The sequence below is a fragment of the Streptomyces sp. SID12501 genome (assembly GCF_010550245.1).
GTDB lineage: Bacteria > Actinomycetota > Actinomycetes > Streptomycetales > Streptomycetaceae > Streptomyces.
The window spans coordinates 168,417-224,459 of sequence record NZ_JAAGLU010000002.1 but is presented as its reverse complement, the minus strand read 5'-3'; the positions used below and the strand labels follow the sequence as shown (position 1 = coordinate 224,459).

The window sequence follows — 56,043 nt, the reverse complement described above, 5'->3', positions numbered from 1 at the left end:
ACCGACTCAACCGACCGCCCCGGATCTCCTCGCGAATCTCCCGAATCTCCCAACTCCCTTTGCGCAAGCGGTGGTTACGGCCTCATCGGCATGCGCGAGCGAGCCCATTCCGTGGGCGGGAGCTTCCGTGCGGAGCATCGCGGCCAGGAGGCCGGGGGCGGCTTCGGGGTCGTCGCCGAGCTGCCCCTTCAGGCCGAGCGGACCCCACTGTGACGCAGACCACCACACTCCCCCCTCATTGAACTTGCGTAAGTCAAGCAATCCTCTTTATGCTTGCGTAAGTCAAGCAATTTGATGTCCGGCTCGATTCGGCACTCGATTTGGTACTCCATTTCGGTACCCGCCTCGACGCTCGATTCCACGACTCGCCCCACGGAGGACCGACGCCATGTCCAACGCCCTTACCCGTCCCGCCGGAGCGGGAACATCCGCTCCGCCGAGGCCGAACGCCGTGGTGGCGGTACTGGCCCTGGCCGGGATCGTCGTCTCGCTGATGCAGACCCTGGTCATCCCGATCGTTCCCGAGCTGCCGAAGCTCCTGAACGCCCCGGCGTCCGACACCGCCTGGGCGGTCACCGCCACCCTGCTCGCGGCCTCCGTCGCCACACCGGTGGTGGGCAGGCTCGGCGACATGTTCGGCAAGCGCCGGATGCTGCTGGTCAGCATCGTGCTGCTGGTGTCCGGTTCGGTGGTCTGCGCACTGGCCGACTCCCTCGTCCCGATGATCATCGGGCGCGCCCTGCAGGGCCTCGCGGCAGCGGTCGTACCGCTCGGCATCAGCATCATGCGTGACGCACTGCCCGCCGACCGGCTGGCCGGGTCCACCGCGCTGATGAGCGCCTCGCTCGGTGTCGGCGGTGCGCTGGGACTGCCCAGCGCCGCGTTCATCGCCGACAACTGGGACTGGCACATCCTCTTCTGGGTCTCCGCGGCCCTGGGCGTCGTCGCCCTCGTCCTGGTCATCCTGATCGTCCCGGAGTCGAAGGTGCGCGCCGGTGGCCGGTTCGACCTGGTCGGCTCGCTCGGCCTCGCGGCCGGTCTGATGTCCCTGCTGCTGGCCGTCTCCAAGGGCGGCGACTGGGGCTGGACCAGCGCCACGACCCTCGGCCTGGGCGTCGCAGCCGTCGTGATCCTGCTGACCTGGGGCTGGTGGGAGCTGCGCAGCCCGCAGCCGCTGGTCGACCTGCGCACCACCGTCCGCCCGCAGGTGCTGTTCACCAACCTCGCCTCGATCGCCCTCGGCTTCTCGATGTTCGCGATGTCCCTGGTCCTGCCGCAGCTGCTCCAGCTGCCCGGGACGACCGGCTACGGCCTGGGCAAGTCCATGCTGACCGTCGGCCTGGTGCTGGCCCCGCAGGGTCTCGTCATGATGGTCATGTCCGCCGTGTCCGCGAAGGTCACCAAGGCCAAGGGCCCGAAGGTCACCCTGATGATCGGTGCGCTGATCGTGGCCGGCGGCTACGGCCTGAACCTTCTCCTGATGTCCGAGGTCTGGCACCTGGTCCTCGTGTCCTGCGTCATCGGCGCCGGCATCGGCTTCACCTACGGCGCGCTGCCCGCCCTGATCATGGGCGCCGTGGACCCCACCCAGACGGGTGCCGCCAACAGCCTCAACACCCTGATGAGGTCCCTGGGCACCTCCTTCGCCAGCGCCCTCGCCGGCGTGATCCTGGCCCAGATGACCACCGACTTCGGCGGCGTGGCACTGCCCTCGGAGAACGGCTTCAAGGTCGTCATGGCCATCGGCGCCGGAGCCGCCCTGCTGGCCTTCTTCCTCGCCTCCTTCATCCCGCGCCGACGCGAGGACACGAAGGGGACCGCGCCCGACAGCCCGGTCGAGGCGCCGGAGGGCGCGGAGGTCGCCGCGATCAAGGCGTAGGCATACGTCCCGTATACGTCCCTTCAACCGCCGAACACACGACGAGGCCGCCGCCCGCACCCGCGGGCGGCGGCTTCCTCGCGTCCACCTATGCGTCCGCGTCCATGACCGCGTCCCGCACTCGCCCTTCCACGAGCGATGGCGGGCAGTGATCCCCGCAACACTCGACCCGGAACTGCTTGCGTTACTCAAGCAATTCGATATGCTTGAGTAAGTCAAGCAAGTTCACGTCGCGGGCATCGCTCCTGCGCGTACGGAGCGGATGGAGACCCGCCATGGACGAAGCGTCCCGGACCCCGGCGGCACCTACCGCTCCCGGCCCGCTCGCCTCCTTCGCCCGGTTCGTGGTGTGCGGCGGCGGTGTCGGTGTCCTCTCCAGCTTCGCCGTGACGCTGCTGGCCCTGTCGATGCCCTGGGGACTGGCGAACGCGGTGATCACCGTCGCCTCCACCCTCCTCTGCACCGAGCTGCACGCCCGCTTCACCTTCGGGGCGGGTCGCCGCGCCGGCCGACGCGAACACTGGCAGTCGGCGGGCTCGGCGGCGGTGGCGTACGTGGTGACCTGCGCGGCGATGCTCCTACTGCACCTGGTCCAGTCGTCGCCTTCGGCCCTGACCGAGCAGATCGTCTACCTCAGCGCCTCCGGCCTCGCCGGCCTCGGCCGCTTCCTGGTCCTGCGGCTGTTCGTCTTCGCCACCACCGGTCGCGGTACTGGCACCAGTACCGCTCGCGCCACGGACCATGTTCAGGAGTGCGTCCCGGCCGGTGCCATCACCGGTGGGGCGAGGACGGTCACGGCACGACCGGTGGCCGCCGGACCCTCCGGGTACGGGCACGGGTACGGGCCCGGGCTCCGGTCGGCACCTCTCCCCCGGCGGGAAACGCACCACGTCCCACGCCGTCGTCCGACGCCGAACCACCTCCACCGTCCGACGGGTCCGACAGGTCCGACAGGTCCGACAGGTCCGATGGGGACCCGACCGCAGCGTCGGAGCGGGAGGTCGTCGCCCAGCAGTACCCGGAACGCCTCGTGCCGGCTCAAGAGGCGTACGGCCCGGAAACCGCGCCGGTCGAGGGTGCGGATCGCGCCGGTGTCGTAGTCGGCGGTCGGCGCCGCGTTCAATGCGCCGGCGAACGGACGGGCCCGGACGACATGTGTCGTCCGGGCCCGTCGAGCAGGGAGGGAACGCGGCTCAGAACACGCCGCTGTAGCGGGCGACCACGTCCGAACCGGCGCCGAACTCGGGCATGCCCCAGATCTCGGTGGCCGATGAGTCCACGACCGTGTCCACACCCGCGTAGGTGGTCCACAGATGGCCGCGTCCTGGTTCGTACCGCAGGAACCCCGACGGTCCCGCACTCAGCAGGTGGGTACCGGGCATCAGGTACGTCTGCGCCGGGATGACCACCTCCGCGGCCGGTACCGCCTGCGCGGACGTGGCCAGCGGCCCGAGAGCCATGGCCAGGGCGAACGTTGTGGCGATGGCGATGCCGCCGCGTATGAGGGCACGACTGCCCACTCGGTTCCTCCACAGGAGACGGGGGATGGGGGATGGGAGACGGGGGACGCAAACAGAAGTCAGGAAAGCGAGGAGGTTCGTATGCCGGACGATGCGGCTGCGGGGCGACGAGCCGTCGATGCACGGACCACCCTCCCGAAGGGCCGGATCCTAGCAGCGGCTTTGGCAGGTCATGACAAGTGATGACCCCTGTGGCCGCGCCCTGTGGCCGTCCCCGTTCGCGGTGGGCGGGAACCCGTGAACGCGGGGCAGCGAAAAGTCCTGCCGGGGGCGGTTTGGACACCGCCCTCGGCAGGACTCGACGTACGGTCCGGAGAACCCCCCGGAGGGTTGTCCGACGGGTAACCCGGCGGATTACTTGGTGGGTTACTTGGTTGTGAGGTAGGCGCGTTCGATCGTCTGGACCAGGGTGTTGCCGGCCCGGTCGGTCAGCTTCGCCCGCAGCGAGACGGAGCCCGCGGTGGCGGGGTGGGTCAGCGCCAGGTGCGTACCGCCGACGGCCTTGGCGTGCTGCCAGGTGGCGCCGTAGTCGTACGAGACCTCGAAGGCGAGCTTGGCGGGCTTCTGTCCGGCCGCCGCGCCCTGGACGGTGAAGGGCACCGAGAACCGCTTGCCCGCCTTCGCCGTGCTGGACAGGCTCAGGTCGGGCGAGAAACGGATCACCGACAGCGGGAGGGTGGTGTTCCCGTCCTCGGGGGTGGTGGCGGAGCGGAAGGTCCACTCCGTCCGGACGCGGGTACTGACCGGGTACGCCGCCGGATCACGCGAGGCGTCCACCGTCAGTTTGTACGCGCTGTCCTGGGCCGGAACGGTGTACTCGGTGAGGTCGATCGGCGAGTAGCCGTAGTCGTCGGGGATCTCCTTGCCGTCCGCCTGGAGCGAGCTGGTCACCGAGGTGTAGTCGCTGAGGCCCCAGTGTCCGGCGCCGTCTCCGAACTGCGGCGTAAACGCCCTGATGACGTTCCCGTACCGCACGACACCGGGGAGTCCCCGCTCCGGCCCGAGGTCGCCCGCGGCGGGCAGGACCGGTCCGAAGACACCGACGTTGAACCGCTCGGTGTAGGTGTGTCCGGCCTGCCAGGTCCTCGGCATCCGCATCAGGAAGGTCTCGGAGCGCGAGTCGTGGCCCTCGCCGACCATCTGCCAGGTGCGGAAGGACCACTTGACGTCGTTGTCGAGGACGTAGTCCGTGGTGCGCAGCGGCAGGTCGCCCCGCAGGTCGTGGTCGGTGAGGATCAGATCGCCGTCGGGGGTGTGCGGCGACACCTCGAACTGGACACGCCTCCCCGCGACGGGCACGCCGACCTGCACGTCGACCTTGGCGAGCTGGTTCTTCCGCACCTCGGCGGCGAAGCCGTCCAGGCCGCCGGGGCGGTTCCAGCCCAGGTGGTAGGTGACCGGCCGGCCCTCGGCGTCCTCGCGGGTCCAGTCGCCGGCGAACACTGCGGACGCCTGGCCGGCGGACGGCTCGGGGCCGAGCTGTCCGAAGGTCGTGCCCATGAAAGTGGGCAGGATGAACTCCATTCTGCCCGGGCGCAGACCCTCGCCGCGGGCGTAGCTGAAGTAGGCCGTGGCCTCGGTGTTCTTCGCCGCCGCGTCGGGCACGGTGACCGCGACCGGCCGCGTCTTCCGGGCGTCGACCGTGACGGTGGTGTCCCGGTCCAGGGTCAGCTTCGGCTGCACCAGGATGGCGTGGGTGGCGGATTCGTACGACGGGTGGATCACCCCGTTGAGCGCGTAGTCGCCCTTGGGCAGCCGCACCGTCAGCTCGCCGTCCTGCTCGTCGGCGTAGTCGGCGTAGAAGTCGCTGCCGAGGTCGGAGACGGAGGTGGCGGCGTCGCCGGTCGGCGCGCCGTTCTCGTCGAGGTGCTTGAGGGTCAGGCTGTACGACTCGACCTCGCGCTCGACGCCGACGGCGGTGCGTACCTGGACCTTGCCGTCGGTCGAGGTGGCCTGTACCGAGCCGCCGAAGGAGCCGTCGACGCCGCCGACTCGGGTGTCGGCGGTGACGGAGGCACTCGCCGTACCGCCCGCCGGGACGGTGACCCGCTGCGGCGACACGGCGAACATGCCCTCGACGGCGGGCTTGCCGTCCACCGAGAGGGCGTCGACGGACAGGTCCAGGGTGACCGGCTCGGTACCGAGGTTGCGGTACGTCACCTGCTTGGTCGTCGGGGTGTCGTCGCCGTGCGGCCACTGCTGGAGACCGAAGTCGAGCGGCTGCTGCTCGGTGACGACGCTCTGGTCCAGGGCCCGGACCAGGTCGGTGCGCCCGGTGCCCTGCTGGAAGGAGCTGTACGAGCCCGGCTTGGCCGAGCCGGTGAGGACGGCCTTGAGGCGCTCGCCGGTCCAGTCGGGGTGCTGCTGGGCGAGGAGTGCGGCGGCGCCCGCGACGTGCGGAGTCGCCATGGAGGTGCCGTCGAGGGTGAGATAGCCGGGTATGTCGGAGGGGTACTCGGCCTCCAGGACGCTGCCCGAGGCCCCGGCGGCCGTGATGGCGACACCGGGCGCGGTCAGGTCCGGCTTGACCCCGCCGTCACCGAAGCGCGGGCCACGGCTGGAGAAGTCGGCGAGAGCGTCGGCCTTGTCGACCGCGCCGACGGTGAGCGCGGCGTCCGCGCTGCCGGGCGAGCCGACCGTGCTCTCGCCGCCCTCGCCCGCGTTGCCGGCCGCGATGACGAAGAGGGTGTCGGACTCGGCGGAGAGCCGGTTGACGGTCTCCTCCATCGGGTCGATACCAGGCATGTCCTCACCGCCGAGGCTCAGGTTGACGACCGCGGCGCCCTGCGCCACCGCCCACTCCATGCCCGCGATGATCCCGGAATCGCTGCCGAAGCCGCTGTCGTCGAGAACCTTCCCGTTCAGGATCTTCGCGCCCGGGGCGACGCCCTTGTACTTACCGCCCGCCTTGGCGCCCGTACCGGCCACGGTGGACGCCACATGCGTGCCGTGGCCGAACTTGTCGCCGGTGCCGGACGATCCGCTGAAGTCCTGCTCGGCGACCACCTGGCTCGCCAGGTCGGGGTGCGTGGTGTCGACCCCCGTGTCGAGGACGGCGACCTTTACGCCGGTGCCGTCGTAACCGGCCGCCCAGGCCGCCGGCGCGCCGATCTGCGGCACGCTCTTGTCGAGGCTGGCCTTGCGCCGACCGTCCAGCCACAGCTTCTCGATGGCGGTGGAGGCGGTGAACTCCGTTGCCCCGTCAGCCTGTTGGCCGGTGCCGGTCACGGCGTTCCAGAAGTCGGCGCCGCGCTTCTTCACCGGCCGTATCGCCTTGCCGTTGACCACCGGCAACGCCCGGCCGACCTTCGCCCCGGCCCCGGTGAACGGGGACATCGAGGGCGCCTTCTTCCCCTTGAAGGTGACGATCAGCGGTACGTCACCACGGCCCGCGTCGTCATAGCCGTCGGCGACCAGCTGGGTCACGTCGAACAGCCGGGCATCCAACCCGCCCCGCGCCAAGAGGAGTTCGGCGTCACCGGGCACCACCCGGGTGTGTCCGGCTACCACCTGGACGGAGAACGCCACCTTCTCCCGGCCCTCGGCCCGGACGATGCCGGTGACCTTTCCGGCGCCGTCCATCATGACCCGGTCACCCGTCACCAGGGTCACCGTCTTCGCCACCCTGGCCGCACCGAACGCTTCGGACGCCTCGGACGCCTCGGACGCCTTGGCAGACTCGGCCGCCGTGGACGTCTCGGCGGTCCTGACCGTACCGGCGCCGGTCGTGTCCTGGGCCTCCGCACCCGGGACACCGGCCAGCAGAAGAGCCGTAGAGGCCACCCCCGCCGCCACGACCGCACGTGTTGGTCTCGCGCGCAACTCCACCTGAACTCCTGACACTTCGACATCGGACAGGAGCCGTCGCACGTACTCCCGACGGCTCGCGCCTAGAGACGGACGGGGGTGGCGTCGGGTTGGAAATACGTTCGACGTGTTTCCGACGAGAGGTCGGTGGGCGCCCCTCGGCACGATCCCCGCCTCCGCCGTTCGGCCAGTACAGGGGCGGTTCCGGTCTGCGGGTTCCGGCCGTTCGGCCGAGGCGGTGCTGCCCTCCGGGGCAGCAGAGTGGGCTACCGGGCCCCGCGGAGAGTGCGCGGGGCGACACGGACGGCAGGAGAGTCGGACATGGCGAAGGCACCACAGCGCGGAGGGCGAACGAACCTGCACCTGGCACGGGTCACGACACTGGCGGTCGCCGCGCCGGCCGCCACCCAGTGGCTCGCCTCGGCAGCGGGTCTCATCGCCCAATGACCGGGATGCGGACGAACCCAGGAGAAGCACGACCACGACGGTGGGCGGAGCGGCCTTCGTGGGATGCGCGGCACGCACCTGCCGGGCCACCGTCGGAAAGGCATCGGCGGCCCGGTCACCTCACATCGACATCAACATCAACATCGGTATCAACATCGGTATCAGCCGAATACCTGCACCCAGGAACCGTCGGCGTAGTTCGGGTCGATGTTCCCCGAGTCGTATCCCACACCGGTCCTGGTGTAGCCGCAATTGAGGATGTTCGCGCGATGGCCGGAACTGCTCATCCACCCGTAGGTCGCGTTGTTGACCACGCCGTTCGGATCGCCCTCGAAACCCATCGCGATGTTCTCGCCGACGCCACCCCGGGTGTATCCGGCGTCCTTGACCCGGTCGGTGGGGCTCTTTCCGCTCGCCGAAGTGTGCGAGAAGTTGTGGGTGCGCACCATCTCGGCCGCATAGTCGTGGGCGGCCTTCTGCAGGCTCGCGTCGACCACCAGGGCCGCGCAACCGTTGGCGGTCCGTTGCGCGTTGACGTTGTCGAACACCTGCTTCTCCAACGACGTCATCCCCGTCGTGTCGGCAGGTGCGGCGGGTGTGATTCCGCTCCACTGCTGGTTTCCGCCACCGTTGCAGGACTACAGCTGGACCGGGGTCCCGTTCGCGACGCCCAGCTCGGCCGCGTCCAGGCAAAGGCCCAGGCCGACGTTCTTGACGGTCCCTCCGGACACGACGTCCCACTGCTGGGTGGCGCCGCCCGTGCAGTCCCGTATGAGCACGGCCACGCCGTTGACCGCGCTGCCGCTCTCACTGTCCAGGCATTTGTTTCCGTAAACGCCCAACGCTTTGGTCCCGGTGTCGTACGACCACTGCTGGTTGCTGCCCCCGTTGCAGTCCCACAGGGTGAGTTCGGTGCCGTTCTCGGTCTTTCCACCGGGGACATCCAGACATCGCCCGGAATCAGCACCACGAAGGGCGGCGGTCGAGACGGCGGCCGATGCCGCCGGGGCGGATATTGCCGCCCCGGCGGTCATCAGACCCAGTGCTGCCATCACCAACCCGTATCGCGCGGACCGGGATTCATAACGGTGAGTAGCCAATCGGAAACTCCTGGCCCGAGCGTGATTCCGTGAGCATTTCGCGCCTCACGTCGGCTCAGACCAGAGCACACATCGGAACACCGCGCCCGCAGTGAGCATTCACCGAGAGGGAGTTTTGTTCCTGGTAGTACATTTTATTGCTTCGAGCAATACCCATTGACGACGCGCTTTCCGTCAGACGGAAGCTGACGTGTCAGGCATCGAACTCGTGATCTCGGGTCTCCGGCAGCGCCAGCAGGCACAGAAGGCTCACCAGACAGAGGCCGCCGGTGTAGAAGCCGAGGACGAGGGGGGATTCCCAGTGGCTGTTCAGCCAGGTGGCGATGGACGGGGCGAACCCGCCGCCGAGGGTGTTGGCGAGGATGAAGGCGGCGGAGGCACCGGTGTAGCGCAGCCTGGCCGGGAACAGCTCCGGGAGGAAGGCCGCCACCGGGGAGAACATCAGCGCGAGGAACATCAGGCCGACCGTGTAGGCGCCGGTGATCACCAGCCCGTTGCGTGAGCTGAGCGAGGCGTACATCGGCACCGCCCACACCACGCAGCCGGCGGCTCCGGCCAGCATCAGCGGGCGGCGGCCGATCCGGTCGGACAGTCTGGCGACCGGGAGGGTGATGGCGATTCCGGCCGCCGCGCCGATACTCGCGGCGGTCAGCATCGTGTTCCGGGGGATGCCGAGTTCCTGCGGACCGTACGAGAGGCTGTAGACGATCGTCAGGTAGTAGACGGCCGAGCCGCCGATCGCCGCGCCGGTGCCGAGCAGCAGCCGGCGGGGGTACTGCCTGAGGATCTCACCCAGCGGGAACCGGGGCGCCGACACCGCCACCGATACCGACTCGGACTCCGGCACCGCTACCGATTCCGACTCCCGTGCCCGCGCCGTGGCCTTGAAGACCGGGGACTCGGAGACCGTCGCACGCACCCACAGCCCGACCACGACGAGGACGGTGCTGAGCAGGAACGGGATGCGCCAGGCCCAGTCGGTGAAGCCCTCCATGCCCACGATGTTCAGGGTGGGCAGGATGACCGCGGTGGACAGGAGAAAGCCGAGCGAGGGGCCGATGTTCGGGATGGACGCGTACAGCGCGCGGCGGCCGGGGGGCGCGTGTTCGGCGGCGAGCAGCACCGCGCCGCCCCACTCGCCGCCCATGCTGACGCCCTGGAGCAGCCGGAGCGTCACCAGCAGTACGGGGGCGAGGATTCCGGCGGTCTCGTACGTGGGCAGCAGGCCGACGCCGACCGTGGCCACGCCCATCAGCAGCAGGGAGACGACCAGGGCCTGTCTTCGGCCCAGCCGGTCGCCGATCGTGCCGAACAGGACGACGCCGAGAGGGCGGGAGAGGAAGGCCGCGGCGAAGGTGAGGAACGCGGCCAGGGAGGAGAGGGTCGCGTTGCCGGAGGGGAAGAAGGCGGGGCCGAGGACGAGTGCGGAGGCGGTGCCGTACACGGCGAAGTCGTAGTACTCGATCGTCGTGCCGACCAGGCTCGCGACGGCGACCTTCGGGGCCTCGGTCTTCGCTGTGCGCGGTGGGGACGCGTGCAGTGTAGGTAATTCGGGCATGGGGGGTCACTTCCGAATCCTGAGCGGAAAAGCAGGAAGGGGAGTCACCCTAATCATCGAAATTCAATTTCGACAAGAAGCTCATTCGCAGCCGGGGGGCAGAACGCCCCAACGCGCATAGAGCGCGCGAATAGTACGCCCAGGCGCAGTCAACCCCACGCAAGCTGTCAATTCCCTGTCAATAATCATGCAGTGAGCTGTATAAATATTTACCGACGGTTACATCTTGCCAACCGGCAGTCACACGAGAATGCTCATGACCGCTTAACTTGAAAGTTCTACAACCATCGATTTTCGGACACGGAGAATCACAATTCCCATGCTGAAAACGGGCAAGCAATTACGCTTGAGAAGACTTTCGCTCGCGGGTGACGGCCGGCATCTGCTCGTCCCGCTCGACCACAGCGTCTCGGACGGTCCTATCGTCCCCGCCGACAAGTGGGACGACCTGCTGCGGGCGTTGGTGGCCGGCGGAGCCGACGGGATCATCGTCCACAAGGGGCGCGCCCGTGCCTTCGCGCCGGACATCCTGAAGAGCTGCGCGCTGGTGGTGCACCTGAGCGCCAGCACCTCCTGCTCCGCCGACGTCCACGCCAAGGTGCTGGTCGCCGATGTCGAGGAGGCGCTGACGCTCGGCGCGGACGCGGTCAGCGTGCATGTGAACATCGGGTCGGACACCGAGGCACGGCAACTGGCCGATCTGGGGGCGGTGGCCCGTTCCTGCGACGCGTGGGGCATGCCCCTGATCGCGATGGTGTATCCGCGCGGCCCCCGGATCGAGGACCCGCACGACCCGGCCCTCCTCTCCCACGTGGCCAACGTCGCCGCCGACCTGGGCGCGGACATGGTGAAGACCTCCGTCGCCCTGCCGATCGAGCGCATGGCCGAGGTGGTGGCGAACAGTCCCATCCCCGTCCTCGCGGCCGGCGGTCCACCGGACGGCTCCGACCTCGTCGCATACGGCACGGCGGTGATGGCCGCCGGCTGCCGGGGCCTGGCCGTCGGCCGCCGGATCTTCTCCTCCCCGACGCCCGCCGCACTGGTGTCCCGGCTCTCGGTGGTCGTGCACGGCGGGAACACCGGCATCGGCAACGACGGCATCAGGGATGACATACGCATGGCCAACTACTCGACGATCGTGGCAGGAGTGGCATGAGGTTCGCATGGATCGACCTGCGTGAGGTCCCCCGTCCGCAGCTCCAGGCGGTGGTGGACGCGGCAATCCACGCCCGGATGGCGGGTGTTGTGTCCGCCGACGCCGAGCTGCTCGGGACCCTGCCCCCGACCGTCACCCGGGTGCTGGTCTCCGAGGGCGGCGAACCGGCTCCGGCTCCGACACCGACACCGGCCGCCGTGAAGAAGTCCGGCGACAAGGAGGCGAAGGCCGGCGACAGGGAAGCCAAGTCCCCGTCCAGCAGCGGCACTTCGCCCTCCGGCACCGGAATCGACGTGCTCCTGCGGAAGTTCGCCACGCAGGACGAGCTGGACGCCCTCGCCGCCGACCACCGTGCCGGCACCCGTGCCGGAGGCGCCGGTGGCACACCGGTCTCCGGGTTCATCGACGTACGGGACGACCGCACCCTCCAGCTGTCGTGCGCGGGCGCCATGATGCTGCCGTACACGGTCATCCACTTCGCCGACCCGACCAAGATCCCGCTGGAGATCGTGCTCGCCGCGGCCGAGTCGGCCGAGGGCAAGCTCGTGACGGTCGTCGGCGGCCTGGAAGAGGCGGCCATCGTCTTCGACGTGCTGGAGCGCGGCTCGGACGGCATCCTCTTCACGCCCCGCAGCGCCGACGAAGTCTTCGCGCTGGCACGCCTGTTGGAGGCGACGACACCCCAACTGGAGCTGTCCACGCTGACCGTGGAGAGCATCCGGCACGTCGGGCTCGGCGACCGGGTCTGCGTGGACACCTGCTCGCACTTCGAGGAGGACGAGGGCATCCTCGTCGGCTCCTACTCCTCCGGGTTCGTGCTGTGCTGCAGTGAGACGCACCCCCTGCCCTACATGCCGACCCGCCCGTTCCGGGTCAACGCGGGCGCCCTGCACTCGTACACGCTCGGCCCCGACAACCGCACCAGCTACCTCAGCGAGGTCGGCTCGGGCAGCGCGCTGCTCGCGGTCGGCGCCGACGGGCGCACCCGCCGCGTCGTCGTCGGACGGGCGAAGCTCGAATCCCGGCCACTGCTGGAGATCCGTACCCACGCCGAGGACGGCCGGCTGGTCAGCCTGACCGTGCAGGACGACTGGCACGTACGGGTGCTCGGCCCGGGCGGGAAGGTCCTCAACGTCACCGAGCTGCAGACGGGTGACGAGCTGCTCGGATATCTGGCCGCCGACAAGCGCCATGTGGGCCTGCCCATCGGCGAGTTCTGCAAGGAGGTCTGAGTTCCGATGGGCGAACTCGAAGACCCGGGGTCGGATCTCGCCGACCTGGTCCAGAAGTCGTTCGACGCTCGCGACGACCGGCTGCCGTATCTGACGCATCAGCAGGAGACGCTCACCCGCGCCGAGTTACGTGAGCGGGTCGGCAAGCAGGCCGCCGTCTTCGCCGGTTACGGCATCGGGCCGGGCAGCACCGTGGGGCTGCGGACTCCGCCCAGTTTCACGCAGATCGAGGTGCTGCTCGCCCTGTGGCGGCTCGGCGCGCAGGTGCTGCTCTTCGACTTCCGGCTCAAGCCGCCCGAGGTGGCGGCGCTCTGCGCGTCCTGCCGGCCGCAGTTCATGGTCAGCGCCGGTTCCAACGTCCGGGCCACGTTCGGTTTCCGGTCCGAGTACGAGGTCGTCACCGAGCGGCGCCGAACCGGCATCGCGGCCACCACCGGACACCGTCTCGTCCAGTTCAGCTCGGGCTCCACCGGACGGCCGAAAGTGATCGGCAGGACCGCCCGGTCGCTCGCCACCGAGGTGGACCGCTTCGCCGGCGTCCCGGGCATGCCGGTCGAGGGCGACCGGCTGCTGCTGCTCAGCTCGACGGCCCACAGCTTCGGTCTGATCGGCGGCCTGCTGTACTCCCTGGCCGCCGGCGTCTCCGTCGTCTTCGCCCCCCGCGTCTCCGCCCGCGACATGCTGCGGACCGCGCTGGAGCACCGGATCACCGCCCTGTTCGGCGTACCGACGCACTACGAACTGCTCGCCGCCGCCACCGATCCCCCCGCGCTGCCCGACCTGCGGATCGCGGTGTCGGGCGGCGAGATCATGCCCCCGCAGGTCGCCGCCCGGTTCGCGCGTCAGTACGGCGTCCAGGTCGGCGAGGCGTACGGGACCACGGAGACCGGCATCGTCGCCATCGACGTCGGCGGCACGCTGCGCCCCTCGGTCGGCCGGGCGGCACCGGGAGTGTCCGTCCGGGTCGCGCGGGGCGAACTGGACGTCGCCCTCGACGAGTCGCCGTACCTCTTCGACTCGGGCGGCGCCCAGTACACCGACGGCTGGCTCCACACCCGGGACCGGGCCACGCTGAACGCCGACGGCGCGGTACTGGTGCGGGGGCGCGCCGACTCCCTCGTCGTCATCGGCGGCCTCAAGGTGGACCTCACCGAGGTGGAGAACGTACTCCGCGAGCACCCGGCCGTCGAACAGGCGGTCCTGGTCCACGAGGACGTGACCGAGGCGTATGTCGCGGTGACCGCCGGTGCCGAGCGGCCTTCCGCCGAGGAGCTGTTGCGGTGGTGCCGGGAGCGGCTGGCCGACTACAAGGTGCCCCGGGTCGTACGGCTGCTGGATTCGTTGCCGCGCACGTCCAACGGGAAGTTGGTGCGGCAGGCCGCGATGTTGCGCTCCGCCGGGTAGGGCGAGCCACTGACGGTTGTTGTCCGCAGGCAGGTCCGTGGCTTGTCGCGCCCGCGCGGCGGAGCCGCAGACAGTCACAACCCCGCGCCCCCACAGGGCGCTCACCCCCCACCTGGAGAAATTGATCATGACTACGTCGACCCTGGAAGACGAGATCCGCGAGTTCGTCCTGACCGCGGTCATCGACGACATGAACATCCTGCTGAGCCGCGACGGCATCACGGACGACAGCCCGGTGACCGTCGGCGGCCTGGATGTCGACTCCCTGAGCCTGATCGAACTCACGCTGCGGCTGGAGTCGCGGTTCGGCGTCGAGATCCCCGACACCGACATCGAACCCCTGGCCACCCTGACCCTCGGCGGGCTCGTCACCGAGGTCGTCCGCCGCGGTGCGAAGGCATGAGTACGAGCACGGGAGCCACCGGCACCGACATCACCGCCGACTCCGTACGGGAGCTTCTCGCGGACCGCAAGGTCTTCCCGGGGCTGCCCGACGACCTCGGCGAGGACGCCGAACTGGTCCTGGACTCCCTCGGGTTGGTGTGGCTGCTCCATGTGGTGGAGGAGCGGTACGGCCTGATCGTCGAGCCCACCGACGAGGACATCGCCGGACTGACCTCGCTCCGGCGGCTCACCGCATACCTGCGTACCGCCCAGAAGGGGGGCACCGGGGATGACGCGTGAAGTGACGGTGACCGGATACGGCGTACGGACCGCGTTCGGCGAGGGCGCGGAGGCTCTGCGGCGCGGCGTGTTCGCGGGGGTGCCGGCGTTCCGGCCTACGACGCGGTTCGACACGGGGCCGTACCGGACGGCGGTCGCCGCCGCCGCTCCCGACGGTCCCGAGGCGGTCGAGGGATGGGCGCTTCGGCACGCACTCCGGCGGTGTGGTGCCGATGCGCTGGGCATGGCGGGGTTGGGCGCGGGTGCGGAGGCGGCGGTGATTCTGGGGGTTGCCGGGGATCATCGGAGTGTCACCCGGTATTGGCGCGCCGGAGATCTCGTACCGAGCGAGTTGTCGGATGTCGGCCGCGGGTCCGTTGTGGCTGGTCGCGCCCACGCGGCGGAGCCTCGAATGTCCCAGCCCCCCGCCCCTGTCGGGGCGCTGCCTGCACCGGAGTTGAACAGTCTCGCCGATGCCGTGCCCGCTCAGCTGGCCGAGTTGCTTGCCGACGGCCTGGGGCTGACCGGGCCGCGGCTGACCTTCACCAATGCCTGTGTCGCTTCCGCCGCCGCGATCATTCACGCCTGCCGGCTGATCTCCTCCGGGCGGATCGACACCGCCGTCTGTGCGGGTGGGTATCTGGTCGAGGAGGAGACCTTCGGGAAGTTCGACTCCGGGCGGGCGTTGTCGCGGGACGGCATGGTGCGGCCGTTCAGTGCCGATCGCAGCGGGCTGTTGCTGGGCGACGGTGTCGCCGCCGTCGTACTGGAGTCGACCGAGCACGCCAGGCGGCGCGGGGCCCGGCCGCTCGTGTCCGTCGTCGGATGGGGCGCCGCCACCGACGCCCACCACATCGCCCAGCCGCACCCGGAAGGCGCCGGCCTCGCCCGCGCCGCACGGCAGGCGATGCGGCAGGCCGGGGACCCGGACGGAGCGTCACTCGGCTACATCAACGCCCATGGCACCGGCACCAAGTACAACGACGGCGCCGAGACGCGGGGCCTGCGCGCCGCCTTCCCGGAGCGCGCCGGATCGATACCGGTCAGCTCGACCAAGAGCACCACCGGCCACCTCCTGGAAGCCGCGGGCGTCGTGGAGTTCGTGATCACGATGCTGACCCTGCTGGACGGCGTACTCCCGCCGACCGCCGGATACGGCAGCCCCGACCCGGAGTGCGACCTCGACTACGTACCGAACGAGCCGCGCCCCGCCGACTGCCGCCGGGCCCTCACCATCAACGCCGCCTTCGGGGGCGCCAACACCGCACTCCTCCTGGAGCGGCCGTGACCATGATCCGCGAGACCACGACGCACGAGATCACGACCCACGAGGCCACGCTCCGTTCCTCCCTCTCGGTCCTCGCCGCCGCCACCGCGACCCACAACACCGGCCGGGACGACGACATCACACTGCCGAAGCTGCCCGGCTTCGTGGAGTCGGCGTTCAGCCCGCTGGCGTACGAGGTGAGCAGCAGGTGTCTGACCGCGCACCCCGGGGACGGCGACCGTACCGCCGTGGCGCTGACCAGCCTGGCGGGTGACACCACCACCGCGGACCTGGCCAGCCGGCGCATGGTGTCCGGACGGGTCCACAACCCGCTGCTGTTCATGCAGGCCACCGCCAACTCGGTGCTGGGACACATGAGCCGGGAGTTCGGGATCACCGGCCAGATGTTCAGCCTCTCCACCCTCGACGACCCGCTGACCGAACTCCTGGCCATGGCCGACCTGTTGCTGGAGGACCCGGAGCTGGACCGGGTCCTGGTACTGGGCGTGGAACTGGGCGGCGGCGAACGTGTGGCCGCCGTGCACCGCGAACTGGCCGCAGCCCACAGCGGGCGCCCGGTACCGGCCCTCCCGGAGTCCGCCGGCCTGGCGGCGGCGCTGCTGCTCGGCCGTCCGGGCGACGACGCCGCCACCGGGGCACAGGTGTCGACCAGGTCCACGGGGTCCACCGGCCCGGCCAGGCAACTCGGCAGCATCCAGAGCCTGTTCGAGCTGGCCACCGCCCACGCCGAACCACGTACCGAGACGGAGACCTCCACCCATGCTCATCAGTAGGCAGGAGCGGGCCCGGATCTGCTCCGACACCGAACTGGGCGCCGGTAACATCCTGGCCCGTCTGACGGAGTACGACCGTCCACGCGACGAGGTCGTACTCCGCATGGACGGCAACTGGCAGGCGCCCGACGGCAGTTGCCCCACACATCTCACCCTCGGGGAGTTGCGGGAGGTCGTCGAGACCTACGCGGGCTGGTACGCCGCCCAGGGTGTGCGCCCCCGCGACCCCGTCGCCCTCCACTCCTGCTCCAGCGCCGAGTTCGCGGTGAACTTCCTGGCGCTGACGTCGATCGGTGCGATCCCGTCCTTCGTCAACGGCAACCTCGCGCCCGACATCGCGCGGGAGTACGTACGACGGCAGGGCGCCGTCGGTGCCTTCACGGACCCCGAGCACCACGAGGTACTGGCGTCGAGGGCTTCGGACACGGAATCGGACTCCGACCTGGGCTTCTGCGCGACCGCCGCCGACATCCGACCCGAACACCGCGCCTCGCTCCCGCCCTCCTACCCGTACCGGCACGACCCCACCGACCCGGTGCTCATCTCGCACTCGTCCGGAACCACCGGTATGCCCAAGGGGGTTCCGCACACCCACCGGACACTGATGTACGCGCAGCTGCACCGCCTGCGCTACTCCACCGGCACCGACATGGAACGCACCCTGGTCGGGCTGCCCGGCGCGCACAACGCGATGGTGGCAACGCTCCTGTACTGCCTGCTCCTGCGCACCGACATAAAACTCCTCTCCAGCCAACGCGGCACCGAAGTACTGGACGCCATCGAGGAGTTCAGGCCCACCACCGTGCTGGCCTTCGCCGGGACCTTCGACGAGATGGCCGCCGAGGACCTGACGACCCGCGACCTGTCCAGCGTGCAGGTGTGGTTCAACACCGGTGACGCGGCGCACGAGGCGCACATCCGGGCCCTCGTGCAGCACGGCAGCCACCAGACGATCGGCAAGGACCTGCGGCGCGTACGGCTGGACGGCTCCGTCTTCGTCGACGGGCTCGGCTCCTCCGAGGCCGGCTACTCCGTCTTCCACAACCGTCACACCAAGGACACCTCGGCCTACTCGCGCTGCGTCGGCAGGCCGATCAGCTTCGCCGAGGCCGCCGTGCTCGCCGAGGACGGCACCCCGCTGCCACCCGGCGAAATCGGCCGCCTCGGCCTCAAGTCCCCTACCCTCACGCCCGGTTACTGGAACGACTCGCTGACCTGGAACCGGATGCGCCTCGGCGGGTACTGGCTCACCGGCGACCTCGCCCACCAGGACGAGGACGGCAACTTCTACCACCTCGACCGCGCCCCGGACGCCATCCGCACCTCCGCCGGCGTCGTCTTCAGCACCCGCACCGAGGAACTCCTGCTCCGCGAACTCCCCGAGCTGGCCGACTGCACGGTCGTCGGAGTCGCCGACGACGGTGTTCGGGCGGACTGGGACGGCGACGGAGTGGCACACGCCTACGCACTGCTCCAACTCTCCGATGAGGAGGGCGGCGATGACGGCGAGTTGACCGTCCGGGTCAACACAGCCCTCCAGGCCGCCGGATTCCCCCCTGTCACCCGCGCCCTGCGCATGAAGCCCGACGACGTCGCCAAGGGCGCCACCGGCAAGGTCCTCAAGCGAGTGATGCGCGACCGCTTCGCCGCCTCCTCGGCCAAGGAGCGGCGATGAGCACGGGTACAGGTGCGGGCGCGGGCGCAAGCACAGGTGCGGGCACGGGTACCGAGGACGTCAACTACCGTGCCAGGGCCGGGGAGGCGTACCGGCTGTGGTGGCAGCACGACGCGAACTGGTACCAGGGAGTGGCGAGCCGGTTCGGGCAGGAGGCCGCGAACGAGCTCAACGCCGAGGCCCTGCGCAAGGTCGCGACGCACGTCGGACAGCGCGTCGGCCGCCTGGCCGGCCCGCTCCCCGCCACCGGCGACACCCACAAGGACCTGGAGGAACTGCGCCGCCGGTACGACGACTGCGGCGACCGTATGTTCCCGCCGGAACTGCGCAACGCCTCCACGGAGGTCGAGGACACGACCGATGACGACGGCCTGATCGTCCTCACTCTCCGCCGCAGCTTCGCCGTCACCATGGTGCGGATGGCCGGTTCACTGGACGGCTACCGATGCCCCTGCACCGACATCCACGCGGGCTGGTCCGAGGGCCTCGGCGTCACCCTGACCGAGAACCGCGCCGAGACCTGTCTGCGCGACGGCGACAAGGCGTGCCGCCTGCTGATGCGCGTGCGCACACCCCTTACTGACGTCACCGACGGTACGGAGGACTGAACGCCGTGCGGATACTTGTCGCCGGAGCCACCGGAGTGGTCGGACATCCGCTGGTGGGCGCGCTGCGGGCGCGGGGACACCAGGTGAGCGCGCTGGTAAGGGAGGAGTCCCGGGCCCGCGCTCCGGAAGCGGACGCGATCGTGGTCGCCGACGCCCTCGACCGGGAAGCGCTGCTGGCCGGCGTGACGGACGTACGACCCGAGGTGGTCGTCCATCAGCTGTCGGCGCTGCGGCTGCTGCGCGACGACCCACCGGAGGCCTTCGCGCAGACCGCGCGACTGCGCACCGAGGGCACCGCCAACCTGCTCGCGGCGGCTCGCGCGGCCGGTGCCCGGCGGCTGGTCGCGCAGTCCATCGCCTTCGCCGCCGCGCCGACGGGAGACCCGGTCGTCGACGAGGACGCGCCCCTGTACGTGGAAGCCCCGGACCTCGGCTGGGCGGCCACCGTACGGGCCGTGGCCGAGTTGGAGGCCCAAGTCCTTGATGTCTCGGCCGGGTTGAGCGGGCTGGTGCTGCGGTACGGGACGCTGTACGGCCCCGGCACCGCGTACGCGCGCACCGGCGGGACCGGACAACGGGTGCTGGCCGGGAAGTTGCCGCTGCCCGAGGGCGGGGCCGGGATCACCTCGTTCCTGCATGTGGAGGACGCCGTGGGGGCGGCGGTGGCGGCCGTGGAGTCGGAGGCCACCGGCGCCTTCCACATCACGGACGACGAACCGGCCCCGGCCGCCCAGTGGTTGCCCCACTTCGCCCGCGCACTGGACGCCCCGCCGCCGCGCACGATTCCGGCGGCGATGGCACCCCGGCTGCTCGGCTGGTTCATGACCCACCAGCTCACCGCGGCGGCCGGCGCGTCCAACGCCCGGGCGCGTACGGAACTGGGCTGGAAGCCGCTGCGGCCGAGCTGGCGCGACGGGCTGGGCCAGGAATGACCGGACCCGGACCAAGCTCTTCGGGTGACGCCCGCGATGCCGTCGTCGTGTGCGTGATCGGCGCCGGTCCTCGCGGCCTCTCGGTGCTGGAGCGGCTCTGCGCCAACGCGGGCGAGGCCGACCGCCCGGTCGTGGTCCACCTCGTCGACCCGTACCCACCCGGCCCCGGCGCGGTGTGGCGCACCGACCAGCCGCCCGAGTTGCTGATGAACACGGTCGCCTCCCAGGTGACCCTGTTCGCCGACGACAGCGTGCCGTGCGCGGGCCCGTCGGTTCCGGGCCCGAGTCTGTACGAGTGGGCGCGCGCCCTGGGCCCCGAGGCGTACCCGGCCCCCGTCCTGGCGGAGGCCCGACGCCTCGGCCCGGACACCTACCCGACCCGCGCCTTCCACGGCCACTACCTGGAGTGGGTTCTCCGGCACCTCTTACGGACCGCCCCGCCCGAGGTCACCGTCCACACGCACCGGACGACCGCGACCGCGCTGGCCGATGACCCGGACAGCAGACAATCGGTGACCCTGGCGGACGGCGAACGGCTCACCCGCCTGGACGCGGTCGTACTGGCCCTGGGTCACGGGGAGTCGACCCCGAGCCCGGAGGAACAGGACCTGCGCTCCTTCACCGCCCGCCACGCACGTGCCGGTTCAAATTCAGATTCAGATTCAGATTCAGGTTCCGGTTCCGGTTCCGGTTCCGGGGTGGCCTACGTGGGTCCCGCCAACCCGGCCGACGCCGACCTGAGCGCCCTCCGGCCCGGCACCCCGGTCGCCCTGCGCGGACTCGGCCTGAACTTCTTCGATCAGCTGGCCCTGCTCACCGAGGGCCGCGGCGGCACGTTCAAGCAGGGCGACGACCAGGACGGCCAGGGTGCCGGGCTCGTGTACATCCCGAGCGGCAACGAGCCTGTGCTGTACGCCGGTTCGCGGCGCGGAGTGCCGTACCACGCACGCGGCGAGAACGAGAAGGGCGCGCTCGGCCGCCACCACCCCCGATTCCTGACCCCGGAGATCATCGCCGGTCTGCGGCGACGTCCCGTCGGCTTCCGTACGGACATCTGGCCCCTGATCGACCGCGAGGTCCGGACCGTCTACTACGAGGCGTGGATCCGGGCCGCCCAAGGCCCCTGGGCGGCAGCGGAGTTCGTACGGTCCTGCTTCGCGGGCCGCGAGTCCGAGCCGGTCCTCCTCGACCGGTACGACGTACCGCCGGGCGAGCGCTGGGACTGGCGGCGCGTTGAACAGCCTTACGGGAACCGGCACTTCACGGACCGCGCCGACTTCCGGGACTGGCTGCTGGGGTATCTCCGGCAGGACGTCGCCGCCGCCCGCCTCGGCAATGTGAACGGCCCGCTGAAGGCAGCTCTGGACGCGCTGCGCGACCTGCGCAACGAGGTCCGGCTGGTGGTCGACCACGGCGGGGTCGCCGGTGAGTCGTACCGGGCCGAACTGGACGGCTGGTACACGCCGTTGAACGCGTTCACGTCGATCGGCCCGCCCGCGTTCCGGATCGAGCAGCTGATCGCGCTGATCGAGGCCGAGGTGCTGCACGTGGTCGGTCCAGGCATGCGGGTGCGTCCGACCGACGGTGAAGGCGGGTTCGGGCAGGCCGGTTTCCTCGTGGACGCGGAGGGGGTGTCGCAGGCGCCGGTGCTGGTGAGGGCACTGGTCGAGGCGCGGCTGCCCGACATCGACCTGCGGCGCAGCGCCAGTCCGCTGCTGCGGGGGCTGCTGGCGGAAGGCGGGTGTGTCCCGTACCGTCCGGGCGGCCACCAGACGCAAGAGACCCACGAGACGGGCGGGATGGCGGTGACCGACGGTGCGCCCCGGGTGCTGGAAGCGTCGGGGCGGCCACACCCGCGCCGGTTCGCCTTCGGGGTGCCGACAGAGGGGGTGCGCTGGGTGACGGCGGTCGGCATCAGACCCGGTGTGGGCTCGGTGACGCTGGAGGACTCGGACGCGATAGCGCGGGCGGTACTCGGGCTGGGCCGGGAGGGATCCGAAGTGCCCCCTCAGACACTTGAGTTGACCGACCCTCCTCTCATCTCCGGCACAGGGAGTCGATGCTCATGAACGGGAGAACGGCTTCTGCCTCCGTGGGTACCGACGCGGGGCTGCTCGCGCCCACCTGGGCGGGTACGCCCGCGGCGGCCGAGGTGACCGACGAGGCCTGGCTCCAGGCCATGCTGGACGCGGAAGTGGCCTTGGCGCAGGCCCAGTTCGAGGTCGGACTGACCCCGGCCGAGGCACTGGCGACGATCGCCTCGGAGGCCCACACGGACCGCCTCGACCTGGTCGCCCTGGCGTACGCGGCCCGCGCCGCCGCCAACCCGGTCGTCGCCCTCGTCACGGCCCTCACCGAGGCGGTCGCCGCCAAGGACCCGGCCGCCTCCGAGTACGTACACCGGGGTTCGACCAGCCAGGACATCCTCGACTCGGCGGCCATGCTGATCGCCCGCCGCGTACTCACCCTGATCGCCACCGACCTCGAACGCACCGCCGCCGCCCTGGCCGCGCTCGCCGAAACCCACCGCCACACCGTCCTGGCGGGCCGCACCCTGACCCAGCACGCGGTACCCACCACCCTCGGCCTGAAGGCGGCGGGCTGGCTCCAACTCGTCACGGACGCCCGCACGAGAGTACGGGCGGTGGCGTCCGCGTTGCCGGCACAACTGGGCGGCGCGGCGGGCACGTTGGCCGCGTATCGCGAGTACGCGACCTTGGACGGCGGGGCCGGGGCGTACAGGGGTGAGGGCGGAGTCGAGTTGCTGGCCCCGTTCGCGAAGGCCCTCGGGCTGGCCGAGCCGACGCTGCCGTGGCACACGGTACGCACGCCGATCGCCGAGCTGGGCGCGGCACTTCAGCTGGTCACCGGGGCGCTCGGCAAGTTCGCGCTGGACGTGCAGACGCTGTCCCGTACGGAGATCGGCGAGGTTTCCGAACCGGCGGCGGAGGGACGAGGCGCCTCGTCCGCGATGCCACAGAAACGCAACCCCGCCCTCGCCACCCTCATCGTGTCGGCGGCTCGCCAAGTCCCCGCGTACGCACTGGTGTTGGCCCAGTGCCTGCTGGCGGAGGACGAACGCCCGGCCGGGGCATGGCACGCCGAGTGGCAGCCGCTCCGGGAGGCACTGCGGCTGACGGGCGGTGCGGCGCACACGGCGGTGGAGCTGGCGGAGGGCCTGATCGTCCACCCGGACCGCATGCTGGCCAACCTCGAACTGACCGGCGGAGCCGTCGTCACCGAGCGACTGGCGGTCGTACTCGCCCCGGTGCTCGGCAAGGCGAGGGCGAAGAAGCTCCTGTCGACAGCCTCGGCGGAGTCGGCCACCACCGGCCGTCCACTAAACGAACTCCTCTCCTCACACCCGGAGTTGGCAACCGGATTCACCCCCGCCCACCTGTCGGACCTGCTCGACCCGACCCACTACACGGGCGCGTCGGACGCACTGATCGACCGAGCACTGCGCGCATACGCGGACGGGAACGCGAACGAGTGCGAGAACAGGGACAGGGACAGGGACAGCGATAAGGACAAGGGAGGCGTCGTCCGATGGGCGAAGTGAGAGCGAGCAAGCTGATCGGAGCGGAAGCCGGAGGGAAGGCCACCCGGCGGCCCTCGTGGCCCGTCCTCCTGGTCGTGGTGTGCGCGCAGATGCTGATCTGGCTGGACACCTCGGTCCTCAACGTCGCCGTCACCACCCTGGCCGACCCGGCCGACGGACTGGGCGCGACCCCGGCCGAGTTGGAGTGGGTGGCGAGCGCCTACACCCTCGTCTTCGCCGGCGCCCTCTTCGCGGGCGGTGCGTTGGCGGACCGCTTCGGCCCCCGGACCACGCTCCTCGCGGGCCTGGCTCTGTTCGGCGTGGCCTCGGGAGCCGGTGCCTTCGTCTCGTCGCCCGGCTGGCTGATCGTGGCACGGGCCGTGATGGGCGCGGGCAGCGCACTGCTGATGCCGGCGACGCTGTCGGTGATCGTGCAGAGCACCCCGGAGGAGAAACGCACCCGGGCCATCGCGATCTGGAGCTCGTCCAGCGGCCTGGGGGTGGCCGTGGGCCCGGTGGTCGGCGGCGCGCTGCTCAGCAACTTCTGGTGGGGCTCGGTGTTCCTCGTCAACGTGCCGATCGTGGCGCTGTGCATGGCCGGAGTGGCAGCCGTCGTACCGGAGTTGAAGGCGCCGCGGCGCAGACAGCTGGACCTCCCCGGTATGACCCTGTCGGTCCTGGGCCTGGGCGGGGTCGTGTACGGAATCATCGAACTGGGCAACGGCCGGACCTGGTTCGGCCCCCACGTCCTCCTCCCCCTCCTCCTGGGCGGCGCGCTGCTCGCCGCGTTCGTCGCCGCTCAGCGCAGGTCACCCGCCCCCAGCCTGGACGTACGGCTGTTCCGGCAGCCGGGGTTCGCGGCGGGGAGCGTGGTGCTGCTGATCGCGTTCATGGCACTGGCCGGGCACCTCTTCTACGCGGCCTTCTACCTCCAGGGCCCGCGCGGTCTGTCTCCCTCCGACGCCGGACTGATGATGATCGCCGCCGCGATCGGCATCGTCCTGGGCAGCCAGGCGTCCCCCGCGATGAGCCGCCGCCTGACGGCCCGTTGGACGGTGGCGGCGGGAGTCCTGGCCACGGCGGTCACGTACATCGCGTACGCCTGGCTGGACGGCGGAACCCCTCTCTGGTTCATCGCCGCGCTGCTGTGGATCCAGGGCTTCGGCATGGGCCTGGTCGGTACGCCGGTCACCGCCGTGATGATGAGCGGGGTACCGCCGCAACTCGCGGGCGCCGGCTCGGCGATCAACAGCGTCACACGTCAGGTCGGCGGCACGCTGGGGGTGGCGATGGCCGGTTCGATCCTCTCCGGGGTGTACCGGTCACGGATGTCGGACACCGCTGAACTCCCTGATTCCGTAAGGGAGTTGCCCCCAGCGTCCGCGGAACAGGCCCGCACATCGGCCGAGGCGGCCCGCTCGCTGGCCGATTCCCTCCACTTGCCGGAACTGGCGTCGACGGCCGACCGGGCCTTCCTCGACGCGATGTACGCCGCCACCCTCTCCATCGCCGCCCTGGCACTCATCGGCTTCGCGGTGTCGGTGACGGGCCTGCGCACACGCACGAGGAAATGACGATGCCGACACCGACACCTATACCGATGCCGCTGTCCGTGCCGGTGTCCATACCGGTGGTGCCGGAGGAGGAGAGGGACATGGAGAGGGAAGCCATGATGGCGCAGGCGACGCCCCGTTCGGTCTTCGTCACCGGCGGAAACAGGGGGATCGGGCTGGCCATAGCCCGCCGTTTCGCGAGAGCGGGCGACCGGGTCGCGGTGACGTACCGAAGTGAGCCGCCCCCCGAGTCGGAAGGATTCCTGTCCGTACGCTGCGATGTGACGGACAGTCAGCAGATCGACCGGGCCTTCAAGGAGGTCGAGGCGGCACACGGCCCGGTGACGGTCCTGGTGGCCAACGCGGGCACCTCGAACGACCGCCTGCTGGTGCGGATGACGGAGGCGGACTTCACCTCGGTCATCGACACCAACCTCACCGGGGCCTTCCGCGTCACCCAGCGCGCGGTACGCGGCATGCTCCGCGAGGGCCACGGCCGTATCGTCCTCATCTCCTCCACGGCGGCCCTGCACGGCTCCGCCGGCCAGACCAACTACGCGGCGGCCAAAGCGGGGTTGATCGGTTTCGCGCGCTCCCTCACCCGTGAACTGGGCCCCCGGGACATCACCTGCAACGTGGTGGCCCCCGGCCTCACGGAAACGGACATGAGCAGCGCCCTCACTCCCGACCAGCGCCGCGACCTTCTCCGCCAGACCCCGGCCGGCCGCCTCGCCCGCCCGGACGAGGTCGCGGACGCGGTGGCGTTCCTGTCGGGGGCGGGGTATGTGCGGGGGGCGGTGATTCCGGTGGACGGGGGTGCGGGGCTGGGGCACTGAGACGAGGCGGGCGGGTACGGGGGCCGGAGGTCCCGCAGAGCCCGACAGCGGGCTGACCGACCGAAGCCGGCGAAGCGGCCGTCCCGTGCTCGCACCCAGAAAACGAGTGTGCGGCTACGCGGCGTCCACCGATCATGTGTGTATGGCCGAGCAGCTGACGATCAGTACCCTGACTTTGCAGCACAGGATTCCGAACGACTGGGCGGAAGGTCCCTGGGCCGAGGTGAGGCCTCTCGTCGACGGCGTGGACGTCCTGAAGGAGGTCCACCCGGAAGGGGTGGCACACGGTTGCCGAGACTGGACGGGCCCGGCCGAAAGCTGGCCGCTGGCGGTCACGGAGGAACCCCGCAGAATCATGATCACCGAGCCGGTCTGCACGGCCGGCTGCTGCGGCGCCCTGTACGTCACCATTCGCCGCGAGGGCGACCGGGTGATCTGGGACGCCTGGGAGAACACCAGCGACCTGACTGCCGTGCCGGCGGACCTCCACTTCGACACCGCCCAGTACGAGACCGAACTCGCGCGCGCCGCCACGGACCGCACCTGGGAGGAGCCGGTGGACACCATTGCCCGACTTCTCGAACAGGCCCTCGCGCACAGCGGTTGGTTCGAACGCTGGGGCTGCGTCCTCACGAGTGTCTCGCCACGACGCGAACAGCCCGGCCTCCCCGCGACACTCGCAAGGCCAGAGGGTGTTGATGTCCAGTTCCACCAGGTCCGAGGACCGGGAGAGCATACGGACACATACGAATTCGACTTGCTCACCGTCCTCGACCAGCCCGTCGAGGAACAGGTACAGCGGTTCACCGACCTCATCCTGGCGGCCGATCCACGGAAGACCGCCGACCGGGAACGCTGAGGAACAGCTACGAGAAGACACGAGCAAGGACAAGGACGACCCCGTCACCGACGGAGCCGTCCTCTCGTCGGAACACCTTCACCTTGATCGAGCCCTTAGCATCGCCGCATGCGCTTATGGCGGAGTCATGACACGGTCGCGTCCCTCCCTCGCGACCCCCGAGCCGACGAGTATCCGATGCCGTTCGTTCCGTACGGCTGGTACGCCGTACTCCGCAGCACCGAACTACGGCCGGGCAAGGTCGTCAGCCTCCACTACTTCGGACGCGCACTCATCGCCTTCCGGGGAGCCGACGGACGGGCGACCGTCCGGGACGCGCACTGCCCCCACTACGGCGCGCACCTGGGCGCCGGCGGCAAGGTCGTGGACGGCACGGTGGTGTGCCCGTTCCACGGCTGGCGGTTCGGCGCGGACGGCAGCTGCGTCGAGGCACCGTTCGCCACCCACACCCCCAAGGTGTCCCTCGGCGGATTCCCGGTCCGCGAACACAGCGGACTCGTCCTCGTCCACACCGGACCGGGCGAGCCGTCGTGGGAGGTACCGGAAATCCCCGAGACGGGGTCCAAGGACTACGCCACCCCGATCGACGACACCTGCCGGGCGCGCGTCCACGTCCAGGAGATGCGCGAGAACATCGTCGACGAGTCCCACTTCCACTTCATCCACGGCCAGAGCGAACCCCCCGTCCAGGACTGGCGCCAGGACGGCCCGTACGCCGAGGCCCGCGGCCGCATCGCACGACGCGTTCTGCGCTGGGACATCAACAACACCTTCGACGCGTTCATGTACGGCCCGGGCGTCATGGTGGTCCGCGTCCACGGTCCCGTCCTGTCGGTGACCGCGGTCGCCCTCACCACGCCGATCGACGACCGCACGAGCGAACTCCGGATGCTGTACTACCTCCGCAAACCGGCCCACTTCCCCTTCCTGACGCCCGCCCTCAAACTCGTCTTCCGCGCGGAAGCGCTGGGCGAGGTACGGGAGGAGGTAGAGATCTGGGACCACAAGATCCACCAGGCCCGCCCGGTCCTGCTCCCGCACGAGAAGGGGATCGGGGCGCTGCGGCGGTGGTACGCGCAGTTCTACCCGCCGTCGGACGTGCCGGTGCCGATTCCGGGGGCGCGGCAGGCGAGCCTGTCGGACGGGGTCGGGACGGGAGTCGACGGGCCGAAGAAGAGCGCCGAGCCGGTCCGGACGGGGACGCAAGAGGGCGGAGCTTGATCACCCCTGGCTTCTGTCCGGTGGGCTCGCCCACGAGCGGTCGGCCCTTGTGACCGACCATCGACAACTCCCGTCACCCTGCCACCACTCCACCCCTTTCCGACAGAAGCCCGGGCATGAACTCCTTTGACACCAGATCGAGTTGGGGCCCGGTACGGGAGGGCCCTCACGACCATGCCCGGAGCGACGATCCTCGACATCCCGAAGACGATCCGCTGACCCGCGACCAATCCGACGGAACGCGTCTGATCGCATCCACCCCTCACTACTGACGGTACGGCTCTCGGTACAGGTCGGCGTGCACCTCCGCGTGGACCTCGTTGCGGATCTCGCGAAGCACGGAACCCCCGATGTAGCGCTGGGTGCGGGCGTGACCGACGGACTCGACGAGGTCCAGGCGACGCAGGGTGCGGAGGTCGGCCAGAGCCTGGTCGCGGGTGAGGGCTTCCTCCGCCTGGTAGGTGGTGCGCCGCAGGTGCCCCTCGGCAGCGGCGTACAGGGCGGAGACAGTGCGTTCACCGAGGCGGTGCTGCTCGGCAAGACGCTCCAGACGGAACCAGAGCCGGGCCGCCGCTTCGAAACGGCGCTGGACTTCCTGGGCCTGGAGGTGGTGGGCGGTGAGGCAGAACCTGATCCAGGAGGCGGCATCACGTTCCGGCTGCCAGGAGCCGTGCTGGACATCGCGCAGGGCGCCGTAGTACTCCAGGGTGTTGTACGCGTCCGCGCCGAGCCACTCCTCGATGCTGGAGAACTCGGGGGCGAGGATGCCCTCGCGCGCCAGAACGAGGGTATGGACGGCGCGGGACATCCGGCCGTTGCCGTCGCGCCAGGGGTGGATGGAGACGAGGTTGAAGTGGGCCATGGAGGCCCTTACGAGGGCCGGGGTGTCCAGGTCTCCTTCGGCGAGCCAGTGGACGAGCTCGTCCATCAGCTCGGGCACCTGCTCGGGGTCCGGGGCGGTGTAGACCGGCGGGCGGCCCGGGCCGCCTGAGACCCAGACGCCACTGGTGCGGTACTCGCCGGGACGCACCTCCCGGTCGACGCCCCTGGCCATCATGAAGTGCAGGGCCGAGAGCAGGGTGTGATCCCAGGAGAAGATTCGGAATTCCGCAGCGTGCTGGATGTACGTAAGGGCATCGCGATAGCCGATGACGGCGTTGAGAGTGGCCCCGTCGGTCTCGGGGGAGATGTCCCCGCCGGCGATCAGGGTCTCGGCGTCTTCGGCGCTGATCGTGTAACCCTCGATGTGGGTCGATCCCCGAACAGCGGCCGCGGTGAGCGAGCGGCGGAGCTGCCCCTCCCAGCGGCGGGGCTGGGCAAGCCGGTGGCGGAACTCGGTGCGGAGCGTCTCGATCTCGTCGATGACGCGGCGGTCGTCCGTGGTCAGTGAAGGCGTCGCGAAGAGCACTCCTCAACACTACAGCACACGTAGGGTCGCAGTATCTGATCAGCCACAAGATCCACCAGCCCCGCCCGACCCTCCCCCGCACGAGAAGGGGATCAGGGCGCTACAGCGGTGGTACGCACAATTCCGCCCGTCGCCGGAAGCGTCGATTCCGGGGGCGCGCCAGGGGGGTCTGTCGACCTCCCCGACCACCCCTCCTTGACTTCGGAACGTATTCCGAAATACGCTTCCCCTATGTCCACTCTGGCCGTTTCGTTCTCTGATCTGTCGAAGAACTCCAAGCGGGTCGCCGAAACCGTCGAACGCGCCCAGCGTGTCCATGTAACGCGCCGTGACGGCGAGGACCTGTACCTCACCACCGAGCGGCACGACCGCCAGCGCGAGGAGACCGCCGACGTCACCGCCCGGCTGTTCGCGGCCCTGATCAGCAGTGACGAGGGCGCCCGCGCGATTCTGCTTGCCCTGCCCGAGGTCTTTCCGTGGACTCGGCACCTGTCGACGGAGGAAGTTCGCGAGTTCGTCGTCGACCTCGTCAACGCGACCCATGACGCCGCAGAACTGGACGTGCACACCAACCTGCACCGGGTCATAGTCGAATGGCGCGCCACCGCCAGAATCCTCGCGGACCCCGACCTGACGGCGCAGCTGACCACCCCGCTCCGGGACGAGGACCACGGCGAGGTACCCGCTCCGTGAGCCCCAAACGCGGCGACGACGTCCCACCACCGCCGATCGGCAACGAATGGCGCCTCCGATTCGCCACGAACGACGCGGCCAAAGGCTGGGGCGACCTGTGCACCGAAGCCCCAGGTAACACGCGGCGCCGCTACGAGGCACTGCGCACCGGCCCGCTCTCCACGAACGACCCCGACCGCCAGCACAGGCTCCGCGGACGCCTTGCCACCGCCACTCTCGGCGGCACGGAATACCCACAGTGGGAGTACGAGGTCACCGCCGGCGGCCGTGTCCGCTATCTCGTCGACCAACCCCGCCGGACCGTGCACCTCGTCCACGCCTCCACCCGGCACCCCAAGGACACCGACAGCTGAACCACGTCGCACGGAACACGCGCAGCCCGCGTTCACCGGCGTCCGGGAGCCTCTCAGGAAACGGCTCGCCCGAGTGTGGGTGCGTCCGCGACGAATGAGCCCTGTCCCAGCACGGTGCGGAGTCTGCCCTCCGCGCGCAGTGCGGCCACAGCTTTCTGAATCGTTGACGCCGCGACGTCGAACTCTGCGGCGAGATCCACTACGGCAGGGAAACGCGCACCGGGAACGTAGGCGCCCGCATCGATCCTGCGCCGCAGCTCACCGGCGATTTGGGTCCATACAGGCTTGCCCCGGTCGAGATCCATGACTCGAACGTATGCGTCTTCGCGAAACCGGGCGACCGCGAATGCGCGAATGCGCGTATCCTCGGTAGATGACAAACCCCCGCGACGCGGCGAACGTCCGGGGGCGCGGCCACCAACCGTAGGAGTTGACGACATGCGCGAGCGTAGCGCGGCTGTACTGATCGGGGTGCTACTCCCCTTGTTGTGCTGGGTGCTTCCAGCTACCGGCAGGAGGCGCAGGGCGACACCAGAACCGACCTGGAACGTCGTAACCAGTAAGAACGCCGGAGATATTGCCCACTTGTCGGTGTGGATGCCTGCTGTGCGCCGGTCGCCGTACAGCACCGACCGGGCACCCCTGGATGGTTCGGCATCCCGACTGTCCCGGCCGTACCTGCCCGCACTCACGGACGCGGTTCCGGGAGCGGCTGCTGTCGGCGCACCCCGTACGGCCCGTGTACGTCCGTACTGGGCAGCGCGAGAGCGGGCGGTGCGGTTGCGCCGCCGGGCGATCACCGTGCTGGCCGTGGACTTCGGCATCGACGTCGACACCCGGGACATCCACGCCGAGCTGAGTGCGGTGAGGGCCCGATGACCGGCCAAAGGGGTACCAGGGTCCAAGCCACCGTACGGCAGGCCGAGTTGCCGATGCTGCACGCCTACCGGCGGTGGTTCGAGCACGCCCGCAAGTGCGACGACTGCAAGCGCGTCCGCAAAGCCCAGGACGGGTGCGGAAACGGACAAGGGCTGTGGGACGCGTACCGCCAGGCGTACGACGGAGGTGCCGGATGACCACTCAGCCCACCGACGCATGCGACACGATCCGCGCCTCGCTGTTCTACCGCGCACCGATCCTCAGCGAGAGCGGCGCGTGCATCCTCCCCAAGGGACACGAGGGCGACCACCAGGACACCAAGGGCGCACGCTGGTACCTCATCCCCCTCGTCGGCGGAGCGGACCTCGGCGAGGGACAGGGGCCGACGAAGCCCCACCCCCACGCGCCGACCTGGACACCGGAACCCCCCTTCCGCTCCCCCCGCTGCGTCCTGAGCCAGCACCCCCGCTGCCAGGACTCCGAACCCCGCGACACCGGCGTACTCGGCGTGCACTACCTCGTGTGCACCTGCGCCTGCCACCACCCGGCCCCGACGAGGGAAGCCCAGTAGGAATCGTCTGGAGTCATGGGCGTGGGCACACTCGCCCTCATGACCATGTCCGAGGCGACAGTTCGATCCGGCACCTCCGTGACACCTCGCGGAGGTGCCGCCTCCCGTTGGCGCCGACTACCGCACAGGGTATGCAAGTTGAGGCCGTGCGCGGTAGAAGGCCGCGATGTCGCCGACCTCCAGCGCCTTCTCGAGTTCGGTGAGGCGGTACAGGGTACGCAGGGCATCCGGGCGCAGAACCTCGAGCATGTTCCGCTGAGCGTGCGGCGTGCAGCTCGTGACGTACCCCACGAGGTCAGCCCTGTCGAGCACGCGGCAAGGCGGCCATCTCCTCGAGCGAGACCGGTCCCTCCGTGCCCTCGGACTCGGCTTCGTCGGCCAGTCGGTTGAGCCACGCCTCCTCGGCGTTCTCCGCGATCTCGCGCACGCGCTGGTACTCCTGTACTCCTGGATGTCGATCACGACGGCTTTCTGCTCGCCGCGCCGAGTGATGATCGGCGGATTCCCCTCGGCGCGCCCGGAGTTGCTCCCGCGAGTGAACCGCCGGGGGCTCAACTCGCTCTCCACAGCTGGGATCGGTCCCGCCCCGGACCACGCGGGCTGCGAGGATGCGCGTACCGGAACGGAAAGAGGGAGATGAGCATGCTGTTGTATCTACTGTTCGGCGTCCTTGTGCTGGCCGTCGGCGGATGTGTCTGTGTCGTGTGGGCCGCGCTGGGTGGACCGCCCTGGGTGCGCGCGGTGGCCACCGCGACCCTGGCGGCGGGCCGGGTGGTGAGCAAGATGGACACCAAAGGCAGGAACGGCAGCAGCAACGGGGGTTCTGACGAGTAGGACAGGCCCGTCCGGTTCGGCTTCTCGGTGGGCACCGCCGTTTCCACCGAGGTGAGATGACTGTGCGTCAGTTCCGAGCGCGGGGGCTCTGACCCGGGCTATTCGGTGCCGGTTTCCGCCCTGTGCAGCATCAGCAGCAGGGCGCCCCCGGCCGCCGCCCCCACCGCTCCCGCGGCCAGGAAACCCCCTGAGGAACGCCAGGACAGCACCGACCACCGCGACTGGGCGGAGAACAACGACCCTGTGCTCAGCCATGACCCGGTCGAGATCAGCGACAGGGCGGACCCGATCGAGCCGACCGACAGGGCACTTCCGATGGAGCCGATCGACAGGGCCGAACCGACAGACCCCACGGACAGTACCGACCCCACCGAGCCGATCGACAACACGGAGTCCTGGGACCACAACGACAGCACCGAACCAGAAGAGGCACAACCGGTAGACCGTTCGGACAGTTTTGTCATGAGGCCATCCTGCCCGACGGGCGCGTTCCTCTCCTCCCCTTCTCCTCTCCTCCCCTCGGGCCACGCTCAGTTTCCGACCGTCAGCAGCTCCCGTTCACGACAAAGGCGCCCGAGCCGACCGAAGCCGACCCGGGCGCGCAACCAACATCCTTGTGCAGACGCCTACTTGATGGTCCGGTAGGCCCGATGGATCGTCTGCTTCAAGGTGTTGCCGTCCGCGTCCGTGAGGGTCACACGCAGGGAGACCGTGCCCGCCTTCGCCGGGTGGCGCAGGTCGAGTCGCTTGCCGTCGGCCACCTTCGCCGGGTGCCAGGTCCGGCCGTCGTCGTACGAGACGGAGAAGGCCGGCTTGCGGGCGGTGCGCGCGGTGGCCGCGCCCTCGACCGTGAACGAGACCGAGAAGCGCGTACCCGCCTTGGCCGTGCTCGCCATGGACAGTCGGGGCGTGAAGCGGACCACCGACAGCGGCAGCCGCTGCCCGACACCGGTGACGTGCGCGGACGTGAAGGTCCACTCGGCGGTGACCCGGGTGCTGACCGGGGACAGGCTGGTGGGGCGGGAGACGTCTGTGGTGAGGCGGAACCTGTGCTTGGCGGCGGGGAGTTCGTACCTGTCGCCGTTCAGGGGCGTGTTCAGGTCGAAGACTCGCGTGCCGTCCGCGTACAGGGTGCTCCTGGCCCTGCTGTAACGGGAGTCGCCCACGTGGCCGGCGCCGTCGGAGAACAGGGGAAGGTAGGCCAGGAGGGTGTCGCCGACGCGGACCGCGCCGGGGCGGTCCTCGCCGTTCGTCAGCGGGCCGGTGAAGTGCGGGCCGAAGACGCCGGTGTTGAAGCGCTCGGTGTACTGCTTGCCCGCGCTGTAGGAGCGGGGCTTCGCGGTCCACTGACCGGCGTCCCACACCGGTTCGCCGTCCGCGTCCTTGCCGCCGTTCTGCGTGACGCCGTACCGCCACTTCACTCCCGGCAGGACGTAGTCGGTGAAGGTGGCCGGCAGTGATGGGTCAGTGTCCGGGAAGAAGTCGAACGATGAGCCGCCCGGCGTCAGCGGCGCGGCGACGAGCCCCGCCGACTTGCCCTTGACGGGCGTACCGACGGGGATCGTGACCTTGGCGAGCTGCGCGCGCTTCACGTTCGCGGTGAAGCCCGACAGGTCGCCGGTACGGTTCCAGACCGGCCGGTAGTGCGTGGTGCCGTGCGTCCAGGTGCCGTTGTACTGCGCGAACGCCTCGCCCGCCGGAAGCCTGGCGCCGAACTGACCGACGCGCAGCCTTCCGAAGCTGCCCATGAGGTACGTGGAGGTGCTCAGGTTCTGGTCGATGTCGAACCCGTAGTTGAGGGTGGCGTCGGTGTGCTTCGCCCTGCTGTCCGGCACGGTGATCCGGATCGGCTTGGCCTTGCGGGCGTCCATGACGAGGGTGGTGTCACGGGTGAGCGAGAACTTCGGGTTGAGGAGGAGAGCCAGTTCTCCGGATTCGGCGCCGGGGTTCACGCCCGTGTCGATACGGCCTTCGAGGCTGTAGCGGCCCTTGGGGAGCCGAATCGTGAACTCGCCGTCCCTGTCGTCGGAGTAGTCCTGCCAGATCTGGTTGTCCAGGCCCTGCACACCCGTCTCGGAGCGGATGGCGGGCTTGCCCTTCAGGTCGAGATGCTTGACCGTCAGGTCGTACGACTCGACCTCGCGCTGTACGCCGATGCCGGTCCGTACGGTCGTACCCGCCCCGTCCGTCGCGGTGAGCGCGCCGCCGAAGTGGCCGTCGGCCGTACCCGCGCCGCTGTCGGCGGTGACCTGGGCGGTCGCGGTGGCGCCCGCAGGGACGGTGAGCTGCTTCGGTGAGACCTCGAACATGCCCTCGGCGGCGGGCTTTCCGTCCTCGCCGTACGCCTCTGTGGTCAGGTCGAGGGTGAGGGGGCGGTCGCCGTCGTTGCGGTAGGTGACCGCCTTGGTGGCCGGCTGGTCGTCGGTGTGCGGCCACTGCTGGGCGGGGAAGCCGAGGGCGGACGGGGTGGTGGTGAGCTGCTGGTCGAGGGCGCGGGTGAGGTCCGTACGGCCCGTGCCCTGCGCGAACGCCGAGACACCGGGGGTGGGTTCGGCGGAGGCGGTGAGGGCGGCCTTGATGCGTTCGCCGGTCCAGTCGGGGTGGCGCTGGGCGAGGATCGCGGCGGCGCCCGCGACATGCGGGGTCGCCATCGACGTACCGCTCATCGAGACGTAGCCGTCGGCGGCCGGGGCGCCCTCCGTGCCCTCGGCGGCCTTCGCGGCGACGATGTCGACGCCGGGGGCGGTGAGGTCGGGCTTGAGGGAACCGTCCGCCGTCGGGCCTCGGCTGGAGAACTCGGCCATCGCGTCGGTGCGGTCCACCGCGCCCACGGTGAGCGCGGCGGCGGCGCTGCCCGGCGATCCGACGGTGCCTGCGGCGGGGCCCTCGTTGCCGGCGGCGATCACGAAGAGGGCGCCGGAGGAGGCGGACAGCTCGTCCACCGCCTGTTCGAGGGGGTCGTCACCGGGGCTGTCGGGGCCGCCCAGGCTGAGGTTGATCACCTTGGCGCCCTGCGCGACGGCCCACTGCGCGCCCGCGATGACCCCGGACTCCTCGCCGTCGCCGCTGTCGTCGAGCACCTTGCCGCTGATCAGCCGGGCGCCCGGCGCAACCCCCTTGTACTTCCCCCCGGAGTGCGCGCCCGAGCCCGCGACCGTCGACGCCACATGCGTGCCGTGGCCCACCCGGTCGACGGTGTCCGCCGCCTCGGAGAAGTTCTTCGCCGCGTCGATACGGCCCTTCAGATCCGGGTGCGTGCCATCGACCCCGGTGTCCAGCACGGCGACCTTGACGCCCGTCCCGTCATACCCGGCCGCCCAGGCCTCGGGCGCGCCGATCTGGGCGGTGCTCCGGTCGAGGGCCGCCTCGACCTTCCCGTCCAGCCAGATCTTCTCGACCCGGTCGGCGGCGGCCGACCTCGCCCGCGCCGTCCCCCCGCTCCCGGTGAGCGTCTCCCACAGCTCGGCGCCCTCCGACTTACGGGCCTTCAGCGCGTCCCCGTTGACGCTGGGCAGGTCCCGGCTCACCCGGGCACCGGCGGCGGACAGCGCGCTCGGCGCGAGGGTGCGGCCCTCGGCGTACGTCACGATCAGCGGGAGGTCGGGGCGGGCCGCGTCGTCGTACCCCCACTCGACCAGCTGCGTCACATCGAACAGCCGCCGGTCGGCGGTGCCGTTCGCGAGGAGCCGCTCGGCGTCGCGCGGCACGACGTAGGTGCGGTCGGCGTTCCGCGCTATTCGGAAGGTGGTGCCTTCCCTGCCCTTGGCGGGCCGCACGCCGGTGACCTGTCCGGTGGCGTCCAGGGTGACCCTGTCGCCGGTGACGAGGGTGACGGTCCTGGCCTTCGCGAGGGTGCGAGCCATCCCCGCCGTACCGTCGGCGGACTGTGCGGCCCCGGATTCCGGGGCGCTGAGCAGGGCCGCGGTAAGGGCGGCGGCGGTGAGCAGGGTGAGTGCCGAAGCCTCACGCGCTCGCCTCTTACGGTGATTCAAGGCATGCCTTTCTCTCCGGACTTCCGGGCACGGCAAAGCAGCCCGTCCGACGGGACAAGGAATCAAAGGGTGGGAAGAGGCGCCCCTCCGAAAGGGGCGCGGGGGACGGGACTCAGACGAGCCGCTTACGGCCCCAGAAGAAGAGGAACGCCACGACACCGGCGGTCAGGGCGAACAGAATCGACGCCCCGAACCACTGCATGGCGTTCATCTGCGACATCGGGAGGTAGTCCACCGACCAGCCCACGACATCGGCCTTGTCCAGGCACGCCTGCTGTGCCGCGTCGGTCTCCGCCGACCCCGCACAGGTGCTCCACCCCAGGAGATCCCCGCCGCTGGTGAGATACGACTGGTCGATCTGGTACGCGCCCTCGGGCACCGACGGGTACGTGCTCTCGCCGCCCAGGACACCCTTGTTCGTCGTGACCGTGACGACGTTGCCGAGCGACAGCAGGAAGTAGCCCCAGACGAGCTGGAGGACGACGGTGAAACCGAAGGTGACCACCATCGCCATCAGCGTGCGCCGCAGCACCACACCGATCGCCACCCCGCCGAACACGGAGAAGAGGGTGAGGGCGACGGGCACCGGGCCCGTGGTGTTGAAGGCCTCGCCGGAGGTCCAGTCCAGGACCGTGACCTCGGACCTGACGGGGCTCCACCACCAGTCGAACACCGCCGACAGCACGCCCGTGCTCACCACGACCACCAGCCCGGCCAGCGCCAGCTTCGTGGCGAGCCAGCGGGTCCGGCTCATCGACTGGGCGGCGACCAGCTTGGCTGTGCCGTTCTCCAGGTCGCCCGCGATGAGCGGGGCGCCGAGGAAGACACCGAGCAGGATGGGTATCCCCTGGAGACCGAAGGAGACGTACGAGAACGCGTCGATGTACTGCTGGAGCTTGCCGCCCGCCTCGTCGAGGCTCCTGCCGGGATAGCCGTAGCCGTCGAGGAAGTCGACCAGCTGGCCGCGCTGGTAGACCATCCAGGCCACGGAGAGCGCGGTGGCGGCGAGGATCGTCCAGAACGCGGCCCGGTGCTGGCGCCAGACCAGCCAGGTCATCCCGCTGAGGCGGGGGCGCCGGGTGGCCTCCGTGGTGGTCGCGTTCGAGGTCCCGTTCGGAGTGCCGTTCGCAGTCCCGTTCATGGTCCCGTTCCTGCCGTCGCGCGTGGAGCCGGTCGAGGTGCTGGTCGAGGCGTTGGTGAAGGTGCTCATGCCGCCACCGCCCCGGCGCCGAACGCCTGACCCTGGCCCTGGACCTGGGCGGTGGGGGTGATCAGCGGTGGTGCGTCGGGTGAGCGGAGATAGGCGAGCAGGAGTTCCTCCATGTTCGGGGCTGCCGTCTCCCAGGGGCCGGTGACCGGGCCCTCGGGGCGGATGAGCGCGGTGAACTGCCTGCCGCTGGTCCGGCACTCGACGAGGGTGTGGTGCCCGAGGGCGGCGGGCATGCCGTCACCCTCCCTGACCCCGGTGACCAGGGTGTGCACGGACATCAGCTCGTCCACGTCACCGGCGAGGCGCACTCCGCCGCCGGAGACGACGACTAGGTAGTCGCACACGTTCTCCAGTTCGGCGAGGACGTGGGTGGACATCAGTACGGTGGTGCCGCGCTCGGCGGCCTCGGCGAGGAGGGTGCCCATGATCTCGTGGCGCACGACCGGGTCGAGGTCCGACATCGGCTCGTCGAGCAGCAGCAGCTCGGGGCGCTTGCCGAAGGCGAGGGCGATGGCGACGCGGGTGCGCTGACCGCCGGAGAGGGTGCTGATCTTCGCGTCGAAGGGCACGTTGCCCGCGCGGATGATGTCCTCGGCGGCGCGCTGGTCCCAGCCGGGGTTCAGCTCGCGGCCCAGACGCAGGGTCTCCGCCACGGTGAAGCGGCGGAACAGGGGCTTCTCCTGGGCGAGGAACGCGGTACGCCGACCGGACTCCACCGAACCCGGCGCCTCACCGAACAGGCTGATCGAGCCGTCCGTCGGCTCCAGGACATGGGCCGCGATGCTCAGCAGCGTGGTCTTGCCCGCCCCGTTGGGCCCGACCAGCCCGCAGATTCGTCCCGCCGGGAGCCGGAAGGAACAGTCCCGCAGCGCCCAGCCCCGCCGGTAGCGCATCCCCAGTCCGTACGCCTCAAGCGCCGGCTCCCCCGCGTACATACCTTCACTCACCTGTGCTCCTAGTTGTCGTGGCCCCCGTGGGCCCCGTCGTCGTGGACCCGGTTGTCGTGGATCCAGTTGTCGTGGACCCCGTTGCCGCCACGTTCCCGGCGGCGTACTGCTTCTCCATCGCCGACGCGACCAGCGCGGCCACGTCCTCCTGCTCCAGACCGGCCTCGGCCGCCTTCGACATCCACGCCACCAGCTCCGCGTACAGCGGCGAGTCGGTGCCCGTCTCGGGGCGGCCCAGGGTGCGGCGTACGAAGGTGCCCTGGCCCGGTCGCGGTTCGACCAGGCCCTCGCGCTCCAGCTCGCGGTACGCCTTGAGGGTGGTGTTCGGGTTGACCGTGCTGGTCGCGGCGACCTCCTTGGCGGTGGGCAGCCGGTCACCCGGCACGAGTACGCCCAGCCGCAGGGCCTGCTTGGTCTGCTGCACGATCTGCTGGAAGGCGGGGACCCCGCTCCGCCTGTCGATGCGGTACTCCACGATCACCACCACCATTCCACTACTTGATTAGTGGAATGATGATGGAGGGGTGCGAGGGCGGTTGTCAACGCCGACCGGGAACCCATGTTGGTCATGGGCATGCTGTTACTGTCAGCGGCACGCGCGCATGGGGGACGGCCGGGGGGCCGAGCAGGAAGTCAGAGCGCTGGTGTACGTCCGTTCCCGCCATGCCCTCTTCTTGCCTTCCCTGGAGGAACGGTGGCCCGAACCGGCCGACGCCGGCACAGACCTGTCCGTACGACCACCGCAGCCGTGGCCGCGGCGCTGAGCCTCGGCCTGCCGCTCAGCGCTGTGCCGGCGTCGGCGGTCCCCGCGGCGCCCTCGGCCGTCGCCGCGGCCGGAGAACTCGTCCTGCCGGCTGCCCAGCGCGCCGTCCCCAGGGCCACGTGGATCCTCAACGCCGGTGTGAGCGGCTTTCTGTGGGCCCAAGAGGATGACAACCGGCTCCTGTGGACGGACTACGCCACCGGTGCCACCACCGGGCTGGAGCAGCGGCTGCCCTTCACCATCCACCGGAGCGACATCGGCAGCGGTTCCTACAACGACCAGCCGGCGTCCAGCCCCGGCTGGTACGGGGACGGTTCCGACACCGTCGCGCTGCCCTCGGATCAGGACGACCAGGTCACTCTGATCCAGGGCGACGGCACTTCGGGGAGCACCACCGTGGTACCGATGGCTCCGGGCCACTCGTACCTGGGCACCTTCGGCAACACCGTCCTCACCATCAGCAACGACCCCCGCACGTACCACTTGCTGCGACCCCAGGACGGGGGCGGAGTCACGGATACGCCGGTGACCGGGCTTCCGGAGGGTGCGGGCGGCATCGACGTCCAGGACGGTGACGCGACGTCGGTCCTCGTCCACCACAAGAGCGGTGCGGACGGCCCGGATCACTGGGGCACCGTCGACCTCACCACCGGCGTGTACAGCGCGCTGCCCGACCGGGTCGACGCCTCCGACGAGGGCGGGGAGGTGACCGGCTTCCGGCTGGGCACCGACTCGGTGGTGCGGCTGCGCGCCGGAAGCGGCAAGGCGGACGTGTTCGACCGCGACGACCTGGCCGCACCGCGCCACACCCTCGACACGGGCTCCCTCACCACCTATCCCTCGTTCGGTGTCGTCGGCGACGCGCTGCTCGGCATCGAATCGCAGTGGACGGAGGACAACGAGTACGTGCCCCGGGGCCGACCCCTCTGGGCCCTCACCCCGGACGGCACGGGCACGGACACCACCAAGGTCATGGACCCGGCTACCAGCCAGCTCGTCCAGGCGCCCGACGGCTCCGTCCTCGTCGCGGGCGCCGAGCGGTACGTCGGGCGGGGGGACCTCGACTGGGGTGTGTACCGGATCGCGCCCGCCGCCGACGGCACCGTCACCCGCACCCGGGTGACCGCCGTCGAGCCGTTGCCCGCCCAGATCCACGGCCTCTCCCTCGGCAGCGGCATTCTCAGCACGGCCGACAACAGCACGCTGTACGAGCCGGAGCGAGCCATCGGCGCGTACCGCAGCACCTGGCTCACCACGCCCGCCGGGGGCGGCACCCCGAGCGTCACCAGGAGCACCGTGGACGGCCTGGTCGACGGATGGGACGGCAACTGCGGCCCGAACGACAACACACCCCGCTGCATCCCGATGTTCGCCGACGGCACCGGCCACCACGGCCGCGAACGTGACACCCTGACCGGCCTGACCATGCTGTACGCCAACGGCTCCCCCAGCTGGGGCCCGACCATCGACACGAACGACGACTCCCCGGAACTGACGGATCTCTCCGGGCGGTACGCGATCATCGAAGGGGTCTCCTCCTCGAACCAGTACATCGGCGAGTTCTCCGCCGGTGCGGCAGGGAAGGTCCTCCAGAAGCGCAAGCGGGTCGCCGCCGCCGTCTGGGGCAACACCCTGTGGAGCGGCGCCGCCACCGGAGGAAAGGTCACGGCGACCCGGCTGCCCGCCGGCACCGCCGTGGAGTCCTTCACCACGACCAACGGCTGCACCCCGTACGAGCTTCAGGCCGTGGGCCGCTGGGTGTACTGGCAGTGCCTGGACGAACCAGAAGGCAACTTCCAGGACGCGGGCGTCTACGACCGCACGACCAAGCGCACCTCCACCGCCCCGATGGGCGAGGTCCTCCTGGGCGACGGTTACCTCGTCCAGTACATCTACGGCACCTACTCGGAAAGCGGCCTGACCCTCGTCGACCTGTACGACGGACTGCCGTCCAGCGGGTCCTACGACGACCTGCCCAGCCGCAAGCTCGTCGACTGGAGGGAACTCGGCCGGTACGAATACGCGACCAGGAGTCGACGCATCAGCTGGACCGTCGACCGCTTCGGCGGCCCCGTCGCCTACGCCGACGACGAGCAGCGCGTCCACATCGTGCCCACCGGTGTCCCCGCCTCGGCACTGACCGCCATCGACTCCACCGTCACCTCCAACCCCGCTGGCTGGAAGGGCAGTTGGTGGCTGTCCAAGCCCGCCGCCGGCTGGCAGGTCACCGTCCGGGACAAGGCGTCCGGCGCCACCGTCCGCACCCTGGCGGGTGCAGACGCGCGCGGTCTGCTGACGGCCGCCTGGGACGGCAAGGACACCACCGGGCGCCTCGTCGCCAACGGCACCTACACCTGGACGCTCACCGCGAAGCCCACCGACGGTCAGGGCGCCGCCCTCACCCTCTCCGGCACCACCAAGGTGACGGCGGGCTCGGCGGCCCCGCGCGACTACGCGGGCAGTGACGGCGTCGGCGACGTCCTCACCCTTTCCACGAACGGCACGCTCACCGTCCAGCGCGGCACCGGCACAGGCACCCTGGGCGCCAAGGTCACCGGCGCCGGCTGGCCGACCACCGCGAAGTTCGTGCCGTACGGCGACCTGAGCGGCGACCGCTGCAACGACGTCCTGGTCCGGGCGGCCGACGGCACCCTGCGTGCGTACCGTCCGGCCTGCGGCAAGGCGGCGACACCCTCGACGCCGTACACCTCGCTCGGCACCGGCTGGAACCAGTACGACGTGCTGACCTCGCCCGGCGACGTCGACGGCGACCGGCGGCCCGACCTGGTCGCCCGTCAGACCTCGACCGGGGACGTGTTCCTCTTCAAGGGCACCAGCACCGGCAAGCTCTCGGCCCGTACGAAGGTCGGCTCCCGCTGGACCGGCTACAAGAAGATCGTCGGCGCCGGAGACCTGAACGGCGACGGCCGCGGTGACCTCGTCGCCCAGGACAAATCCAATGTGCTGTGGCGGCTCGACGGGACCGGCACCGGCGCCTTCAAGGCGCGGGTGAAGATCGCCGGCAACTGGGGCGCCTCCTACAACGCGGTCGTCGGCGTCGGCGACTTCACCGGTGACGGCCGCGCGGACCTCCTGTCCCGGGACACCGCCGGGAACCTGTGGCGCACCAACGGCAACGGGAAGGGCGCGTTCGGCGCCTCCACGAGGATCGCGACGGGCTGGCAGGGCTACAAGGTCGTCATGTAGATCCCTGACGTAGCACTGCCATGCAGCTCGCGTCAGCCTCAGTCGGCATCCGTCGACCCGGCCCGGCAGTCCGCGACGAAGGACTGCCGGGCCGCTGTGCGTCTCATCGCCGTGATCGCCCCGCTTGTCGTGTGATCAGTTACGCTGACCGCCCTTTTGAGACAGAGAACGGGCGGGGAAAGAGACATGTTCAGCAACAGACGTCTGATATTGGCCGGCTTCACGGTGATCCTCATGGCCGGGCTCGGCGCGTGCGGGAGCGGCGACGGCTCGCAGGACGACGACCCGTGGATGGCCGACGACGGCGCCACCAGCAGCCAGTACGACGATGGCGGCGGCGCGGACGTCCAGGAGACGGCGCCGGTGACGCCCACCGTCCACGGGCTCCGCAACGCCGTCCGCCACGTCACCGCCAAGACGGCCAAGGCCACCCGCCCGCACCTGGTCAAGAAGTGCACGTCGGCGACCAGGCAGGTCAAGCACACGGAACGTACGGGCACGGGTACCGCGAAGAGAACGCGCACCTGGTACACCACCGAGCGCTACCAGAAGTGCGCGAACACCCGCAGCGGCACCGAGACGTATACACGCGTCGTCCGCCAGGAACGCTGGTGCGTGAGCCTGGACGACGTGGACGGCGACACCGAGCGGGACGCCGTCTGGTATCAGGTCACCCACGCGACCTACGTCGACGCCGCCGCCACGGACCGGCTCGACCCCCTGGAGTTCACCCCGAAGGCCACCGGCTGCAGCTGGTGACGTCCCGTTCCCCCAATTAGACAGTGAGTCAAGTTACTCAACCGTAACCTCCCGGCTGCTACCCGAAGTAACCGACCAGTAGGTACGGTCCTGGCGAACTACCCGGTAAGGAGAGGCGGCCACTCGGCTTCTCGGCCTCTCCCGGGTTCTTCATTGCTTCCTTCCTGCCCCACGCTTCAGGAGGTTCGCCATGCCCGCACGCAGACGGCTCCTGGCCGCAGCGATCACCGCTGCGACTTGTCTGGGCGCCCAGGCGCTCTCGTACGCAACAGCCTCGGCCTCGGCCTCGGACGGCTCCTCGACGGAGACGGTCGTGTCCCGAGGCGTGGAGATCCCCACGTTCTACACGCCACCAGCCACCCTCCCCACCGCCAACGGCGCGCTGATCCGCACCGAACCCCTCCCCCTCGCCGTCTCCCTCCCCACCCTCGACGGCCCCCTCCCGGGCCGGGCGACCCGCCTGATGTACAAGTCCACGGACTCCAACGGTGCCCCGGTCGCGGTCACCGGCGCGTACATCGAACCGACGGCGACCTGGAAGGGAGACGGCCCGCGCCCGTTGGTCGCGGTGGCCCCGGGCACGATGGGCCAGGGCGACCAGTGCGCGGCGTCCCTGGGCCTGGAGCACCCCCTCTCCCTCAACGGCCGTACGGTGTCGGTCGGTTACGAGGACGTGGCGATCTACCGCCTCCTCGCGACCGGCGCCGCGGTGGTCATCACGGACTACGCCGGCCTGGGAGCGACGGACCGCCTCCACACGTACGTCAACCGTCTCGACGAGGCCCACGCGGTACTGGACGCGGTACGCGCCGCCCGCTCCCTCCCCGACACATCGCTCACGCCGGCCTCCCGGGTAGGCCTGTTCGGCTACAGCCAGGGCGGCGGAGCCACAGCGGCGGCAGCGGAACTCCAGCCTTCCTACGCCCCCGACATCACCCTCGCCGGCACCTACTCGGGCGCCCCACCGGCCGACCTGGCCGCGGTCACGAAGGCGATCGACGGAAGCGAACTGGCGGGCGCCCTGGCCTGGTCGCTCAACGGCTTCCTCCAGTCCGACCCGACGCTGAGGCCACTGGCGGAAGCCCACCTGAACGCGACGGGGAAAGCAGCCCTGACCGACCTGTCGACGATGTGCGTAGGGGACGCGCTGCTCGGCTACGCCTACACGAAGAGCGCGAAGTGGACGACGGACGGCAAGTCCATCTCCGACATCATCGCGTCCACCCCGGCCCTCCAGACCTTCCTGAACAGCCAGCGCATAGGCACCCTCACCCCATCGAGCCCGATCCGCATAGCAACAGGTATCAGCGACAACCTGGTTCCCCATGCCCAGGCCCGCCGCCTGGCCGCGGACTGGTGCGAGAAGGGCGCGAACATCACGTACCGGCCGGTGATCCTCCCGAACGTGATCAGCCCCTTGTTGAACCACTTCACCCCACTCCTCGCGGACCAGGGCAACGCGGTGAGCTGGCTCACGGACCGCCTGTCGGGGAAGCCGGCGACATCGAACTGCGGGGTACTGCCGATCCTGCCTTGAGCGGGTGAGCAAGGCCGAGTGAGGCCGAGTGAGGCCAAGTGAGGCTGACCGGAGGCTATGGCCACCGGCCAGCCTCACTGCCCCTGCGCCTGCTCCTGCCCTAGCCCTGTCGCCGCCAGGACGGATCACGTCCAGCAAGCCCCAACGCCCGTACGAACAGGGGCGCGTCGGCCGGTACGGCGACTTCGGGCCCGTACACGCCGTACCGCCTGGCCATCTCCGCCTTGCCGACGATGTCCTCGTACAGCGCTGCGGCGAGTTCGTCGTCCACGTCGGCTTTCTGCCCGGTGACAACGGCAAGGTCCCACCCATCGACGAGCCACTCCCCGAACACGACTCCCCCGACGAAGCGGGCAGGCATGGGACCACTCCCGGCCCCGGTGAGTGCGGTCTCACCGTCCCAGGCCTCGGGTTCACTCCGGACGAGGGCGGTGGCGGCCGACCGGGAAGCGTATTCGTCGGCCCGCAGTGAACTCCGGCGCTCCGCGCCTCCGGGCCAAGGATGCGCTTCACCTCCGCCCTGAAGGACTCTGCTGGGAAAGGCGTGATTCGAGCTGTCAGGCCGCGAGCATGAGGGCTTCGAGGTGGGAGGTGCGGGTGCCGCCGAGTGGCGTGCCGGCCGACCAAGTCCTCGACGTGGAGGACCTCTTCGGCCGGGCGGCACGAACCACGGCGAACAGCATCATCACGGAGCCGGACGTCCCCACGGCACTGCAACTGGCGGCCACGTTCCTGCGCGCCGCAGCCCCGACTCCCTCCGCGACGACACACTCCATGCACAGGAACATCGACGAGGCGACGGCCCTGGTGGACACCATCACGACGGACCCTTCACTCCTCCGGGTCTCCCAACTCGCCGCCCACGCCGGCCTGAGCACACGCCAACTCCAGCGCCTCTTCGCGGAGTACGTCGGTATCGGTCCCAAGTGGGTCATCCGCCGCACCCGAATCCAGGAGGCGGCGTCCCGCGCGGCCACGACTCCCCAGGACTGGTCGGCCCTGGCCACCGAACTCGGATACGCCGACCAGGCGCATTTCACACGGGACTTCACGGGTGCGGTGGGGGTTTCGCCGGCGCAGTACGCGAGTTGGGCACGGCGGGGCTGAAGAATCTGCTCATGCTGATTGCGACAAGCGCCCGGGGCCATGTGGTGAAGCGCCCTTCGAAGCCGGTCATCGGAACGATGCTCGCCAACCTACGACGCGGCAACGAGCACATGGTGCTCGAACGGCAGGACGAGGACCGTGACGGAGACTGGTACGTCCAGGTCCTGTTGCGCGACAACAACACCTACCAGCTGGAATACCGCGAGGGTGTCGCCACCGAACACCACCAGTGGAACAACATCGGCCACATGTTCACCCCGCCCGCCTGCGAGGCCTCTGACTGATTTGCCGGGTCGGGGCCCGTACATCTGCGGAAGCGGTGCGATTCGAACTCACGGTGCCATCGCTGCCACGACGGTCCTCACGCCCGCTCCCCCAGCGCCGTCGCACCCTTTCGCTACCGCGAGTCCCGTGCAGGACCATGGAGGCCTCTGCTCATCAGACCAATCGGATACAGGCGCTGAGGCACCGCATCGCGAGTCACGGATGAAACCGCCACCTGCCTTCGGAGATGACGTCCACTTTGTCGTCACTGACGCGAATCGCCGTGTCGTCGTCAATGAAATAGATCGGGAAGTCCGCCCGCTCGACGATGCGATCAGCCCAGGCGTCGTCCCGCTCCGGGAAGTCGGGCGAGTACAGGTGCGGCTTCAGATACCAGTCGAAGAGACCGAACGGCGGCTCCACCGTCGTAGCGCCGAGCACGTGCAGGTCCGCAGAATCCCCGATGACGTCGGCGGAATGTTCGGTGAGATTCCGGCTGAAGATCATCGATCCGGCGCTCACCCCAACATAGACCCGGCTCTCCAGCACTTCCAGGAAGCCCTCGGCCAGACCGTTGCCGGTGATGCTGCGCGCGAGATGGTAATGGCTGCCGCCCTCGACATAGACGACGTCGGCGTGCGACAGCCGATCAAGCACCATCTGCTGAGGCAGGCCGTTCAACTCCAGGATGTCGAACTCGCGCCAGCCGAGACCGTGCAGCCGGCTCATATCCGCGACGAACCACCCGTGGTCACCGGGCTCGGCGACGGATGCCGTGGAAACGTACACGATGTTCGCCGACTCGAACGGCTTTCCCAACAGGTCCCGCAGTGCGTCCCGCAGCGTCACGTTACGCAGGCCGCTCGCTGTCAACAGAAGCTTCACCGAGCGAGCCAACCACGACTGCCAGGCACTCGCAACGCACCATGTGGCCGCCACAGCCGTCACCTCTGCTGAACCGGACGGCCGGCTCGGCCAACCCGGGATCTTCCCGGGTTGGGTCGGTGGCGCCGTGGGCCTCGATGTCAGAGGCAGGTGCTAGCTTCCGCCGTCACAGGTGGACCGGGGAGACGGGAAGGGGACGAGGGCTGGTGGGGGCTTCGGAGTGGGACTACTACGTGCCGTACCAGGAGGACCTGAACGCCGCGCTTCAGCAGTTGCGGCGTGAGGTGTTCGAGGCAGGGGAGTACTACTGGGTCAACGGTGCCGACTGGCGGCCGGAGGCGGAACGGGAGCCTCGGCCGCGGACTCTGGAGGAGCTGTGGGAGGCCGAGTTGGTCCATGAGGCCGGCACCCACTCGATCCTCGACGTCTTCCTCGTACTCGGACCGGACGACACCCCGGACTACAACACCGTGGAACCGGTGACGGCCGAGGAGGCACTCGAGTTGCTGGGGACGGAGAAACTGACCCGCGCGCACGTCCCGGACTTCGACGTCTTCCCCCGGTCTCGCTGGGTCGGGCGATGCGCGGTGCTGCACGACGACGAGGGCAAGCCCCAAGAGATCTGCTTCTGGGGGCACTCGGGCGATTGAACCGCGGGTAGAGCCCGGAGGGACTCCGGTGGCCGGCGTCTGCGGCATATCCCTACGGCGGACAACTGCGCCTGACGTCCAACGAGGACGTACGAACCACACCCGAGCGCCCACTGGCGGCGATTGCGAACGCACGACTGATCCTCCGTTCCGTTGAGCGTCGTTCTTTCCGGTGAGGCGAGTTCGGCTGTTGCCGCTCCGGCACCGACGTGGCACCGGATGCCAGGCCGTCCGAGACGCCTGCGAGTTGTCTGCCTGGCCCGTATGGTTTCCGCCATGTTCCAGACGATCCGTTGGCGCTGTCACGTACACGCGCCCGACCGCCGCGCCGCCGAGCGGGTGGTCGGGCGTCTTGCGGCTAGGTTGGATCGTCCCGTTGAGATCGAGAGCTATGAGCGGTACTGCAAGTTCCCCGAGCTCGCCGTGCTGCGGCTGGTCTCCCCGCTCGGGTGTCCCACTCCGGAGCAGGCGCTGATGGCCGTTCTTGAGAGTGCGTGGAAGATCGCGACGCCGTGGAGCCTCGGCAGCCAAGGAGCAGGCGCCCAGCACGAGTTCGAGGGCATCGCGGCTGCCAACGTCGGTGCGCGTTTCAATGTGCCGGGCATCGAGTGGATGGAGTTCCACGTCACCGATCGGCCGTGACAGAGTCACCGCCGGGGCGCCTGATCCGGAAGGTCACAGCAGCATTCGGCTCGCGCTCACCTCCATGGCCTCCATGGCCTCCATGGCTCTCGCGCTGAGCTGTCGGGCATCCTGACGGTATGACGGAGACCGGGACCGACTACGTGAAGGTGCACTTCCGCCTTGAGATCGAGGACGACTGGCCTCCTGCCGGAGTGGAAAGCCTGTGGGCCCTCGATCAGGGCAACGGCACGGTGAAGCTCGACAACATCCCGTGGTTCGTGCGTGGGGTCGCATGCGGTGACGTGGTTGCCGCGAGCCCGGATGAGGAGGGCATGCTGTGGGCCGGCGATGTGGTTCTTCCGTCGGAGAACTGCACCATCCGCTTGATCGTGCTCCGCGAGGGCGGCTCCGGCGCCGCGCGGCAGAGCGTCCTCAACGCCTTTGACCGATTGGGCGTGTGCGGCGAGGGAATCGAGCGCTTCGGCATGGTTGCTCTGGACGTCCCGCCCACAGCGGATCTCGTACAGGTCCAACGGTTGCTCAACCATGGTGTGACGAAGGAGTGGTGGGAGATGGAAGAAGGATGCGTTACCGCCCGGTGGCGCACCCTCACCGCGAACTGACCTGGTTCGACGGCGCCTCTCCTACGGCGGTGCCGCTCCGTCCCTTTGGTCAATATGGCCACACCTCCAAGAGGCTCGCCGGGCCGTACCAGGCGTCGAGACCCGTGCAGTCGGCCCCGCTGCGCGAAACCGCGACCACGGGAATCGCGTCGGGCGTGAGCAATGCGAGGTGGCGCAGGAACACCGACAGGTCGTGGCGGTCGAAGGGGGCGCTCTCCAGCCACTTCACCGAAAGGGATCATAGCGACGCAAATGGCGGACACCCCCAGGTCAGCGACCTGGGGGAGTCCGGGAGTATGGCGAATCCACTCAGCCTCGTACGAGAGACGGGAAGAGGCGCCCCCTACCCCCCGAACGTCACCACCAGACGCCCGTCCGAAGCGAACGACCAGTGCAGGGCGCCCGCGTACGACGAGCAGCGGGAGCCGTTCGTGCCGGACCAGAACTGGTTCGTCGTGTCGGAGTTGCCGACGATGCGGTCGTTCGTGCCGCTGGCGCTGCGGCATGAGGTGTTCGTGCGGAACACCGACGTGCCGCCGTCGAAGTTGAAGTTGCGCTCCGTGTTGTCGATGCTGACGTTGTCCGACACCGTCAGCGTGCCGGGGTTGCTGTTCCAGGTGAAGCCGTGTTTGCCGTTGTTGTAGGCGATGCTGCGGCGGACGATGTGGTTGACGGCGATGTCGTCGCCGCCGAGCTTGTAGCCGTTGCGGTCGCCGTTGCCGGCCTGGGAGCCGTCGGTGAGGGTGCCGTTCTTGTAGGAGAGGGAGTCCTCGATCGTCACCGGGCCGATGGGGCCTGTGTCCGTCTTGGTGTAGAGGTCCCAGCCGTCGTCGATGTTGTTGTGCGAGACCGCGTAGCGGAAGACGTTGCCGGAGCCGGTGGTGAGCTTGGCCGCGAAACCGTCCGCGTCCTCACCGTCCGAGTCGGCGTTGTCGTGCGATTCGGCGCTCAGGATCAGGTTGTTGGCCGGCCAGTCGGCGGCCGGGGTGGTGGAGGCGATGCGGCCGAGCTGGAGGCCCGTGTCGCGGTTGAAGCGGGTCACCGTGCGCTCGACGACGTTGTTGCTGCCGCCGACGTAGATGCCGTTGTCACCTGCCCGTTCGACGACGAGGCCCTTGATGTACCAGTAGTTGGCGTTCAGTTGGAGGCCGCGGTTGGTCGAACTCTCGGTCTGCGCGGAGAAGTTGAGGACCGGGGTCTCGCCCGGGTAGGCGGACAGCGTGGTGCGGGCGGAGGCCGTGCCGTTGTTGCCGACCGGGATCGTGATCGTGGAGGGCTGGTTGTACGTGCCCCCGCGGACGTAGATCGTTCCGCCCGAGGTGATGCGGCTGATCGCCGAGGTGAGGGTGGTCGGGGCCGATGACGTGCCCGCCGCGCTGTCGGTGCCGGACGGGGACACGTACAGGGCGGAGGCCGTCGGCGGTGGCGTGCTGGTGCCGTCCGGGACGTTCGCGTCGAGGTAGTCGATGTTGGGGAGGCCAGCGGCGGCCGTCGGGTTGAGGCGGACGGTGTTGGTGCCCGCGACCACCGGCACGGTCAGGGTCTTTGTCGTCCAACCCGTCCAGGTGCTCGTGCCCTCGAAGGTCGCCGTCGTGACCGTCGTGCCGTTCACGATGACGCTCACGGTACGGGCGGTGGTGGTGCCGTTGGCGAAGCGGACGCCCAGTGTCGCCGTGCCCGATGCGGGTGCGGAAACGGTGAACTGGGCATACGAGCCAGCGGAGTTGGTGCCGTTGCAGAATCCGCTGCCGGAGTAGCCGGTCCAGTCGGAGTCGATGGTGCCGGTGCAGACCGCCGGTGAGGTCTCGGCCTCGTAGCGTGTGGTCGCGGCCTGTGCCGTGGTGCCGGAGAGCGCGACGAGTGTGCCTGCCAGCAGGCCGACGCACGCGATGACGGGTCTCAGTTGCATCGTGGTTCTCCATCTCCAGGGCGGTTGGATCAGGTGGAACAGGTGCCGGACCGGATTGGAAAGCGCTTTCCCTCGGAAGCTAGAGGGGTGGCCCTGGAGACGTCAATAGTCGCGTACTTGATCGTTGTTCACATGGGTGGACGACAGGAGAGGCTTCGGTCACTCCGCCTGCCCGAATGCTTGGCCGTCGGCCTGGGCGGGCCTTTACAACCCGGGGCGCACTTCGGCCGTCTCACATGGCGTCACCGAGTTCTGAACAAATTCCGAACCGCCTCAAGTGCCCATGTGACCCTGGAGGTTACGCGCATGCCCTCTTCCCCCACAGTCCGTCGTACGACACGAATCGCGTCGGCATCGGCATCGGCACTGGCGCTCACGCTCGCCCTCGGCGCCGGACTGGCGGCCGTTCCGCTCGCACTGGCCGGTACGGCTGGTGCCGCGACGCCGTCCGCCAAAGCCGAAGTCAGCTCCAACGACCGGGAGTTGACATACACGGCCGCCGCCGGCCAGACCAACAAACTGACCGTCACCGAGATCTACGTCAACGCCACGGACATCGGTTTCGTGATCGACGACGTCGTTCCGATCAGTTTCGGACACGGGTGCGGCTACGCCAGCGCCACCGACAACACGAAGGTCCTGTGCACCGTCGTCACCGAGGACAGCCAGAGCCCGTACCAGATCATGCGGATGAACCTCGGCGACGGCAATGACGTGGTCGACTTCACCAACAAGAGCAACGAGACCTACCTCACCACCGCGTTCATCCTCGGCGCGGGCAAGGACAAGCTGACCGCCCGGGGCGACGTCGCCGGCAACTTCGTGGACGGTGAGGCAGGCGACGACACCATCAGCGCGGGTAACTCGTTGCTCGCGGCCGGCGGCGACGGCAACGACACCCTCACCTCCTCCAACGGGACCGCGCAGGGCGGCAAGGGCAACGATGTGATCCGCGGCACCGCAGGGGCCGAGGACCTGCGCGGTGGCGACGGCAACGACACGATCTACGGCGGCGCCGGCAACGACCACATTTCCGGCGACAAGGGCAACGACGTCCTGTACGGCAACGCCGGCGTCGACTACATCTGGGGCAACAGCGGCAACGACAAGCTGTACGGCGGCGCCGGCAAGGACGTCCTCTCGGGTGGCGCGGGCACGAACGTCGTACGTCAGGACTGACAGCGAGGACTGACAGTGAGGACTGACGATCAGTCCTCACTGTCAGTCCTGACGGTCGTAGCGCGTCACAGGGCTGAGCCGGCCTGGGGCGGACGCGTGAGAGGCCCCGGATTTTCTCCGGGGCCTCTGGTGTCGGGGTCGGTCTGGTCGGACGTACGGGATCAAGCCGCCGCCTCGGCCAGGCGGTGGAAGGCCTGGGTGGTGTGCGGGTGGGCGATCTCGTCCAGGATGTGGCGCCAGTCCAGGTCCAGGTCCACGTCCAGGCCCAAGCCCAGGTCCGCGACAGCGGATGCGGATACAGCGGCCGAGTGGGCCTGGTCCCAGGCCGTGAGCAGCGGGGTGAGGTCGCCCTCGGCGGGCGTGTCGATCCGGGCGTCGACCAGGGAGGTCGTCATGGCGGCCGTCGTGGTGCTCGGCTTCGAGGTCAGCAGGGCGTTGGCGTTCATGGGAGTGTTCCTTCCGGGCCGGGGCGGTGAACCGTTGGATTCATCCCGGTTCTCCGGGCTTCGGGCTTCGGTTCGTTGGGGTCAACGATGCCGTTTCCCGGGTGCCCGAACCATGGAGCGGCCTACCGGGTCGGTGGTGTAGGTGGCTGCACCTCCGAGGGGGCTGTTCTCCCCCACTTCCCCCTCGGAGGTGCGGCCCGCGGCCGGAAGCGGTCGGTTACTTCACGTTGATCAGGTCGTGCGGCGGTACCGTCACCGTCCGCGTGCCCTCGGTGCCGCCGAGGATCACCTTGCGCAGGGCGACGTTGTTGTTGAGGTCGGTCTCCTGGAGGCGCTTCTCCGGGTTGGCGATGACCTGGATGTAGTACGTGCCGTTCGGGAGCCCGGTGATGTCGAAGGACTGGCCCGGGCGGTACTGGGTGTACGTGTCGCCGGAGCCGACGTCCAGCACCTCACGCACCGAGAGCGAGTTCTTCTCGCCGCACGCGGTCGACAGATCGGTGTTGTACGGGTGCCAGTTGGCGTTCGTCACCGTCTGGTCGATCGCGTCGGTGTTGGCCAGGCAGAACGCCTCCTTGCCGCTGCGCACTTCCCTGGTCTTGTCGGCGCTCAGGAGGCGGTAGCTCGCGAAGTCCGTGAAGTGCCAGTGCTCGTGGCCGATCCGCGGGTCCCACTCCATCGTGCCGGTGGGTGTGTAGCCGACCTGCTTGCCCTTCGCGTCGTAGAAGTACTGGTAGGCGTCCATCAGGCCCCTGCCCGGCTTGCGGAAGCCGTCCACGACCAGCGGGGCCGGGCCCGCGTTCCAGACGTTCGCGCTGAACGCCAGGTAGTCCTTGCCTGCTACGTCCCCGTCCTCGCCGTCCGTGATGGCGATGTCCCACGCCGGCAGTGAACGCAGGTCGGGCTTGGGCACGTTGGCCGGAACGCCCGCCCTGCCCGTGGGCCGCTGGGCGGCGGCCTTCAGCGGGGGCGCGACGCGCGAACCGTCGGTGTGGCCCGGACCGTCGCCCAGGTGGTGTGCCGTACCCAGGTCGACGAGCGCGTTGGGGAAGGCCGGGATGGTGGGCATGTCCGCGCCGCGCGGACCGTAGTGGTGCGAGGCGGGCGGGGCGGAGGACTGGGCCCCGTGATCGGGATCGGCATGAGCCCCGTGAGCTCCGTGCCCTCCTCCGTGTGCTGCTCCCTGTACTACTCCGTGTCCTCCGCCTTGGTGGGCGGAGGATCGTGCGGCCAGGCCCACACCGCCTCCGCCACCGCCACCGCCACCGCCACCGCCACCGCCTCCACCGTCGCTCCCCTTCTGTACCGTCACCTTGATGGTCCGCTGGTCGTTCGGGATGCCGAACAGGTCGCGGTACATCTTCCCGACCGACACCTTGGCCGTGTACTCACCCACCGGCAGATCCACCGGCTTCGTGTTGTCGATCGAGCTGACGTTGGTGGCCCAGCCCTTCTCCACGCCCCACACCCCGCCCAGCGTGAACGGGTTGGTGGAGCAGCCCTCCGGGAAGTGCGAGGTCGCCGAGGCGTCCGGGCGAATGCGTCCGGTGGCGTTGTTCGGGCAGAACGTGCCCTTGCTCTTGGCGACTTCCTGTCCGGCCGCGTTCCTGAACGACACCTCCAGGAAGCCCTGCAGGCCCGCGAAATCCTTCACCATCCCGGGAGGCAGTCTCTTCGCCGTTGCCTTGCCGCCCTTGCGGATGATCTGCTCGGCGATCACCGGGTCCTTGTACGACTTCCGGGTCACCTTGAACTCCAGCGGTACGTCGTCCACGGTGACGTACGTCGCGAGGTCCAGGTAGACGCCGGGTTCCCCCTCCCAGCGTTCGGCCGTCACGGAGTCCGTCGCGGCCAGGAGCCTGAGTTTCGGCTTCGTGGGTGCCGCGCTCGAGGCCGTCCCTGCCCCGGGCGCCGCTCCGGCCACCGACACGACGACGGCCAGCGCGGCCCCCGCGGCGAGCACCGAGTGCTTTACGCGGTTGCCGTTGCCGTTGCGCCGACTGTCGCTATTGCTGGTGCTGTTGGTGGTGCTGTGCTGCTGAGTGGTCATCGGTTCCTCGTCTGCCAGTGCCATGGTCAAGTGGCATCGGACTGGACACAGCCCACGACCGGCCGACATACCTACGGACGCACCCCAACGCGCCCAGGCCGGACCTGTGAGCAACCTGTGAGACAAGGGAAGCTGTGTCCAGGTTGCTCGGCGAGGAAAAATTCAGCCGAAAGCGGTCCGACCGGCCGCTCAGCAGCCCCCGGGGTCAGGAGCCGGAGGCTCCTCAACAGGGGCGGGGTCCACGGGTGTTGGAGCGACCGGGTCCGGGGCCGGGTCCGTAACCGGTTCCGGGACGGGAACGGTGGCGGGATCCGCAGGAGTCGGAGCGACCGGGTACGGGTCTGGATCCGGGACGGGGACAGGGACGGGATCCACAGGAGGCTCGGAAACCGGCGGTTCTGGCGTCTCCTCCACCGGAGGCTCCACCACCGGGGGTTCCACCACCGGAGCCACAGGTGGTTCCACAACCGGAGGCTCCACAACGGGAGGTACCGGAGCCACAGGCACGACAGGCACCTCAGGCACCTCAGGCGTCTCCGGAGGCAAAGACACCCCAGGCGTCTCGCTCACCGGCGGCACCGGCTCCTCGACCGGAGGTGCCGGCACCGAGGGCTCAGGCTCGACCGGCACGCCGGGAGCAGCCACAGGCGCCACAGGCGTACCGCCACCCGTGCCAGATCCAGTGCCAGATCCGGTACCAACACCGGCACCGCTCCCCCGAGTCACCGTGACCACCGAAGCGACCCGCGTCTCAGCAGGCACCCGCTCGGGCACAGTCACCGGACTCGCCTTCAGCGGCACAGGCGCCGTCACCGGTACCTCCGCCACCGGCGCCGGTGCCACCGGCTCGCCCGCCAGCGGAACCCGGGACCGTTCCTGCAACTGCACCTGCGGAGAGGTGAGCGCGATGGTGATCGCGACGGCCGCTGCCGCCGCCCCCGTGCTCAGCGCGAGCACCTTGGGCATCTTCGCGCCACCGGTCACGACATGACGTACCGCGTGTACCGCGTGCAGCACGCCCCCTCCTCCGTGCCCGGCCGCAGCGGAGGACGTCACGGCCGACGCACCGACGGACGACGCCGCGAACGACAGCAGGTACTT

General features: G+C 69.7%; 54 protein-coding genes and 3 pseudogenes (2 of these 57 running past the window's edge). 35 read left to right on the top strand and 22 right to left on the bottom strand.

Annotated elements, in window-relative coordinates; genetic code table 11:
* The 3 genes and pseudogenes from G3I71_RS02755 to G3I71_RS02745 all read left to right on the top strand — a co-directional run.
* Positions 1-213: the final stretch of a sensor histidine kinase gene (locus G3I71_RS02755; RefSeq protein ID WP_164312248.1), read on the top strand. It extends 1,098 nt beyond the left edge of the window; only the last 213 of its 1,311 coding nucleotides appear in the window; its start codon lies beyond the left edge, outside the window; the stop codon is at positions 211-213.
* A 175-nt stretch (positions 214-388) separates the two neighbouring features.
* Positions 389-1,879 (top strand): MFS transporter, encoded by a 1,491-nt coding sequence (locus G3I71_RS02750; RefSeq protein WP_164312247.1) that lies wholly within the window; start codon positions 389-391, stop codon positions 1,877-1,879.
* 275 nt (positions 1,880-2,154) lie between these two features.
* Positions 2,155-2,574, top strand: a pseudogene (locus tag G3I71_RS02745) (GtrA family protein); the annotation flags it as partial.
* A gap of 296 nt (positions 2,575-2,870) precedes the next feature.
* On the opposite strand, the pseudogene G3I71_RS52565 reads toward G3I71_RS02745, so the two are convergent.
* The 3 genes and pseudogenes from G3I71_RS52565 to G3I71_RS02735 all read right to left on the bottom strand — a co-directional run.
* A pseudogene (locus G3I71_RS52565) lies at positions 2,871-3,011 on the bottom strand (VapC toxin family PIN domain ribonuclease); the annotation flags it as partial.
* 61 nt (positions 3,012-3,072) lie between these two features.
* Positions 3,073-3,399, bottom strand: coding sequence for a hypothetical protein (locus tag G3I71_RS02740; RefSeq protein ID WP_164312246.1), 327 nt, complete (start codon positions 3,397-3,399; stop codon positions 3,073-3,075).
* A gap of 366 nt (positions 3,400-3,765) precedes the next feature.
* Entirely contained in the window at positions 3,766-7,227 is a 3,462-nt protein-coding gene (locus G3I71_RS02735; protein WP_164312245.1) for a S8 family serine peptidase, read from the bottom strand.
* 300 nt (positions 7,228-7,527) lie between these two features.
* Between G3I71_RS02735 and G3I71_RS52195 the strand changes: the two genes are divergently transcribed.
* Positions 7,528-7,653 carry a hypothetical protein gene (locus G3I71_RS52195; RefSeq protein ID WP_275409150.1) on the top strand — a complete coding sequence of 42 codons (126 nt, stop codon included), beginning with the start codon at positions 7,528-7,530 and terminating at the stop codon, positions 7,651-7,653.
* Positions 7,654-7,814: 161 nt separating this feature from the next.
* On the opposite strand, the gene G3I71_RS02730 is transcribed toward G3I71_RS52195, so the two are convergent.
* The 3 genes from G3I71_RS02730 to G3I71_RS02720 form a co-directional block, all read right to left on the bottom strand.
* On the bottom strand, positions 7,815-8,222 hold the full coding sequence (locus tag G3I71_RS02730; RefSeq protein WP_164312244.1) for a CAP domain-containing protein: 408 nt from the start codon (positions 8,220-8,222) through the stop codon (positions 7,815-7,817).
* Positions 8,223-8,291: 69 nt separating this feature from the next.
* On the bottom strand, positions 8,292-8,705 hold the full coding sequence (locus G3I71_RS02725; RefSeq protein WP_164312243.1) for an RICIN domain-containing protein: 414 nt from the start codon (positions 8,703-8,705) through the stop codon (positions 8,292-8,294).
* Between the two features lie 241 nt (positions 8,706-8,946).
* Positions 8,947-10,311: an MFS transporter gene (locus tag G3I71_RS02720; RefSeq protein WP_164312242.1), complete on the bottom strand. Its 1,365-nt coding sequence runs from the start codon at positions 10,309-10,311 to the stop codon at positions 8,947-8,949.
* Between the two features lie 319 nt (positions 10,312-10,630).
* On the opposite strand from G3I71_RS02720, the gene G3I71_RS02715 reads away from it, so the two are divergent.
* From G3I71_RS02715 to G3I71_RS02640, 16 genes are all read left to right on the top strand, one after another.
* On the top strand, positions 10,631-11,467 hold the full coding sequence (locus tag G3I71_RS02715; protein ID WP_164312241.1) for a 2-amino-3,7-dideoxy-D-threo-hept-6-ulosonate synthase: 837 nt from the start codon (positions 10,631-10,633) through the stop codon (positions 11,465-11,467).
* Positions 11,464-12,699 carry a 3-dehydroquinate synthase II family protein gene (locus G3I71_RS02710; protein ID WP_164312240.1) on the top strand — a complete coding sequence of 412 codons (1,236 nt, stop codon included), beginning with the start codon at positions 11,464-11,466 and terminating at the stop codon, positions 12,697-12,699. Before G3I71_RS02715 ends, G3I71_RS02710 begins: the two co-directional genes overlap by 4 nt.
* A gap of 6 nt (positions 12,700-12,705) precedes the next feature.
* Positions 12,706-14,103, top strand: a complete 1,398-nt coding sequence (locus tag G3I71_RS02705; RefSeq protein ID WP_164312239.1) for a class I adenylate-forming enzyme family protein — start codon at positions 12,706-12,708, stop codon at positions 14,101-14,103.
* A 127-nt stretch (positions 14,104-14,230) separates the two neighbouring features.
* Positions 14,231-14,506 (top strand): acyl carrier protein, encoded by a 276-nt coding sequence (locus tag G3I71_RS02700; RefSeq protein ID WP_203729129.1) that lies wholly within the window; start codon positions 14,231-14,233, stop codon positions 14,504-14,506.
* On the top strand, positions 14,503-14,787 hold the full coding sequence (locus tag G3I71_RS02695; protein ID WP_164312238.1) for an acyl carrier protein: 285 nt from the start codon (positions 14,503-14,505) through the stop codon (positions 14,785-14,787). Before G3I71_RS02700 ends, G3I71_RS02695 begins: the two co-directional genes overlap by 4 nt.
* On the top strand, positions 14,777-16,054 hold the full coding sequence (locus G3I71_RS02690; RefSeq protein ID WP_164312237.1) for a beta-ketoacyl-[acyl-carrier-protein] synthase family protein: 1,278 nt from the start codon (positions 14,777-14,779) through the stop codon (positions 16,052-16,054). Before G3I71_RS02695 ends, G3I71_RS02690 begins: the two co-directional genes overlap by 11 nt.
* Before the next feature lie 2 nt (positions 16,055-16,056).
* Positions 16,057-16,827, top strand: coding sequence for a hypothetical protein (locus G3I71_RS02685; RefSeq protein ID WP_164312387.1), 771 nt, complete (start codon positions 16,057-16,059; stop codon positions 16,825-16,827).
* On the top strand, positions 16,814-18,502 hold the full coding sequence (locus G3I71_RS02680) for a class I adenylate-forming enzyme family protein (RefSeq protein ID WP_164312236.1): 1,689 nt from the start codon (positions 16,814-16,816) through the stop codon (positions 18,500-18,502). Before G3I71_RS02685 ends, G3I71_RS02680 begins: the two co-directional genes overlap by 14 nt.
* Positions 18,499-19,110: a hypothetical protein gene (locus G3I71_RS02675; RefSeq protein WP_164312235.1), complete on the top strand. Its 612-nt coding sequence runs from the start codon at positions 18,499-18,501 to the stop codon at positions 19,108-19,110. Before G3I71_RS02680 ends, G3I71_RS02675 begins: the two co-directional genes overlap by 4 nt.
* Before the next feature lie 5 nt (positions 19,111-19,115).
* Entirely contained in the window at positions 19,116-20,042 is a 927-nt protein-coding gene (locus G3I71_RS02670) for an NAD(P)-dependent oxidoreductase (RefSeq protein WP_164312234.1), read from the top strand.
* The gene (locus G3I71_RS02665) at positions 20,039-22,111 is read left to right on the top strand and encodes an FAD/NAD(P)-binding domain-containing protein (protein WP_164312233.1); all 2,073 of its coding nucleotides are present in this window, start codon (positions 20,039-20,041) and stop codon (positions 22,109-22,111) included. The genes G3I71_RS02670 and G3I71_RS02665 overlap by 4 nt, the downstream gene beginning before the upstream one ends.
* The gene (locus tag G3I71_RS02660; RefSeq protein ID WP_164312232.1) at positions 22,102-23,604 is read left to right on the top strand and encodes an adenylosuccinate lyase family protein; all 1,503 of its coding nucleotides are present in this window, start codon (positions 22,102-22,104) and stop codon (positions 23,602-23,604) included. Before G3I71_RS02665 ends, G3I71_RS02660 begins: the two co-directional genes overlap by 10 nt.
* Entirely contained in the window at positions 23,592-25,157 is a 1,566-nt protein-coding gene (locus G3I71_RS02655; protein ID WP_239148819.1) for an MFS transporter, read from the top strand. Before G3I71_RS02660 ends, G3I71_RS02655 begins: the two co-directional genes overlap by 13 nt.
* Before the next feature lie 98 nt (positions 25,158-25,255).
* Positions 25,256-25,972, top strand: coding sequence for a 3-oxoacyl-ACP reductase FabG (fabG, locus tag G3I71_RS02650; protein ID WP_164312385.1), 717 nt, complete (start codon positions 25,256-25,258; stop codon positions 25,970-25,972).
* A 142-nt stretch (positions 25,973-26,114) separates the two neighbouring features.
* Positions 26,115-26,831, top strand: a complete 717-nt coding sequence (locus G3I71_RS02645; RefSeq protein WP_164312231.1) for a hypothetical protein — start codon at positions 26,115-26,117, stop codon at positions 26,829-26,831.
* Positions 26,832-27,008: 177 nt separating this feature from the next.
* Complete coding sequence (locus G3I71_RS02640; RefSeq protein ID WP_239148817.1) at positions 27,009-28,052, top strand: Rieske 2Fe-2S domain-containing protein; 1,044 nt, start codon at positions 27,009-27,011, stop codon at positions 28,050-28,052.
* Positions 28,053-28,317: 265 nt separating this feature from the next.
* Here the strand turns inward: G3I71_RS02640 and G3I71_RS02635 are convergent, their stop codons facing one another.
* Positions 28,318-29,460 (bottom strand): Fic family protein, encoded by a 1,143-nt coding sequence (locus G3I71_RS02635; protein WP_164312230.1) that lies wholly within the window; start codon positions 29,458-29,460, stop codon positions 28,318-28,320.
* A gap of 231 nt (positions 29,461-29,691) precedes the next feature.
* Here G3I71_RS02635 and G3I71_RS02630 point away from each other — a divergent pair, with 231 nt between their 5' ends.
* Both G3I71_RS02630 and G3I71_RS02625 read left to right on the top strand, forming a co-directional pair.
* Entirely contained in the window at positions 29,692-30,153 is a 462-nt protein-coding gene (locus G3I71_RS02630; protein ID WP_164312229.1) for a prevent-host-death family protein, read from the top strand.
* Entirely contained in the window at positions 30,150-30,506 is a 357-nt protein-coding gene (locus G3I71_RS02625; RefSeq protein ID WP_164312228.1) for a hypothetical protein, read from the top strand. Before G3I71_RS02630 ends, G3I71_RS02625 begins: the two co-directional genes overlap by 4 nt.
* A 53-nt stretch (positions 30,507-30,559) precedes the next feature.
* On the opposite strand, the gene G3I71_RS02620 is transcribed toward G3I71_RS02625, so the two are convergent.
* Positions 30,560-30,811: a GntR family transcriptional regulator gene (locus G3I71_RS02620; RefSeq protein WP_164312227.1), complete on the bottom strand. Its 252-nt coding sequence runs from the start codon at positions 30,809-30,811 to the stop codon at positions 30,560-30,562.
* Between the two features lie 301 nt (positions 30,812-31,112).
* Here G3I71_RS02620 and G3I71_RS02615 point away from each other — a divergent pair, with 301 nt between their 5' ends.
* The 3 genes from G3I71_RS02615 to G3I71_RS02605 are packed head-to-tail and all read left to right on the top strand — an operon-like array spanning position 31,113 to position 31,956.
* Positions 31,113-31,385: a hypothetical protein gene (locus tag G3I71_RS02615; protein WP_164312226.1), complete on the top strand. Its 273-nt coding sequence runs from the start codon at positions 31,113-31,115 to the stop codon at positions 31,383-31,385.
* A complete protein-coding gene (locus G3I71_RS02610; protein ID WP_164312225.1) occupies positions 31,382-31,582 on the top strand; it encodes a hypothetical protein in 201 nt (66 codons plus the stop codon). Before G3I71_RS02615 ends, G3I71_RS02610 begins: the two co-directional genes overlap by 4 nt.
* Positions 31,579-31,956 (top strand): hypothetical protein, encoded by a 378-nt coding sequence (locus G3I71_RS02605; RefSeq protein WP_164312076.1) that lies wholly within the window; start codon positions 31,579-31,581, stop codon positions 31,954-31,956. Before G3I71_RS02610 ends, G3I71_RS02605 begins: the two co-directional genes overlap by 4 nt.
* A gap of 117 nt (positions 31,957-32,073) precedes the next feature.
* Here the strand turns inward: G3I71_RS02605 and G3I71_RS52190 are convergent, their stop codons facing one another.
* Positions 32,074-32,205, bottom strand: a complete 132-nt coding sequence (locus G3I71_RS52190) for a hypothetical protein (RefSeq protein ID WP_275409149.1) — start codon at positions 32,203-32,205, stop codon at positions 32,074-32,076.
* A gap of 46 nt (positions 32,206-32,251) precedes the next feature.
* A complete protein-coding gene (locus G3I71_RS52185) occupies positions 32,252-32,383 on the bottom strand; it encodes a hypothetical protein (protein ID WP_275409148.1) in 132 nt (43 codons plus the stop codon).
* A gap of 215 nt (positions 32,384-32,598) precedes the next feature.
* On the opposite strand from G3I71_RS52185, the gene G3I71_RS02595 reads away from it, so the two are divergent.
* Positions 32,599-32,790: a hypothetical protein gene (locus G3I71_RS02595; protein ID WP_203729127.1), complete on the top strand. Its 192-nt coding sequence runs from the start codon at positions 32,599-32,601 to the stop codon at positions 32,788-32,790.
* A gap of 98 nt (positions 32,791-32,888) precedes the next feature.
* On the opposite strand, the gene G3I71_RS02590 is transcribed toward G3I71_RS02595, so the two are convergent.
* The 5 genes from G3I71_RS02590 to G3I71_RS02570 form a co-directional block, all read right to left on the bottom strand.
* Positions 32,889-33,254, bottom strand: coding sequence for a hypothetical protein (locus tag G3I71_RS02590; protein ID WP_164312223.1), 366 nt, complete (start codon positions 33,252-33,254; stop codon positions 32,889-32,891).
* 162 nt (positions 33,255-33,416) lie between these two features.
* The gene (locus G3I71_RS02585) at positions 33,417-36,782 is read right to left on the bottom strand and encodes a S8 family serine peptidase (protein ID WP_164312222.1); all 3,366 of its coding nucleotides are present in this window, start codon (positions 36,780-36,782) and stop codon (positions 33,417-33,419) included.
* A 112-nt stretch (positions 36,783-36,894) separates the two neighbouring features.
* Positions 36,895-37,992, bottom strand: coding sequence for an ABC transporter permease (locus G3I71_RS02580; RefSeq protein ID WP_164312221.1), 1,098 nt, complete (start codon positions 37,990-37,992; stop codon positions 36,895-36,897).
* Positions 37,989-38,927 carry an ABC transporter ATP-binding protein gene (locus tag G3I71_RS02575; RefSeq protein ID WP_164312384.1) on the bottom strand — a complete coding sequence of 313 codons (939 nt, stop codon included), beginning with the start codon at positions 38,925-38,927 and terminating at the stop codon, positions 37,989-37,991. The genes G3I71_RS02580 and G3I71_RS02575 overlap by 4 nt, the downstream gene beginning before the upstream one ends.
* 4 nt (positions 38,928-38,931) lie before the next feature.
* The gene (locus G3I71_RS02570) at positions 38,932-39,429 is read right to left on the bottom strand and encodes a GntR family transcriptional regulator (protein WP_164312220.1); all 498 of its coding nucleotides are present in this window, start codon (positions 39,427-39,429) and stop codon (positions 38,932-38,934) included.
* A gap of 204 nt (positions 39,430-39,633) precedes the next feature.
* On the opposite strand from G3I71_RS02570, the gene G3I71_RS52560 reads away from it, so the two are divergent.
* The 3 genes from G3I71_RS52560 (at position 39,634) to G3I71_RS02555 (ending at position 45,205) form a co-directional block, all read left to right on the top strand.
* The gene (locus tag G3I71_RS52560) at positions 39,634-42,909 is read left to right on the top strand and encodes an FG-GAP-like repeat-containing protein (RefSeq protein WP_164312219.1); all 3,276 of its coding nucleotides are present in this window, start codon (positions 39,634-39,636) and stop codon (positions 42,907-42,909) included.
* A gap of 186 nt (positions 42,910-43,095) precedes the next feature.
* On the top strand, positions 43,096-43,668 hold the full coding sequence (locus G3I71_RS02560) for a hypothetical protein (RefSeq protein ID WP_164312218.1): 573 nt from the start codon (positions 43,096-43,098) through the stop codon (positions 43,666-43,668).
* Between the two features lie 190 nt (positions 43,669-43,858).
* Complete coding sequence (locus G3I71_RS02555) at positions 43,859-45,205, top strand: alpha/beta fold hydrolase (RefSeq protein WP_164312217.1); 1,347 nt, start codon at positions 43,859-43,861, stop codon at positions 45,203-45,205.
* Between the two features lie 100 nt (positions 45,206-45,305).
* Here G3I71_RS02555 and G3I71_RS02550 read toward each other — a convergent pair whose 3' ends face one another.
* Positions 45,306-45,566 carry a hypothetical protein gene (locus G3I71_RS02550; protein WP_164312216.1) on the bottom strand — a complete coding sequence of 87 codons (261 nt, stop codon included), beginning with the start codon at positions 45,564-45,566 and terminating at the stop codon, positions 45,306-45,308.
* 209 nt (positions 45,567-45,775) lie between these two features.
* Between G3I71_RS02550 and G3I71_RS02545 the strand changes: the two genes are divergently transcribed.
* Positions 45,776-46,312, top strand: a complete 537-nt coding sequence (locus G3I71_RS02545; RefSeq protein ID WP_164312215.1) for an AraC family transcriptional regulator — start codon at positions 45,776-45,778, stop codon at positions 46,310-46,312.
* An 11-nt stretch (positions 46,313-46,323) separates the two neighbouring features.
* Positions 46,324-46,596 (top strand): hypothetical protein, encoded by a 273-nt coding sequence (locus tag G3I71_RS02540; RefSeq protein WP_164312075.1) that lies wholly within the window; start codon positions 46,324-46,326, stop codon positions 46,594-46,596.
* 196 nt (positions 46,597-46,792) lie between these two features.
* On the opposite strand, the gene G3I71_RS02535 is transcribed toward G3I71_RS02540, so the two are convergent.
* Positions 46,793-47,461, bottom strand: coding sequence for a Type 1 glutamine amidotransferase-like domain-containing protein (locus G3I71_RS02535; RefSeq protein ID WP_164312214.1), 669 nt, complete (start codon positions 47,459-47,461; stop codon positions 46,793-46,795).
* Positions 47,462-47,667: 206 nt separating this feature from the next.
* Between G3I71_RS02535 and G3I71_RS02530 the strand changes: the two genes are divergently transcribed.
* From G3I71_RS02530 to G3I71_RS02520, 3 genes are all read left to right on the top strand, one after another.
* The gene (locus tag G3I71_RS02530; protein WP_164312213.1) at positions 47,668-48,111 is read left to right on the top strand and encodes a hypothetical protein; all 444 of its coding nucleotides are present in this window, start codon (positions 47,668-47,670) and stop codon (positions 48,109-48,111) included.
* A gap of 276 nt (positions 48,112-48,387) precedes the next feature.
* The gene (locus tag G3I71_RS02525) at positions 48,388-48,753 is read left to right on the top strand and encodes a hypothetical protein (RefSeq protein ID WP_164312074.1); all 366 of its coding nucleotides are present in this window, start codon (positions 48,388-48,390) and stop codon (positions 48,751-48,753) included.
* 119 nt (positions 48,754-48,872) lie between these two features.
* Entirely contained in the window at positions 48,873-49,358 is a 486-nt protein-coding gene (locus G3I71_RS02520; RefSeq protein ID WP_164312212.1) for a DUF4265 domain-containing protein, read from the top strand.
* Between the two features lie 49 nt (positions 49,359-49,407).
* On the opposite strand, the pseudogene G3I71_RS02515 reads toward G3I71_RS02520, so the two are convergent.
* A pseudogene (locus G3I71_RS02515) lies at positions 49,408-49,590 on the bottom strand (ATP-binding protein); the annotation flags it as partial.
* Between the two features lie 111 nt (positions 49,591-49,701).
* The gene (locus G3I71_RS02510) at positions 49,702-51,267 is read right to left on the bottom strand and encodes a carbohydrate-binding protein (RefSeq protein WP_164312211.1); all 1,566 of its coding nucleotides are present in this window, start codon (positions 51,265-51,267) and stop codon (positions 49,702-49,704) included.
* A gap of 306 nt (positions 51,268-51,573) precedes the next feature.
* Here G3I71_RS02510 and G3I71_RS02505 point away from each other — a divergent pair, with 306 nt between their 5' ends.
* Entirely contained in the window at positions 51,574-52,446 is an 873-nt protein-coding gene (locus G3I71_RS02505; RefSeq protein WP_164312210.1) for a calcium-binding protein, read from the top strand.
* A 161-nt stretch (positions 52,447-52,607) separates the two neighbouring features.
* Here the strand turns inward: G3I71_RS02505 and G3I71_RS02500 are convergent, their stop codons facing one another.
* From G3I71_RS02500 to G3I71_RS02490, 3 genes are all read right to left on the bottom strand, one after another.
* Positions 52,608-52,841 (bottom strand): hypothetical protein, encoded by a 234-nt coding sequence (locus tag G3I71_RS02500; RefSeq protein WP_164312383.1) that lies wholly within the window; start codon positions 52,839-52,841, stop codon positions 52,608-52,610.
* Between the two features lie 268 nt (positions 52,842-53,109).
* Entirely contained in the window at positions 53,110-54,966 is a 1,857-nt protein-coding gene (locus tag G3I71_RS02495) for a lysyl oxidase family protein (protein WP_164312209.1), read from the bottom strand.
* Positions 54,967-55,131: 165 nt separating this feature from the next.
* Positions 55,132-56,043, bottom strand: partial view of a sigma-70 family RNA polymerase sigma factor gene (locus G3I71_RS02490; protein ID WP_164312208.1) — the 3' portion only. 753 nt of this gene lie beyond the right edge of the window; only the last 912 of its 1,665 coding nucleotides appear in the window; its start codon lies beyond the right edge, outside the window; the stop codon is at positions 55,132-55,134.

Coding starts and splice junctions, on each gene's coding strand:
- G3I71_RS02750 (WP_164312247.1), top strand. CDS start 389: ATGTCCAACGCCCTTACCCGTCCCGCCGGAGCGGGAACATCCGCTCCG.
- G3I71_RS52195 (WP_275409150.1), top strand. CDS start 7,528: ATGGCGAAGGCACCACAGCGCGGAGGGCGAACGAACCTGCACCTGGCA.
- G3I71_RS02730 (WP_164312244.1), bottom strand. CDS start 8,222: ATGACGTCGTTGGAGAAGCAGGTGTTCGACAACGTCAACGCGCAACGG.
- G3I71_RS02725 (WP_164312243.1), bottom strand. CDS start 8,705: ATGGCAGCACTGGGTCTGATGACCGCCGGGGCGGCAATATCCGCCCCG.
- G3I71_RS02720 (WP_164312242.1), bottom strand. CDS start 10,311: ATGCCCGAATTACCTACACTGCACGCGTCCCCACCGCGCACAGCGAAG.
- G3I71_RS02715 (WP_164312241.1), top strand. CDS start 10,631: ATGCTGAAAACGGGCAAGCAATTACGCTTGAGAAGACTTTCGCTCGCG.
- G3I71_RS02710 (WP_164312240.1), top strand. CDS start 11,464: ATGAGGTTCGCATGGATCGACCTGCGTGAGGTCCCCCGTCCGCAGCTC.
- G3I71_RS02705 (WP_164312239.1), top strand. CDS start 12,706: ATGGGCGAACTCGAAGACCCGGGGTCGGATCTCGCCGACCTGGTCCAG.
- G3I71_RS02700 (WP_203729129.1), top strand. CDS start 14,231: ATGACTACGTCGACCCTGGAAGACGAGATCCGCGAGTTCGTCCTGACC.
- G3I71_RS02695 (WP_164312238.1), top strand. CDS start 14,503: ATGAGTACGAGCACGGGAGCCACCGGCACCGACATCACCGCCGACTCC.
- G3I71_RS02690 (WP_164312237.1), top strand. CDS start 14,777: ATGACGCGTGAAGTGACGGTGACCGGATACGGCGTACGGACCGCGTTC.
- G3I71_RS02685 (WP_164312387.1), top strand. CDS start 16,057: ATGATCCGCGAGACCACGACGCACGAGATCACGACCCACGAGGCCACG.
- G3I71_RS02680 (WP_164312236.1), top strand. CDS start 16,814: ATGCTCATCAGTAGGCAGGAGCGGGCCCGGATCTGCTCCGACACCGAA.
- G3I71_RS02675 (WP_164312235.1), top strand. CDS start 18,499: ATGAGCACGGGTACAGGTGCGGGCGCGGGCGCAAGCACAGGTGCGGGC.
- G3I71_RS02665 (WP_164312233.1), top strand. CDS start 20,039: ATGACCGGACCCGGACCAAGCTCTTCGGGTGACGCCCGCGATGCCGTC.
- G3I71_RS02660 (WP_164312232.1), top strand. CDS start 22,102: ATGCTCATGAACGGGAGAACGGCTTCTGCCTCCGTGGGTACCGACGCG.
- G3I71_RS02655 (WP_239148819.1), top strand. CDS start 23,592: ATGGGCGAAGTGAGAGCGAGCAAGCTGATCGGAGCGGAAGCCGGAGGG.
- fabG (WP_164312385.1), top strand. CDS start 25,256: ATGGCGCAGGCGACGCCCCGTTCGGTCTTCGTCACCGGCGGAAACAGG.
- G3I71_RS02645 (WP_164312231.1), top strand. CDS start 26,115: ATGGCCGAGCAGCTGACGATCAGTACCCTGACTTTGCAGCACAGGATT.
- G3I71_RS02640 (WP_239148817.1), top strand. CDS start 27,009: ATGCCGTTCGTTCCGTACGGCTGGTACGCCGTACTCCGCAGCACCGAA.
- G3I71_RS02630 (WP_164312229.1), top strand. CDS start 29,692: ATGTCCACTCTGGCCGTTTCGTTCTCTGATCTGTCGAAGAACTCCAAG.
- G3I71_RS02620 (WP_164312227.1), bottom strand. CDS start 30,811: ATGGATCTCGACCGGGGCAAGCCTGTATGGACCCAAATCGCCGGTGAG.
- G3I71_RS02610 (WP_164312225.1), top strand. CDS start 31,382: ATGACCGGCCAAAGGGGTACCAGGGTCCAAGCCACCGTACGGCAGGCC.
- G3I71_RS02605 (WP_164312076.1), top strand. CDS start 31,579: ATGACCACTCAGCCCACCGACGCATGCGACACGATCCGCGCCTCGCTG.
- G3I71_RS52190 (WP_275409149.1), bottom strand. CDS start 32,205: ATGCTCGAGGTTCTGCGCCCGGATGCCCTGCGTACCCTGTACCGCCTC.
- G3I71_RS02595 (WP_203729127.1), top strand. CDS start 32,599: ATGCTGTTGTATCTACTGTTCGGCGTCCTTGTGCTGGCCGTCGGCGGA.
- G3I71_RS02590 (WP_164312223.1), bottom strand. CDS start 33,254: ATGACAAAACTGTCCGAACGGTCTACCGGTTGTGCCTCTTCTGGTTCG.
- G3I71_RS02580 (WP_164312221.1), bottom strand. CDS start 37,992: ATGAGCACCTTCACCAACGCCTCGACCAGCACCTCGACCGGCTCCACG.
- G3I71_RS02575 (WP_164312384.1), bottom strand. CDS start 38,927: ATGTACGCGGGGGAGCCGGCGCTTGAGGCGTACGGACTGGGGATGCGC.
- G3I71_RS02570 (WP_164312220.1), bottom strand. CDS start 39,429: ATGGTGGTGGTGATCGTGGAGTACCGCATCGACAGGCGGAGCGGGGTC.
- G3I71_RS02560 (WP_164312218.1), top strand. CDS start 43,096: ATGTTCAGCAACAGACGTCTGATATTGGCCGGCTTCACGGTGATCCTC.
- G3I71_RS02555 (WP_164312217.1), top strand. CDS start 43,859: ATGCCCGCACGCAGACGGCTCCTGGCCGCAGCGATCACCGCTGCGACT.
- G3I71_RS02550 (WP_164312216.1), bottom strand. CDS start 45,566: ATGCCTGCCCGCTTCGTCGGGGGAGTCGTGTTCGGGGAGTGGCTCGTC.
- G3I71_RS02545 (WP_164312215.1), top strand. CDS start 45,776: ATGAGGGCTTCGAGGTGGGAGGTGCGGGTGCCGCCGAGTGGCGTGCCG.
- G3I71_RS02540 (WP_164312075.1), top strand. CDS start 46,324: ATGCTGATTGCGACAAGCGCCCGGGGCCATGTGGTGAAGCGCCCTTCG.
- G3I71_RS02525 (WP_164312074.1), top strand. CDS start 48,388: ATGTTCCAGACGATCCGTTGGCGCTGTCACGTACACGCGCCCGACCGC.
- G3I71_RS02520 (WP_164312212.1), top strand. CDS start 48,873: ATGACGGAGACCGGGACCGACTACGTGAAGGTGCACTTCCGCCTTGAG.
- G3I71_RS02510 (WP_164312211.1), bottom strand. CDS start 51,267: ATGCAACTGAGACCCGTCATCGCGTGCGTCGGCCTGCTGGCAGGCACA.
- G3I71_RS02505 (WP_164312210.1), top strand. CDS start 51,574: ATGCCCTCTTCCCCCACAGTCCGTCGTACGACACGAATCGCGTCGGCA.
- G3I71_RS02500 (WP_164312383.1), bottom strand. CDS start 52,841: ATGACGACCTCCCTGGTCGACGCCCGGATCGACACGCCCGCCGAGGGC.
- G3I71_RS02495 (WP_164312209.1), bottom strand. CDS start 54,966: ATGGCACTGGCAGACGAGGAACCGATGACCACTCAGCAGCACAGCACC.